This is a genomic window from Streptomyces sp. NPDC002619, from assembly GCF_042889305.1.
Classification (GTDB): Bacteria; Actinomycetota; Actinomycetes; order Streptomycetales; family Streptomycetaceae; genus Streptomyces.
Genome location: NZ_JBIAQV010000053.1, coordinates 1 through 43,121 on the forward strand (window position 1 = coordinate 1; position 43,121 = coordinate 43,121).

The following is a 43,121-nucleotide window of genomic DNA, read 5'->3' on the forward strand; positions in this document are numbered from 1 at the left end:
CACGCCCAGTGCACGGGCTGCCTGACCCCTTGAACCGCTCGTCCGGTCCGTCACTGCTCCCGACCCCGGTGAACCTTTCCGGTCACAGCACTAGAGGCGATGAACGCGGCGATCTTGCTCGGGTTGAACATCCACATCACTCGGTGAATGCCCTTGTGCGAAGCGGCGATCGTCATGAAGATCCGTGGTTGGCCGTCCCGGTAGAGCATCACGCCGCCGCGTCCGTTGGCCTCGACGGGGCGGACCTCCACCTCGCCCCAGAACCGCGGATAGGAGGTCGAGAGGTTCGCCACTCGTTCGCGGCCGAGAACGGGGACGCGAGCCGCGCCCCGCAAGCCGTTGCCGTCGGACAGGCTGACGGAATCCGGGGTGAGGAGTGCCTCGAGTGAGGCGACATTTCCCGTCTGCGCCGCCGAGACGAAGGCATGGAGGAGTTGCCGGTGCTCCGCCGCGTCCACGGTCTCCCGTTGCTCGGTCACGAGATGCTTACGGGCCCTGCTCACGATCTTCCGGACGTTGACGACGCTGAGCTGGAGCATTTCCGCGATCTCGGCATAGGCGTAGTCGAACGCCTCTCGTAGGACATATACGGCCCGCTCTGTGGGAGTCAGCTTCTCCAGCACGAGGAGCAGAGCGAGTTCGAGGGCTTCCGCCCGCTGGGCACCCAGCTCGGGATCGGTACTCGTGTCAACGGGCTCGGGGAGCCACGGGCCGATGTAGGTCTCGCGGCGTACGCGGGCGGACTGAGCCACATTGATAGCCAGGCGGGTGGTGGCACTCGACAGGAACGCCGAAGGACTGACCACGACCGAGCGGTCCGTTCTCTGCCAGCGCAGCCAGACTTCCTGAACCACGTCTTCCGCCTCAACCACGCTTCCCAGCACGCGGTATGCGATGCCGAAGAGACGTGGACGGAGCTCGACGAAAACAGAAACGGCCTCGTCCAGGGTGCTTGCCGTGGGGGACGTCTCGGGATGCATGATCCTTTTGTCTCCGTTCCTCCGCGCGTCGGTGCTGTCGGGTTGGCCGATCATGCGGTGGCCGCGTGAAGTTCCGGTCTGCGGGCAGGCTGTCGGGCGAGAGCGCTCCGGCCTCCATGGGCTCCATGGTGTGATATGTGGCTGCCACAAAGGCCGTGGTCACTGAATGTCACAGCTGCTCCAATCGCGTCTGCTTCATTGACCGCGCACCTCCCCGTTCTGTGACAGATCTGCCGTGCCGAATTGCGGCCGGTGCCCGGAGCTCGGTCTTCGCAGGTGTAACCGCCGAACGGGCGCGCGCGACGCGACGCTCCGGACCGTCTCGTGAGCGGCGTGTCTGTCAGTCGATGAGCCCGAGGGCTCTCATTCCCCGGGCACGCCGGCCGAGCTGTCGGGCGCGCTCGGCACATCGACAGGGTCGTCGGGTTGGTTCCAGGTACGGAGTTTGTCGGGGTTGAGGATGACCCAGACCTGGACGACCTGGGGGCCGGCGATGTCGAGGCTGATGACGGCGGCGACCTGCTGGTCGTAGCGCATCACGAAGCCGGTCCGTCCGTTGACGGAATGGGTCTGCAAGGCGGTGCGCGGCCGGCCGGCCAGCAGGATCAGCAGACTGCGCGCGACCCGGGCGCTGCCCCGCACCGGCTTGACCAGCGCCCGTACCTTGCCTCCACCGTCGAAGAACGCCGTGGCATCGGGTGCCAGCAAGGACGCCAGGAGCGCCTCGTCCTCCCGCACGCAGGCCTCCTGCACCGCGCGGGCCACCGCGTCGTGCTGCCTCGGTGCCGTGGGCCGCGCACGCCGGGCCCGCAGACTGTGCCGGGCACGGTCGGCCGGCTCGGCGCACTCCGGTTCCTGCTGCCGCACGATGTCCGCGACCGTGCCCGGCGCCATCCCGAAGACATCGTTGAGCACGAACGCCGCCCGCTCGGCCGGGGACAGGGAATCCAGCGCATCCAACAAAACCGCGCCGATCTCCTCCTGCAACAACGCAGCGGGACTGCGCGAATCCGGCCCGTCCTCCCCGCCCGGTCGGCCGGCGTCCCCCTCCCGGCCGGACAGAGCCAGCCGCTCCAGGCAGATGCTCCCGGTGACCCTCACCAGCCAGAAACGCGGCGCCGTGATCCCCGCCCGCGCCGGATCCGACAGCTCGTACCACCGCCGGTACGTATCATCAACGACGCGCTCGGCCTCCCCGCTGCTGCCCAGCATCCAGTACGCGACATCCAGCAGATGCCGCCGCTCATCCAGCAGCTCCGCGATGGGCACCGCGTCATCCCCACGGCCCATACCGCAACCTCCCTCTCGCACAACACCACACCACACCTTCACCGCGGCAGTCATCCAGCTGGCCGGGCTGCGCACGACGGTCGGCAGGTCTCCACGTCGACGGTGCGGGGACATGCCTCGCGACGCCGCACAGGCGTGTGAAGACGCCATGCTGCTCAGGGCTTCCGGATACGGCCTTGCGCCTTGCCGTTGGACGATGTGACGCAATCCTGGGCCAGAGGGCGGCCATGTCGCCTACGGCAGCGCGGTACGACGGGTGCGGCGTCGGTATGCCCGGTGTGCTGCCGCTTCTCGCGTTCTTCCGCCGGGCAGAGGTACCCGACGACACAGGATCTTGCGCATGGTTTCCTCAATCTCGACGACTCGCCAACTAGACCGGACTGGCACGGATGTTGTGACGTGTCATGCCGCAACGACGTCGCGACAGCGGTCTCCCCCGCTGAGCGGGTGGTACGTCCCGCCGGTGGTCTCCAGCAGGTGCTCGGCCCACGGCACGTGCGGTTGTCACACCTCCCACGGCTGTTCGGTCAATGCCAGTGACGTCTTGCGCGCCGCTTGCACAGGTTCTCGGGGAAAGGAAGGGAGCACGTATGACCTCGGGGGCCAAGGACCACCGGCGCGTCCGACGCGTCCTGTGCCCGCCCGCGCCCGCTCCGGTTTCGTACGACCCCCGGCTCGACCCGCAGAAGGACGCATGATGTCACGACGAGTCCCCGAAAAACACACCGACCCTGCCGCAGCCAGTGTGTCTCTCGCGGCCGAGGCCGCCCTGCTCGAGGCCCGCCTCCACATGCTTCAGCAGGAGATCGGCATGCTCGACGCACGGATCGCGACGGTCTCCGACGCCCTGCGCCTGCTGCACGGCGCGCCCGCCGCCTCCGCCCAGGCCGCGGACAGTGGGGATCACCGGGGAGCACCCGACCGACAGCATGCCTCGTAGGCACAAGACCGTCCGATCGCCGACAGCAAGCTCTTCACATCCCGTCTGACGCGAACAGTGGCAATGACTGGCGCGAATCCGTCCAGGCCCAACCTCAATGTCCCAGCCACTTGACAGTCGTTGTTGCCCGTCTGGTGTGCTTACATACCCGATGCGCCACTGCCTATGATGTCAAGGGGTACCCGTGACCGCGTCCAGACCGGGCGCCACCGTAGGTGTGCCGGGGCGCGGCACGAAGGGTCGAGGATGAGAGGAACACATGGTCTCGGCAACCCACGCGGCGCGCAACATTGAGATCACTGCTGAGAACCTTCAGGCGGACCTGGCTCGCCTGCAGATCCAGAAGCAGGCGCTGGAAAGGGAACTGGCCGCGGTCGTGGCGCATCTCGGTTCGGTGCAGCAGGCCCTGAGTGCCCTCAAGACCCTGATGCACAGCCCGGCCGCCGCGCCCACGCCGAGCACTGTCGAGGTCGCGGCCCCGGACCATGGTCGGGCAACGCCTCCTGTCGAACCGCACAGAGAAGCTGCGCGTTCCAGGCCTGCGAGTGTCACTGCACAGTCCGGCGCGGTTCGGAAGCCGGCGGGCGACAGGGCCGCACGGCGTGCCGCCGATACCGACACCGGCTCGGAGGGGCAGGCGAAATACGGCAAGCTCACCGAGCAGATCATGGAGTATTTCGCCGAGGTCGGCGATGTCGACGTGCGGGCCCGTGATGTCGCCGCGGCTCTGGGCCGTGACACCGACAGCGGAAGCATCAACGCGGTCCGCAGCACGCTCGATCGTCTTGTCGGTACGTCCCGTCTCCAGCGCACCGGCCGAGGCCTCTACCGCGCCAAGCGTTCCTAGCCGTACGCCCGCGACCGGCGCACGGACGTGCGCATCCGGTGGGGGAAGCCGGTACCGGATCCAGCGGTCGGCAGTGCCCGCGCGGGAAGCGCCCTACACCACCGGTGGCCGAAGCACTGACGTCGGCCGAGCGGCCGCCCCGACGGCCGGTGCCTGATCCGGCGAGCACCTCCCGCAGATGTCCTGCGACTCACGACCCGTCCGTTCGGCGAACGCACCAGCACCGAACCGTGCGACCATCCCATGGCCGCATCGGTTCAGCTCGAGGTTCCCAGGACCACGGCAACGCACAGCCCCATGGCAGCGGTGATCAGAACCATCGCGGTGAGTGTTCCTCGGAGCCATCGCCCGAAGCGGATGCGGTGTTGCTCCTCGACCACGTTGACGCTGTCGGCAATGTGCTCGGTCACCAGGCGGGCAATGCGTCTCTGCTCTGCCAGATACCAGCGCTCGATGGCGAATCTCTGCTGCTTGGTCAGCCCCGGCGCTCGTGCGGTGAAATCCTCTACGCGCCGGCGTGCTGCTTCCAGATGAGCCTGCCGGTACAGGAACCGTTCGATGTCGGTCAGGCCGCGTGCGGCCTCCTCACTTGCGTTCATGGTCTGCTCCAGGGGAGAACGAGCCCGGTCCCGGCAGGACCGGTCCGGGCAGGTCGAATGCCGGGTGGTACTTCCCCGCCCCAGGCCTGCCCGGCAGGGGGCACGGTGACGCCACGGACCCCGACCGGACAGACACAACATATTTCACGCTCCCGTACCACTGTGTGACATGTTTTCTCCGAGCGTCGGCACACACCCCAGGTGCAGCCCGTCAGTGGCTGAGCCTCTCCGCCATGCTCAAGCGTCGATCGCCCGGCTCGCGTCGGAACGCTCCGGGTCACCGCTCGTGACAAATGCGTCCCGGGGGTGCTGCACAGAGAGCAGCGAGACGAGGTCTCTCCCGAACAGGGCCGCCGTGAGCCAGACGGAAAGGACGCGGGCCTTCCGTTCCCAGGTGGGCACGGCCAGGACGTGATAGCCCCGGTGCATCAGCCAGGCCGGAAGTCCCTTGATGACGATGCGCTTGTACTGGAAGATGCCGCGTCCCAGTCCCAGCGTCGCCACCACTCCCAGGCTGTCGTGGCGGTAGTTTCGGATTCTGCCTCCCCGCAGGCTTGCCACGATGTTCTTCGCAAGGCGCTTGCCCTGCCGCACCGCGTGCTGAGCGTTCGGCACCGTGTGCGCCCCCGGCACAGGTGAGGCCAGATCGGGAACGGCCGCATCGTCTCCGGCCGCCCATACATCCGGAACGGGCTCGCGTTCGGTGCCCACGCGGAGATCGGCGCGGACCACGATCAGGCCCCGCTCGTCGACCGGCAGATCCGTGTGATTGTGCACGACCGGATTGGAGGCGTTGCCGGCGGTCCAGACGATCAGCTCGGAATCGAACTCCTCCCCGCTGGAGAGCACGACGTGTCCGTCGGCGGCGGACACGAGCTGAGTGTTCAGGTGCACGCGCGCGCCACGCCGTTCCAAGGAGCCCACCACCCAGGCACCGGGCTTGTCTCCCACCTCGGGCAGAATGCGGCCCCGGGCCTCGACCAGATGGAAGGACAGATCGTCGATACTCAGCTCCGGATAGGACTTGAGCATCGCGGTCGCCAGTGACAGCAGCTCACCGAAGCCCTCGACACCGGAGAACCCGCCGCCCACGAACGTGACGGTGAGCAGCTTTCGCCGCTCGGCGCCCGGGAGCAGCGACGCCGCCTGGTCGAACGCGGTCATGAGCCGGTCGCGAATGGCGACCGCCTCCTCCACGTGCTTCAGGCCGATCGCCTCCTCCGCAAGCCCGGGAATGGGGAACGTGCGAGTCACGGCGCCGGCCGTGACCACGAGGACGTCATAACGCAGCTGGTAGTCGTCGCCGTTCACAGGCCGGACCTTGACCGTCCGGTCCGCGTTGCGGATCTCGGTCACGCTCCCCGCGATCAGCCGGGTACGGCGCAGATGCCGCCGCAACGACACGGCGGCGTGACGTGCCTCGACCGATCCGGCCGTCACCTCGGGCAGGAAGGGCTGGTAGGTCATGTAGGGACGTGGGTCGATGACCGTGACCCGTGCCTCGCCCTTGCGAAGCGACTTCTCCAGGCGCCATGCGGTGTAGAAGCCCGCGTAGCCGCCACCGACGATCACAATCTCACGCATGATTCCCTCTGCTCGTCGTTCGACACCACATAGACAAGCCAGGGCAGGACCGTGTGACAGTGGCGGGCCAGGCGCAGCAGGCCGGCGCTGACCGCTGGCTGGTCGAAAAGCGCTTCGGCCAAGGCCGCAGGCGCGGGCAGCGCTGCCGTCCGTCCGGACGGGTGGAGCCGGTCGAGGTATCACTCCTTGGCCCGATACCTCGACGTGTTGCGGTGACGGTGCCGGGCAGTGAAAGCCCCAGGCAGCCGTCACTCGCCCGGACGCCGCCCCGCTCCGACACGCGAGCCCGCGGCTCAGAGGTGTTTGGACGGCGAGGGTGCGGATGACTGCGCGCTGTCGCGGACGGCCGCCGTGGTGGAACCCTATGTTTCCCCGGTAACGCAGCCGGCTTCGTCTCATGGCTGTGACGGTCGAGACGGCTGTCTATCCGTGGTCTGGACTTGGCTCGGCAGTGCTGTCTGAGGTCGGTTCGGCTTTCGTGTGGAGGACCTCGCGGGCCTGTTCCGCGGCGCGGGTGATGCCCTCGGCGACGAAGTCGAGGAAGCGGGCGATGTTCTCGAGGCGGGCGGCGGCCGGGGTGCCGGAGCCGAGGACGCCGACGCCCTGCCGTGCGGTCTCGGCGAGCTGGGTGCTGGACCGGGCGCCGGCGATCGTCGACTGGTAGAAGACGTCGTCGTCGACGGAGTAGCGCTCGCGGCGGCGTTCGTCGCGTTCCCGGCGGATGAGGCCCTGGCTCTCGAGGAACGTGACCGCTTTGGAGACGGACGCCGGGCTGACCTGGAGGCGCTGGGCGAGTTGGGACGCGGTGAGGCTGCCCGCGTCGGTGGTGTAGAGGCAGGTCAGCACTCGGGACATCATCTTGGGCAGGCCCTGTGCCATGAGGAGGGTGGTGAACGTCTCCTCGTACTCGCGCACGGCCTCGGCGTCGCGCCCGTGGGCCGGCGGGGGTGCCTCCGACCCCCGGGGCGTGGCCTGCCTGCGCCGGTGGGCGCGGCGTTCAGTGGCGCGGTGGGCCAGGTCGGCGCGGTAGGCGGTGGGGCCTCCGTTGCGCATCACCTCACGCGTGATCGTCGAGGTCGGACGGTCGAGGCGTCGGGCGATCTCGGCGTAGGGGAGGCTGTCGGCCAGCCCCAGCGCGATCTGCTGGCGTTCCTGCTGGGTGAGTCTGCCTCCCGGCATCGCGATCTCCTTGGTGATCCTTCGTGGCGGTCCCTGATCCCCCCACCATAGCGTTCACTTCTCATCCATTGCAATGATCAGGGTAGCTATCGTTGCGTTACCTTCAAGACCGTTGCAACATTTTTCTGCTTTCTACCTGCGTATATGTCGATTCAATGCAACGGATCCGTTGTCGAATATTGAAAGGCAACGTAGCGTTTCCGGTGTCAGAAACAACGAACACGGGAGAGCACGATGCAGAAGTTCGACACCCCCGCCCCGATCTCCGCCGTCCTGAACATTCCCGCCGGACGCGTCCAGTTCATCGCCGCAGACCGCGCCGACACCACCGTCGAGGTCCGGCCCGCCAACCCCTCCAAGAGCCGCGACACCAAGACCGCTGAGCAGACAGAAGTCGCCTACGCCGACGGCGTCCTGCGGATCACGGCCCCGGCCCCCGACAACCAGCTCTTCGGCCCCTCCGGATCCCTGGAGGTCACCGTCCAGTTGCCCGCCGGCTCCCGCATCGAGGGCAAGGCCGCCAGCGCCGAGCTCCGCGGCGTCGGACGCCTCGGCGACGTCGCCTTCGACGGCGCGTACCGCCAGATCAAGATCGACGAGGCCGCGGGCGTCCGCCTCACCGCGATCGACGGCGACGTCGAGGTCGGCCGGCTGGGCGGCCCCGCGGAGATCAGCACCGCCCGGGGCGACATCCGGATCAACGAGGCCGTGCGCGGCACGGTCGTGCTCCGCACCCAGTCCGGCGACATCTCGGTCGTCGCCTCGGCCGGCGTCTCGGCCGCCCTGGACGCCGGCACCGGCTACGGCCGCATCAGCAACGCCCTCAAGAACGACGGCAGCACCGAACTCGACATCCGCGCCACCACCTCCCAGGGCGACATCACCGCCCGCAGCCTCTGAAGGAACAGAACCAGGACCATCCGGCCGGGCCGCCCCACCGCGATCGAGATCTTGTCGGTCGTCGCCGAGGACGCGCCCGGCCGTCCGTCCCAAGGGCCTGCGATCCACGTGCAGGGCCTGGAGAAGTCGTACAAGACGCTCTCACGCGACCAGGTGGAACACATGACGAAGAACAGCACTTCCTCGATCACTTCGAAGTGGACCGGCATGGTGCCGGTCGACGACACGGCCCTGGCCGTCACCGACACCGGCGGTCCCGGTATCCCTGTGGTCTACCTCAACGGCCAGTTCGCCACTCAGGGATACTGGCGGCGGGCCATCGCCGAACTGGGGACGGGGTGGCGGCACATCACCTACGACGAGCGGGCCCGCGGCAAATCGAAGCGTTCCGCGGACTACTCCTTCGAGGCAGCCGTCCGGGACGTCGATGCCGTCGTCGCGGCCAGGGGTGTGGACCGGGCGCTGGTGGTGGGCTGGTCCTACGGGGCGTTCGTCGGGGCGCACTGGGCCGGCCGGAATCCGGAGCGTGCCTTGGGCGCGGTCCTGGTCGACGGCGCGTTCCCGTACGACTGGCTCGACGAGGCCATGGAGCAGCGGATCCGGAAGCTGTTCAGGCGGATGAGCTGGTTCCTGCCGCTGCTGCGCCCGACGGGCCTGGCCCCGCGGATGACCGCCGAACAGCAGGCGAACAGCAACATCGAGCTCGGCAGGCTCTCCCGCGAGCGCGAACTGGGCCCCGTGCTGGACAACATCACCGTCCCGGTGCGGTATGTGGTCGCTTCGGGGACGTCCTTCGGAAGCCGCGGCGATGAGCAGGAACGGATACGCACCAGCCTCGATGCGGTGACCGCCAACAACCCGAACATCCAGATCGGCGCGAAGGTCGCCAGCAACCACGGTGCGATCCTCAAGAAGGACTTCCCGGCCATCGCCGAGGCCGTACGCGAGGTCGCCGCCCTCGACCGCGGGGGGCGCTGAAGACACGACCAGCGCACTGACGACAACTACACGTCCTCGCCACCATCGTCATCATCGTCCAGTTGTGCTTCACCCCGTCCGTCCCGCGCGAAGGACTGCGGCCCCTGCGCGAGACGGACGCGGTCGAGATCGGCCGACGCCTGTTCCTCTCGCACCGCACCGTCGGTGCCCATGCCTAGCATGTACGTCCGGGGCAGCGGTGGTGGCCGGGAGGGGCGCTCGGCAGCAACGGTGCCGCGTCAGCGATCCGTTGGCCGCCGTATCTGCTCACCCACGCATCATGTGCGGGTCAATCCCGTTGGACAGCACGCGAGATGACTCCCCGTCGGGGCGGTCGCGCATGGTGAAGTCGGCCCGCGCGGCCGCACCGGACCGCAGCAGCTTCTGGTGGACCACCGGATGTCGCCCTCGGGACGAGACCACGACGCTGATGTAGCCCTCGGACAGACCGGTCACGGCGTACTCCCCGCTGGCGTTCGTCGTGGTCCGCACCAGCTGCCGTCCGCCGGTGTCCATGACGGTCACTGCGGCATGTCGGACGGGCTGTTGCTCGGTGTCGCGGACGGTCCCCGTCAGCATCGGCACCGGCTCGCCGAAGTGGTGGTGATGGACCGGAAGCGCGGTGGGCGTGGGCGTCTCCACGGCCGGGTCCTCCACCGGCGGCTCCGCGATGTCGTCCATCTCGTCCATCTCGTCCATCTCGTCCTGCGCGCCCGCTCGTACGGTCCGCCGGTGATGCCGCCACGCGTCCAGGCCCAGGAGGGCCACACCCGTCGCGATCCACGCGCAGAGCACCAGGACCGGCCTGAGCACCCCCGCACCGTTGAAGTACACGGCTCCCCGCAGGGCGTCCACCGCGTTGGCCAGCGGCATGACGGCGTTCATGTACTGGAAGAACGTCGGGAGCATCGGGGCGGCCGCCACGCCACTGGTGGGCACACTCAGCACGATGAACAGACCCATGCCCACCGCGGGGAAGTACTGCCTGGTGAACGGGGCCACGCCGGAGGCGAACGTGGCCACCGCCGCGGTGAGCAGGAAGGCGATCGGCAGGGCCGAGGGTTCGTCGGGGATGTAGTCCAGTCGTACGCCGATGAGGAAGCCCACGATGCTGAAGAGGGCGGCGACGCCCGCGATCGTCAGCAGTTTCCTGCGCCGGTTGAAGGTCACCGCCCGCAGCAGGGTCGTGGCGAGGATGTAGCCGGGGATGCTCCAGGCGACTCCGAAGTAGACCAGGGTCGTGCCCATCTGGTCCTTGCGCACGGTGGGCGCCACTTCAGTGACCTTGAGCGTCCGGTGGTCGTGCGCCACGAGCTCGCTGAAGTCCTTGGTCAGCGCCTGCTCGAGGGACATGCCGTTCGCCTTGGCCACATACAGCACACCCTGTCGGCGCTCGGCGACGTAGCCCGCCACGGCGTCCCGGTCCAGCACCGCCCGGCGCGCTGCCCGGGCGTCTGCCACCGCGGTGACGTCGAACCCGTCGGGATGGCGCCGCTGCAGCGCGGTGTCGACCCTTCGTTCCTGTGCGCGGTGAGCGACCACCACCTTCGCGTGGTGCGGCTGGGGCGCGTGCAGGGCCGGGGCGAAGCAGAACAGAAGGCCGAGGAAGAGTGCCGCCGGAAACCACAGGGCCTCGGCCAGGGTCCTGCCGGCGTGTATGCCCCGGGGACGCTCGATCCGGTCTGTCACAGGTCCACTCTCCGTTGCTCGCGCGCGGCCGCCACCGGCGCGGCCTCGTTAATGTACCGATCGGCACATCTACGCCTGGTGGACCTTACGCGTACCGACCGGTACAGTCAAAAACGTGCCTCGCCCCGTCAATGCCGAGAAGCGGGCCGAACTGCTGAAGCAGGTTGTGTACTACCTGCAGCACCACGGTCTTGCGCAGTTGTCGCTGAGTCCGCTCGCCGAGGCCATCGGCACCACCAAACGCATGCTCCTGTACTACTTCGGCAGCCGCGAGAACCTGTTGGCCCAGGCACTGGCCTCCAGCCGTCCCGACGCCCACGCGATGTTCGACGACGTCCACGACGCGGCCGGCCTGCGCGAGGCCGCCCAGGCCCTGTGGAAAGCGATCACCGTCGGGGAGCAGTCCGGAGCGATCCGCGTGCTGCTGCAGCTGCTCAGCCTGGCCGCCACCGACCCGGATCAGTACGGCAGCCTCGCCGCCGATACCGTCGAGGTGATGATCGGCCCGATCGCCGCCGCGTACGTCCGCCTCGGTCACCCGCCGGAGCAGGCGCGGGCCGGGGCCACGCTGCTCGTCTCCGGGCTGCGCGGGTTGTGCCAGGACCGCCTGGTGACGCATGACGCCTCTCGTACCGACGCGGCCGCCCGACGCCTGATCGAGGCCGCGGTGGCCGCGGCCGCCTGACACGCGGGTCCGGTGCGGGGCGGCCGTTGCCGCCCGTCCCCGCTTGCTGTCAGACGTCGCGGGACCATCCGGTCACTGGTGTGTATCCGCACTACGGCAAGGAGATCACCGTGGAAGCACGTCTCGACTTCTTCGGCAGTCCCGTCGGGGGCAAGGTGCTGCGGCACATCAACTCGGCCAACAAGGTGGTGCCGGACTCGGCGCTGCCGACCGTGATCCAGGAACTGGTCAAGCTCCGCGCCAGCCAGATCAACGGCTGCGGCTTCTGCACCGACCTGCACAGCAAGGACACCGCCCACGCCGGCGAGACCCAGCAGCGCCTCAACCTGGTCGCCGCCTGGGATGGCGGGTCACCGTCGTCGACCGGAACCCGGCGCACCCCAACGGTGACGCCCAGCACATCTGGACGGACTGGAAGCGTCCCGGGGTCAGTCAGTTCGCGCTGACCCACTGTCTGATGCCGGGCGGACTGCGCATCCTGGCCAACGAACTGCCGGGTACCGTGACCCGGCTCAAGGAACTGGGAGCCCGCGATCACACCATGATCGGCGGAGCCTGGGGCATCGGAGGCACGGGCGCCGAGCAGCCCGACGACAAGCGGTTCCGGACGCTGGCCACCCGGCGGCCGGTCCTCAAGGCGGCGCTCCTCGAGGCGGCCCTCGAAACCCCAGGCATCACCATGCGACGGGGGATGACGGTCAGCGGACTGCTCTCAGCGCCGATGAGCGGCATGCTCAAAGCCGGAAACGACTCACGCGAAAAGGGCCCCCACAGGCTCTCGCCTGCGAAGACCCTTCGCACCGTCGGGACGACAGGATTTGAACCTGCGACCCCTTGACCCCCAGTCAAGTGCGCTACCAAGCTGCGCCACGTCCCGGTGCGCTCACACACGGTGATTCGCGTGATCACGCGAACAGAACTTTACCCCACGTCCCGGGCCACCCCGAAGCCGGACCGGGCGGGGGACAATCGGTCGTATGGGAAGCGGAGGCGCGTCTTCGAGGCGGTCGGTGACGGAACGGGACCGGGACCGGGAGGGCCGGGCGCGCAACGCGCGGCCCCGGGACGGGCTCGGACGGCCACTGCCGTACGGCGCTCAGGGCGTGGCGCGGCAGCCCGAGGGCGTCGTCCGTACGCCGCGGGAGACGGTCGCCCAGGCGCAGAAGCTGCTGGACGACGGGAAGCCGTTCCATGCGCACGAGGTGTTCGAGGACGCCTGGAAGTCCGGTCCGGACAGTGAGAGCACGCTGTGGCGGGGGCTCGCCCAGCTGGCCGTGGGGCTCACGCACGCGGCCCGCGGCAATGTCACCGGCGGTGCGCGGCTGCTGCGGCGGGGTGCGGATGCCGTGGAGCAGTGGGCGGCACGGAGCGGGGAGTCGCGGCCGTACGGGATGGATCTCGTGGGACTCGTCGGGTGGGCGCGTGAGTTGGCGGACACCGTGGAGCGCGGCGGTGCGGTCGATGCCCGGGAAGTTGCGCCTCACCTGCGGGGACGCGGGGCGTCGTAGCGGCGGCCGGGCGGAGGCGCCGTAAGGACTGTCAGTGGCATGCGGCAGACTCGGGGCGTGCGAAGGATTCATGTCATCGGTATCGGCGCGGGCGACCCGGATCAGCTCACCCTGCAGGCGGTCAGGGCGCTGCGGAGCACGGACGTGTTCTTCATCCTCGACAAGGGCGAGGTGAAGAGCGATCTGACGCGGCTGCGCCGGGACATGCTCGACACGCACATACCCAAGGGCGGATACCGGCTGGTCGAGGCGCGCGACCCGGAGCGGGACCGCGGGGCGGGCGGTGCGGCGTACTCGCCGGCCGTCGAGGACTGGCGCAGTGCCCGCGCCGACGTCTACGAGCGGCTGATCACCGACGAACTCGGCGAAGACGAGAGCGGTGCCTTCCTGGTGTGGGGGGATCCTTCGTTGTACGACAGCACGCTCGGGATCCTCGAGGAGGTGCTCGGCCGGGGCACGGTGGACTTCGAGTACGACGTGGTGCCCGGGATCAGCAGTGTCTCGGCGCTCGTGGCGCGGCACCGCACGGGGCTGAACCGGGTGGCCAGGCCGGTGCAGATCACCACGGGGCGGCGGCTTGCCGAGGGCTTCCCGGAGGGGGTGGACGACGTGGTGGTGATGCTCGACGCCCAGCAGACCTTCCGGCGGTACGCCGACGAGGACATCGACATCTACTGGGGCGCGTACATAGGCACCCCGGACGAGATCCTGGCGTCCGGCCCGCTCGCGGAGACCGGCCCACGCATCGAACGCCTGCGGGCCGAGGCCCGGGAGCGCAAGGGCTGGATCATGGACACGTACCTGCTGCGCCGCAACCCCGGGGGCGAGTAGCGGCTCAGGGCCTCGGTCGTGGCCGGTCGAGACCCAGGTGGTCCAGTGCGCCATTCACGTCCGGGACCGCCGTCACGCCCTCCGGAAGCGGGGGGCGCCGTACGACGACCACGGGTAGTCCCAGTTGCCGTGCGGCCGCGAGTTTCGCGGCCGTGGCTTCTCCCCCGCTGTCCTTCGTGACCAGTACATCGATGCGGTGGGCGCGCAGCAGGGAAAGCTCGTCTGCGACGGTGAACGGCCCGCGCGCGAGGATCACTTCGACGTCCGGCGGCATCGGTGGCTCGGGCGGCTCAACGGTCCGTACGACCAAGTGACACTCCGTCAGGTGGGCGAAGGCCACCAGACCCAGGCGGCCGGTGGTGAGGAACACCCGGCGGCCGAAGCCGGGCAGCGCGTCCGCGGCCGCCGCCAGGGACGGGACCGGGTGCCAGTCGTCGCCGGGGCCGGGCTGCCAGCCGGGGCGGCGCAGGACGACCAGTGGCACCCCGGTCGCCGCGGCGGCCCGCGCCGCGTTGGCCGTGATGCCGACGGCGAAGGGGTGCGTGGCGTCGACGACGGCGTCCGCGTGCTGGGTCCGCAGCCATGCGGCCAGCCCCTCGGCGCCGCCGAACCCGCCGATGCGTACGTCCCCGTCGAGCGCGCCGGGCCGGGCCACCCGCCCGGCCAACGAGGTGGTGACCCGGACGCCGGGCCGCGCGGCCAGCTCGGCGGCGAGCCGCCGGGCCTCGGTGGTGCCGCCGAGGACGAGGACATGCCGGGTCATGGGGCGAGCGTACGGGGTGACCCCCGAAGGGCCCGCTATCGTCCCGGCATGGAATCCGTGCGTGCCGTGCTGATCGACATCGACGGGGTGCTCACCGTGTCCTGGCGGCCGTTGCCTGGTGCGGTGACGGCATTGCGGGAGATCCGTGCCTCCGGGCTCGGGGTCGCGCTGGTCACCAACACGACGTCCCGGACGCGGGCGTCGATCGCCGAGACGCTGTCCAGGGCCGGTTTCGATGTGACCGCCGAGGACGTGCTGACCGCGCCCGCGGTCACTGCCGCCCATCTCGCCGAGCACTATCCGGACGCCCGTTGCGCCCTGCTCAACAGCGGGGACATCGAGGAGGATCTGAGTGGTGTCACGCTTGTCGGGGAGGACGCCGAACCCGATGTCGTCGTGGTCGGCGGTGCCGGTCCCGAGTTCGGGTACACGGCGCTCAACCGGGCCTTCGGGCAACTGCAGCGCGGGGCGCGGCTGGTGGCCATGCACCGTAACCTGTACTGGCGTACGGACGCCGGGTTGCAGCTGGACACCGGCGCGTTCCTGCTCGGTCTGGAGCGCGCCGCGCGAGTCGAGGCGGAGGTCACCGGCAAACCGTCACCGGCGTTCTTCGCGGCGGCGCTGGCCCGGCTGGGCGTGGGCGCGGAGCGGGCGTTGATGGTCGGCGACGACATCGAGTCGGACGTCCTGGCGGCGCAGCGCGCCGGGCTCACGGGCGTGCTGGTGCGTACGGGCAAGTACCTGCCGGAGACGCATGAGAGGGCGAGCGGCACACCCGACCACGTGGTGGACTCGTTCGCGGACCTGCCGGCCCTGCTGGGACTCGCGCGGTAGCCGCTAGCGCAGGAGCAGTTGGACGCCGCCGATGACCGTCGCCGCGATCACCAGTTGCTCGAACAGTCGCTGGTTGATCCTGTTCACAGCCCATTTGCCGAGGAACGCGCCGGGCACGACGAACACGGCGAGCGCGGCGTCGAGCAGCAGCGAGCGTCTGTCGATGAGGCCGAGGCCCGCGCTGAAGGGCACCTTGGACACGTTCACGATGAGGAAGAAGAAGGCCGACGTCCCGAGAAAGCCCAGTTTCCGGAAGCCCGCCGACAGCAGGTACATCGACATCACCGGGCCGCCCGCGTTGGCGACCATGGTGGTGAAGCCGCCGAGGACGCCGTACGAGCGGGCCTTGGTGCGCCCGGCCCGGGTGCCGACCGTGTCGGGTTCGTCCTCCTTGTCCGCCGTGCGCCGCCGCCACAGCGTGACCCCGGCCATCAGCAGCAGGATCGCGCCGATCGAGGTCCGTACGACCGCGTCGTCGGCCCAGACCAGGAACAGCGTGCCGACGACCACGCCCACCGCGACCGCCGGGAACAGCCGCCATAGCGTGGGCCAGTGGGCGTGCCGCCGGTAGGTGGCGACGGCGAGCACGTCGCCGGCGATGAGCACCGGCAGCAGGATGCCGGTGGAGGCGCGGGCGGGCAGGACGGCCGCGAAGATGGCGAGGCTGACCGTGTTGGCCCCGCTGACCGCGGTCTTGGAGAAGCCGACGAGGAGCGCCGCGAAGGCGAGCGCGGCGAACTCCCAGCCGGTGATGTGCCAGAGCGTCATCGTGTTCATGTTCATGCGGAGACCGATGCTATGCCCACGCATCCGTCCCGCGTAAGGAGCGTCTCGCCTGGTGACCCCGAGCCCACCGTGCGGGTACGTGTGCCGGCCCGACGGCGCCCCGGGGAACCTGGTTCGAGATGCCTCAGTGCCGCTCGACCAGCACCGCGCTCCCCTGGCCCACACCCACGCACATGGTGGCCAGGCCCCGCCCGGCGCCGGTGCGGCGCATGCGGTGCAGGAGAGTGGTGAGGATACGGGCGCCGGAGCAGCCGAGCGGATGGCCGAGGGCGATCGCGCCGCCGCTGGGGTTGACCAGGTCGGGGTCGATGCCGAGCTGGTCGACGCAGGCGAGGGCCTGGGCGGCGAACGCCTCGTTGAACTCTGCCTCCTGGAGGTCGCCGATCTCCCAGCCCGCCCGCGCCAGCACCTTCCGGGTCGCGGGCACCGGTCCGATGCCCATCACGTCGGGGTGGACACCGGCGGAGGCACCGGCGACGTACCGGCCGAGCGACTCCAAGCCGAGCTCGTTCAGGACCTCCTCGCTGACCAGGAGGAGTCCGGCCGCGCCGTCGTTCATCGGGGAGGCGTTGCCCGCCGTGACGGTGCCACCGGCGCGAAAGACCGGCTTGAGCCTGGACAGCTTCTCCAGCGAGGTGTCCTCGCGGACGCACTCGTCGCTGTCGACGACGATGCCGTCCGGGCGCTCCACGGGCAGGAGTTCATCGTCGAAGTGGCCGTTCTTGCGTGCGGCGGCGGCCAGTTGGTGGCTGCGCAGGGCGAACTCGTCCTGGCGTTCGCGCGGGACGCCGTACCGCTCGGCGACCTCCTCGGCCGTCTCGCCCATCGAGAGCACGCCGTGCAGGTCCTTCATCGCCGGATTGACCAGGCGCCAGCCGAGGCGGGTGTCGGCGGTCTCCATGCGGTGCGGCAGGGCCTCGTCGGGGCGGGGCAGGACGAAGGGGGCGCGGCTCATCGACTCGGAGCCGCCCGCGATCACGATGTCGGCCTCGCCCGCGGCGATGGTGCGGGCGGCGGTGGTGACCGCTTCGAGTCCGGAGGCGCAGAGCCGGTTGACGGTGGCGCCGGGGACGGTCTCGGGGAGGCCGGCGAGCAGCGCGGCCATGCGGGCGACGTTGCGGTTGTCCTCGCCGGCCTGGTTGGCGGCGCCCCAGTACACGTCGTCGACACGGGCCGGGTCGAGTGCGGGCACCTCGGCCACCAGGTGGCGGATCACGGTCGCCGCGAGGTCGTCGGGCCGTACGGAGGACAGGGCGCCGCGCAGCTTGCCGATGGGGGTGCGGCGGGCGGCCGCGAAGTGGACGGGACGCACGAGAGGACTCCTGACCGACGGCGCTGTGGATCAGCTGGGGCCTGCTGGGCACCGCCCATGACCGACCGGGCACCGCCCACTTAATTAGCACTGCTAGTTTTGAACTATAGACCTCCGCCCCGCCCGCTGGGAAGCTCCCCCCCGAACGGCGAGCGCACGGGCTGCTCAGTCCACCGGAATCCCGAGTACCCGGCCGATCGTGCGGAGCACCCCGTTGTCGTTGTTGGACGGGGCCAGGTGGCGGGCCCGGCGGATGACCTCGGAGTGGGCGTTGGACATCGCGAAGGACCAGTCGGCGGCGTCCAGCAACTCCAGGTCGTTGAGGTAGTCGCCGAACACCATGGTCTGCGCGGGCGTGATGCCGAGTTCGCGCTGGAGGCCGCGCAGGGCGGCGCCCTTGTTGGCGGTGCGGTTCATGACGTCGACCCAGTGCTCGCCGGACACGACGACCTGGTGCGTGGCGGCGAAGTCCGCCAGGGCGGGCGCGGTGGTCCGCTCGGCCGGGCCGAAGTCGAACAGCGCCACCTTGATCACGTCGTCGTCGACGGTCGTGAGGTCCTCGACGATCCGGTGCTCGACGTAGTAGCGCCGCACCTCGGCCAGGAAGGCCTCGTCGGTCCGCTCGACGTACGCGGACCGCTTGCCGCAGACGACGGCGCCCACGTCGGTGCCGCCGGCCACGAGGCGTCGTACGGTCCGGGCGATCTCGGGCGCGACGGCCGGGTCCAGCGGGTCGGCGCTGAGTTCCACCCCGTCGCGCACCACATAGGTGCCGTTCTCCGCGATGAACACCATGCCCTCGGCGACGTCGGCGAACTGCCGGGCCAGCGTGGCGTACTGGCGGCCGCTGGCCGGGCTGAACAGGACACCGCGGCGGCGCAGTTCGGCCAGCATCGGCCACAGGCCCGCGGGGATCCGCTTGGCGTCGTCGAGAAGCGTGCCGTCCATGTCGGTGACGACGAGCCTGATGTCGGCGGCGCCCGCGGGGAGGCCGGACGCGGTGAGGAGGGGGGCGGGGGAGGCGGGCATGTCCTGCTTCCGGTCGGGGACGGTCGTACGGTGGACGGTCATACGGACGTATTCGCGCACCAGTGTTACGCATGGGCCGTACGGTCCCGGAACCGCCCGCTGTGCCGATACCCGGGACATCCCGATCAACGGGCGGCACAATGCCGGTGGACAACCCCATGTGAGAAGGGCGGCGACGTGAGCGAGGGCCATCCCCCGGCGGACGGACCGACGAGGCTGAACACCTCAGTGGCGCACAACGCGCGGGTCTGGAACTACTGGATCGGCGGCAAGGACAACTACGAGGTCGACCAGCAGGTCGGCGAGCACGTCGCCGGGATGTTCCCGGTGATCCGGGCCGTGGCGCGCGCGGACCGCGACTTCCTGGGGCGGGCCGTGGGGTTCCTGGGCGGTGAGCGCGGTGTGCGGCAGTTCCTCGACATCGGCACCGGGTTGCCGACCGTGAACAACACCCACGAGATAGCGCAGCGGATCGCGCCCGAGTCACGGATCGTGTACGTCGACAACGACCCGATCGTGCTCGTGCACGCCCGCTCCTTGCTCACCAGCAGCCCCGAGGGCGTCACGGACTACATCGACGCCGATGTGCACGATCCGGACGCGATCGTGCGCCGCGCCGCTGAGACCCTCGACCTGGACCGGCCGGTCGGGGTGATGATGCTCGGCATCCTGAACTTCGTGCTCGACGCCGACCGGGCCCGGGACATCGTGCACCGGGTGATGGCGGCGATGCCCTCCGGCAGCTTCCTCGTGCTGACGCACCCGACCTTCGACGCCGACCTCGGCGGCGCGGGCAACGTCGCCGCCATGGAGTTCTGGAACGCGAACGCCACCCCGCCCATCACCGCCCGCGCCCGCGCGGAGGTGGCCGGATTCTTCGACGGCCTGGAGCTGCTGGAGCCCGGCCTGGTGCCGTGCTCGCAGTGGCGTGCGGGGCCCGACTCCCCCGCGGCGGTGCCGCAGTTCGGCGCGGTGGCCGTGAAACCCTGACCCGCACGACCGCAGCCGAGCAGCCGAGTGCGTCGAGGAGGACGTATGGCCACCCTTGCCGACCCCGTGCCCGGCGGGCGTCCCGGTGATGTCGAGCGGGCCACGGAACTCGCGGCCGAGCTGGCCGGACGGGGCGTGCGCGGGATCGTCCTGGCCTACGTCGACACGGCGGGCGTCGGCCGGGTGAAGACGGTTCCGACGGCTCGGCTCGCCGACGCGGTGGCCTGGGGCGTCGGCATGTCCCCTGTCTTCGACACGTTCCTGTCGGACGACTCCGTCGTCACCACGGACGTGCTCGGCTCGCCGGACGGCGATCTGCGCCTCTACCCGGCCCTGGACCGGCTGGTGGTCCTGGCCGCGCAGCCCGGCTGGGCCTGGGCCCCCGTCGACCGGATCACCCAGGAGGGCGAGCGGCACCCCGGCTGCAGCCGCACCTTTCTGCGCCGGACCGTCGCGGACGCCGAGGAGCGGTTCGGCCTCACCTTCAAGGCGGGCGTCGAGATCGAATGGTCGGTCGGGCTCGGCGAGGCACCCGACGGGGAGTTCGTCCCTGCGGTGTCCGGCCCGGCGTACGGCGCGACCCGGCAGGTCGAGCTGAGCGACTACACGGCCGACCTGCTCGCGGCCCTCGCCGCGCAGGGGGTGGACGTCGATCAGGTCCATCCCGAATACGCGGCCGGGCAGTTCGAGGTCTCGGTGGGCGCGCTGGACCCGGTGGCGGCGGCCGACCGGAGCGTCCTTGTACGGCAGACGATCCGCGCGGTGACCCAGCGGCACGGACTACGGGTGTCGTTCGCCCCGGCCGTGTCCGCGACGGGCGTGGGCAACGGCGGCCATCTGCACCTGTCCTGCTGGCGCGACGGCCTCAACCTCCACGCCGGGGGCGGTGGCCGGTACGGCATGACGGCCACGGCCGAGTCGTTCGCGGCCGGCGTGCTCGCCCACCTGCCCGCCCTGACCGCCGTGACGGCACCGAGCCCGGCCAGCTATCTGCGGCTCAGACCCTCCCAGTGGGCGGGCGTGTTCATCGCCTGGGGCCGGGAGACCCGCGAGGCCGCGCTGCGGGTGGTCACCGGCACGCTCGGCCGCCGGGATAGGGACGCCAACCTGGAGGTCAAGCCGGTCGACCTGGCCGCCAACCCGTATCTAGCCCTCGGCTGCGTCGTCGCCGCGGGGCTCGCCGGGATCGCGTCCGGCGCGGTCCTGCCGGAGGAGATCACCGGGGATCCGGCGCGGTTCCACGCCGAGGAGGCGGCGGCCCGGGGCGTACGGCGGCTGCCGACCTCGCTGCCGGAGGCGGTCGAGGGGTTCCGCGCGGACGAGGTGCTGCGCGCCGCGCTGGGGCCGGTCCTGGCCGACGCGGTGACGGCCGTACGGCTAGGGGAGGCCGCGGCCGTCGACGGATTCGACGACGCGCGGGTGGCGGCGGCCTACCGCTGGACGTACTGACGATGGGCCCGGTCCGGGAGGCACTCGACGCCCTGCCGCTCGTGGACCACCACTGCCACGGCGCCGCCACCGACGACCTGACGGAGCGTGAGTTCGAGTCCCTCCTCACGGAGGGCGAGGCCTGGCCCGGCGTCTCCCCCTTCGACAGCCCGGTCGGCGTGGCCGTACGACGCCACTGCGCACCGCTCCTGGACCTCCCCCGGCACGCACCCGCCGCCGACTACGTGGCCCGGCGCACAGCCCTCGGCCCGCGCGAAGTCAACCGGCGCTTCCTGTCGGCCGCGCGGGTAGGGGTGTTCTGCGTCGACACGGGGTACACCACGCGGCCGCTCACCTCCCCGGACGAGTTGGCGCGGGCGGCGGGCGCGACGGCGTACGAGGTCGTACGGCTGGAGGGCGTGGCCGAGGCGGTGGCCGCGCAGGGCGTCGAGCCGGACGACTACGCGCGCGTGTTCGACGCGGCGGCGCACGATGCGGTGCGGCGGCCGGGCGTGGTGGCCGTGAAGTCGGTGGCCGCCTACCGCACGGGCTTCGACCTGGACCCCGCCCGGCCGACAGACGCGGAGGTCACGGAAGCGGCGCGGCGCTGGCTCGCGCGGGGTGGCCGGCTGACGGACCCGGTCCTCGTACGGCACCTGCTGTGGACCGCCGTCGGCCTCGGGCTGCCGCTGCAGCTCCACACCGGCTTCGGCGACGACGACATCCGGCTGCACCGGGCCGACCCCGCCCTGCTCACGGACTGGCTGCACCTCACCCGCGGCACCGTTCCCGTCCTGCTGCTGCACTGCTGGCCGTACCAGCGCCAAGCCGCCTATCTGGCCACGGTGTTCGAGCAGGTGTACCTCGATGTCGGACTGGCCCTGCACCACACCGGACCGGCCCGCTCCCGGGCCGTCCTGGAGGAGGCGCTGGAGATCACCCCGTTCCGCAAACTGCTCTACAGCTCGGACGCGTACGGGCTGGCCGAATTCCATCACCTCGGCGCGCTGTGCTTCCGGCAGGGGCTGGCCGCGCTGCTCCAGGACCGGGTGGACGCCGACGAGCTGAGCCTGTCCGACGCCCTGCGGATCGCCGCCTGGACGGGCCGCGACAACGCCCACCGCCTCTACGGACTGCCCGCATCCGACTCCGCCCGCGACTGAGCGTGCACGACACCCGGAAAGTATGATCAAGCAATGTCTGACTTGACCGAAACCACGCCCGGCTGGCTGACTCCCGACGAGCTGGAGATGGCGCGCGCTCGCGTGCCGATCCTGTACGTCGAGGCCGTGCCCGTGCGCGTCGACGACAGCGGCGAAGTCACCAGCATCGGCCTGCTGCTGCGCATCGGACCGGACGGTACGGTCAGCCGGAACCTCGTCTCCGGGCGCGTTCTGCACCACGAGCGGGTGCGCGACGCGCTGCTGCGCCATCTGGAGAAGGATCTCGGTCCGATGGCGCTGCCCCGCATCCCGGCCTCCCTGCAGCCGTTCACGGTCGCCGAGTACTTCCCCACTGCGGGCGTCACGCCGTACCACGACCCGCGCCAGCACGCGGTGTCCCTGGCCTACATCGTGCCGGTGACCGGCGACTGCCGTCCCCGGCAGGACGCGCTGGACCTGGTGTGGTTCACCCCGCGGGAGGCCTGGTCGGCGGCGGTGCAGGGCGAGATGCCGGGCGGTCACGGGGCGCTGCTGAAGCAGGCGCTGGCACACATGGGGCACGTGGCCTGAGGTAGCGAGTGGGATCGGGAACCCGGCCGCGGTAGTCCGCGGCCGGGTTCTCCGTTGTGCCCACCGGCAGGTGTCCGCGGCCGGCCGGCGGAGCGTTTTTCGGACATCAACCTCCGTGCCATGCAAGGCCGTTGACGGCCCGCCATTTCACCTGCGATGGTCTAGACCTGAGATGACAGGAAGCGTACCCGGCGCCGCTCCGTCGAGCTTCGACCACCGTTCGTCGTGCCGTACCAGCGCTCACTCCTGCCGTCCCGACAACGATGTCACCTGCACCGACGAAGCCTCCCCACCTTCAGACCCTGCCCAAGGAGTGACGTCCTCGATGTCCACCACCCGTCCCAGACCCGCCCGTTCCGCCCGCCCCAGCCGTCTCGCCCGCGCCCGGGTCCTGGTCGGCGCTCTCCTCACGGCCGTCCTGGCCACGCTGTTCGTGACGACGCCCGCGTCGGCGGCCGACGGTCAGATCACCGGACTCGCCGGCAAGTGCGTCGACGTGGCCGGTGCCAACAGCGCCAACGGCACGGCCGTACAGCTCTACGACTGCAACGGCACCAATGCCCAGCGCTGGTCCAACTCCGGTGACGGCACCCTGCGCGCACTCGGCAAGTGTCTCGACGTCGTCGATCGGAGCACCGCCGATGGTGCCGCCGTCCAGCTCTGGGACTGCACCGGTGGCGCCAACCAGCAGTGGGTGGTCACCGCCGCGCACGACATCGTCAACCCGACCGCGAACAAGTGCCTGGACGTGCGCGACAACAACAGCGCCAACGGCACGCGCCTGCAGATCTGGACCTGCACCGGTGGCGCCAACCAGAAGTGGACCGCGCCGGCGTCGGGCGGCGGGGGCGGCACCCCGTCCGGATTCGTCGTCACCGAGGCCCAGTTCAACCAGATGTTCCCGAACCGGAACTCCTTCTACACCTACAGCGGGCTCACCGCGGCGCTGAGCGCGTACCCGGGCTTCGCGAACACGGGCAGCGACACGGTGAAGAAGCAGGAGGCGGCGGCCTTCCTCGCCAACGTCAACCACGAGACCGGCGGGCTGGTCTACGTGGTGGAGCAGAACACCGCCAACTACCCGACGTACTGCGACTGGAACCAGCCTTACGGCTGCCCGGCCGGTCAGGCGGCATACTACGGGCGCGGTCCGATCCAGCTCAGCTGGAACTTCAACTACAAGGCCGCCGGTGACGCCCTCGGCATCGATCTGCTCAACAACCCCTGGCTGGTGCAGAACGACAGCTCCGTCGCTTGGAAGACGGGCTTGTGGTACTGGAACACGCAGTCCGGCCCCGGCACGATGACCCCGCACAACGCCATGGTCAACGGCGCGGGCTTCGGGCAGACGATCCGCTCCATCAACGGCTCCCTGGAGTGCGACGGCAGGAACCCCGCGCAGGTGCAGAGCCGCGTCGACGCCTACCAGCGCTTCACGGCCATCCTCGGCGTCAGCCCCGGCGGCAACCTCTACTGCTGATCCCGACCGCACCCGAAAGGCAGTGAGCGCCCGACCATGCTCGGGCAACCCCCCACGCTCACTGCCGCGTTGTGCGGCACGCTCGCCCTGGCGGCCCTGTCCCTCTCCGTCGGTCTCCTGACCGCCGCCCCGGCCCAGGCCGCGACCGGCACCATCACCGGTCCGGCTGGGAAGTGCCTAAACGTGGCCGGGGCGAACTCGGCCGACGGCACCGCCGTCCAGCTCTACGACTGCAACGGCCCTGGGCGCGGGCGAGGCACGGCACGACCGGATCCTGGACTTCTCCACGGCCGTGACCGGAACGCTGTTCTTCGTGCCCTCGGCGGATTTCCTGGACGAGCTTCCCGGTCCGGCCAAGTCCTGAGCACCGTCAGTGGTGGATCGGCAGGGGTGTCGTCTCGACGAGGCGCCGCCCCGCGCCGCCCCAGCGCAGGGCGATGGTCTCGGCCATGATGGCGACGGCCGTCTCCTCGAGGGTGCGCGCGAACGCCGTCCGCCGCCTGTCAACGGCTGCTTAAGCCTTCGCTCAAGTCGGCCGGGCGATCGCGGCGAGCGAGTTAAGCGATCGGTTAACCAGCCGTTGACACCCCTCGCCGCCGGGCGCCCAATGAAGCCGGACACGGCGCCCGAGGCGCCCGGCCGCGCGCCGGGCGAGACAGGGGGATTGCGGCAATGCAGGTTCCCGCTCCGTTCGAGTACCAGCGGGTGAGCACGGTGGACGAGGCGGTCACGCTCCTCGACCGTCTCGGCGACACCGCACGTCTGGTGGCCGGCGGGCACAGCCTCATCCCGATGATGAAGCTCAGGCTGGCCAACTTCGAGTACCTGATCGACATCAATGAGCTCCACGACGAGCTGGGCTACATCCGCGTCGAGCCCAGCCTGATCCGCATCGGCGCGATGACACGGCACCGCGAACTGCTGGAGTCCGACGAGCTGGCCGCTGCCTTCCCGATCTTCCGGGACGCGGAGCGTGTCATCGCCGACCCCGTCGTCCGCAACCGGGGCACTCTGGGCGGCTCCCTGTGCCAGGCGGACCCGTCCGAGGACCTGTCGGCGGTGTGCACGACGCTCGACGCGTCCTGCGTGATCCACGGGATGGACGGCGAGCGGGTGGTGTCGATGGAGGACTTCCACCAGGGCCCGTACGAGACGGCCGTCGGCGACGCGGAGATCCTCACCGAGGTCCGCTTCCCGGTCCGGCCGCGCGGGTCGAGCGCGTACGAGAAGGTCGAGCGGCGGGCCGGCGACTGGGCGGTCGTGTCGGCGGGCGCGGCGGTCTGGCTGGACGAGGCCGGTCTGATCGCGGACGCCCGGGTGGGGCTCGCGGCCGTAGGCCCGAATACGGCAGGCATTCCGGGGATCGCGGACGCGCTGCGCGGACAGCGGCCCGCCGAGGAGCTGTGGGCGCGGGCCGGTGACATCGCGGCCGAGGCCTGCTCCCCGGTCACCGACCGGCGCGGCAGCGCCGAGTACAAACGCCATCTGGCGCGCGAGCTGACCGTGCGCGTGCTGCGCCGGGCCGTGGCCCGGATCAACGGACAGGAGGTGTGATCGTGCAGGTCACCATGACCGTCAACGGCGAAGAGGTCACCCGGGAGATCGAGGGGCGGCTGCTGCTGGTGCACTTCCTGCGCGACCACCTTCAGCTGACGGGCACCCACTGGGGATGCGACACCAGCAACTGCGGTACGTGCGTGGTGTGGCTGGACGGCGAACCGGTCAAGTCCTGTACGGTGCTGGCCGCGATGGCGGGCGGCCATGAGGTGCGCACCGTCGAGGGCCTGGAGCAGAACGGCCAACTCGACCCGATCCAGCGCGGGTTCATGGAGTGCCACGGGCTGCAGTGCGGATTCTGCACCCCGGGCATGATGATGACCGCGCGCGCCCTGCTCGACGCCAACCCGGACCCCTCGGACGAAGAGATCCGCGAGGCGATCTCGGGACAGATCTGCCGCTGCACCGGCTACGCCACCATCGTCCGCTCGGTCCGCTGGGCGGCGGCGGAGGAGGCCGGAACCCGTACGACGGAGCCGGCCGCCGAGTCCGCCGACGTGCCCGCCACGGCGTCCACCTCGGGGAGCGCGTCATGACCACCGTCGCCTCGAACGGCCACCGCACCGCCTTCGTCGACAACGACCAGAAGCCGACCGGCCACGGCCGGATGCTCCGCAAGGAGGACCCGCGCTTCGTCCGCGGCAAGGGCCGCTACGTCGACGACCTCCAACTGCCCGGCATGCTGCACCTGGCGATCCTGCGCTCCCCGCTCGCCCACGCCCGCATCCTGTCCGTCGACACCACCCTGGCCGAGGCCCATCCCAAGGTCCGCCTCGTCGTGACCGGTGCCATGCTCGCCGAGAAGGGCCTGGCCTGGATGCCGACCCTCTCCAACGACGTACAGGCCGTACTGGCCACCGACAAGGTCCGCTTCCAGGGCCAGGAGGTCGCGTTCGTCGTCGCCGAGGACCGCTACTCGGCGCGCGACGCACTGGAGTTGATCGACATCGAGTACGAGCCGCTGGACCCGGTGATCGACGTACGCACCGCCCTCTCCCTCGACGCGCCCGTCATCCGCGACGACCTGGAGGGCAAGTCGGACAACCACTGCTTCGACTGGGAGACCGGGGACGCGGCCGAGACCGACGCCGTCTTCGCCCGCGCGGACGTCGTGGTCAGCGAGGACATCGTCTACCCGCGGGTGCACCCGGCGCCCATGGAGACATGCGGCGCGGTCGCCGACTACGACGCGGTCGACGGCAAGCTCACCCTGTGGTCCACCACCCAGGCCCCGCACGCCCACCGCACCCTGTACGCGATCGTCGCCGGGCTGCCCGAGCACAAGATCCGGGTCGTCTCCCCCGACATCGGCGGCGGCTTCGGCAACAAGGTGCCGATCTACCCGGGTTATGTGTGCGCGATCGTCGGCTCGCTGCTCACCGGCAAGCCGGTGAAGTGGATGGAGGACCGCGCGGAGAACCTGATCAGCACCGGCTTCGCCCGCGACTACGTCATGCGCGGCGAGATCGCGGCGACCCGCGACGGGAAGATCCTCGCCATCCGCACCAACGTGCTGGCCGACCACGGGGCGTTCAACGGCACGGCGGCGCCGGTGAAGTACCCGGCGGGCTTCTTCGGTGTCTTCACCGGGAGTTACGACCTGGAGGCCGCCTACTGCAAGATGACGGCCGTCTACACCAACAAGGCGCCCGGCGGGGTTGCGTACGCCTGCTCGTTCCGCATCACCGAGGCGGTGTACCTGGTCGAGCGGATCGTCAACTGCCTGGCGTACGAGCTGGGCATGGATCCGGTCGAGCTGCGGATGAAGAACTTCATCCGGCCCGAGCAGTTCCCGTACCGCACCAAGACCGGCTGGGTGTACGACTCCGGCAACTACGCCCCGACCATGGAGCTGGCCAAGCAGCTCGCGGGCTACGACGCGCTGCGCGCCGAGCAGGCCGAGAAGCGGGCCCGGGGCGAACTCATGGGCATCGGCGTGTCGTTCTTCACTGAGGCGGTCGGCGCGGGCCCCCGCAAGGACATGGACATCCTCGGCCTGGGCATGGCCGACGGCTGCGAACTGCGGGTGCATCCCACCGGCAAGGCGGTCGTCCGGCTGTCGGTGCAGACCCAGGGGCAGGGCCACGAGACGACGTTCGCGCAGATCGTCGCCGAGGAACTGGGCATCCCGCCGCAGGACATCGAGGTGGTGCACGGCGACACCGACCAGACGCCGTTCGGGCTCGGCACCTACGGCAGCCGGTCGACACCCGTCTCGGGTGCGGCGGCGGCGCTGGTCGCCCGCAAGGTGCGCGACAAGGCGAGGCTGATCGCCTCCGGGATGCTGGAGGTGTCCGTCGCCGACCTGGAGTGGGAGAAGGGTTCCTTCCGGGTCGCGGGCGACCCGAAGGCGTCGGTGACGATCCAGGACATCGCGATGCGCGCGCACGGCGCCGGCGATCTGCCCGAGGGCGTCGAGGGCGGTCTGGAGGCGCAGATCTGCTACAACCCGGAGAACCTGACCTATCCGCACGGCGCGTACATCTGCGTGGTCGACATCGACCCGGGCACCGCGAAGGTGACGGTACGGCGGTTCGTCGCGGTCGACGACTGCGGCACCCGCATCAACCCGATGATCATCGAGGGTCAGGTGCACGGCGGGCTCACCGACGGCGTCGGCATGGCGCTGATGGAGATGATCGCCTTCGACGAGGACGGCAACTGTCTGAGCGGTTCGCTGATGGACTACCTCATCCCGACCGCCCTCGAAGTCCCCGACTGGGAGACCGGGTTCACGGTCACGCCCTCGCCGCACCACCCGATCGGCGCCAAGGGCGTGGGCGAGTCGGCGACGGTCGGCTCACCGCCCGCGATCGTCAACGCGGTGGTCGACGCGCTCGCCCCGTTCGGCATCCGGCACGCGGACATGCCGCTGACGCCCTCGCGGGTGTGGGAGGCGATGCAAGGTCGGCCGGTGCCGCCGATCTGAGGCAGTTGTCGATGAGTTCGAGGAGGTCGGAAGAGGTGGCAGGGTGCCCAAGACGGTGAGCGCGCGTGCGCTCGAACTGGCCGAGCGGCGCGTGCCGTTCGTGCACGCGCGCGTGGTGCGCGCCCAGGCGCCCGCGTCCGCGCACCCGGGCGACGAGGCGATCGTGTACGGCGACGGCACGATCGACGGGTTCGTCGGCGGCGTGTGCGCCGAGGGTTCGGTGCGTACGGCGGCCCTGGGCGCCCTGCACGGCGGCGGCCCGCTGCTGCTGCGGGTGCTGCCGCAGGGTGCGGCCGCGTTCCCGGACACACCGGGCGCGCGGGTCGTCGTCAACCCCTGCCTGTCCGGAGGGGCGTTGGAGATCTTCCTGGAGCCCGTGCTGCCGCCGCCCCTGATCGAGGTCGTCGGGCACACCCCGATCGCCGAGGCGTTCGTCGCCCTGGCCGACGTCCTCGGCTACGCCACGGCGCGCTCCCTGCCCGACGGACCGCCCGCCGAGCACACGGGCGCGGTGATCGTGGCCGGGCAGGGCCGGGGCGACGCGGAGTCGCTGCGCGCCGCGCTCGACGCGGGCGTGCCACACATCGCGTTGGTGGCCAGCCGCCGCCGGGGTTCTGCCCTCCTCGACGAACTCGGCCTCACCGAGCAGGAGCGGGCCCGGATCCACACCCCGGCGGGACTGGACATCGGCGCGCGCACGGCGCCGGAGATCGCGCTGTCGATCCTGGCGGAGGTCGTCGAGGCCGTACGGTCGGCGAACCAGCCCTCACCGCTGGCCGACCGGCCGGCCGAGGCCGTCGACCCGGTGTGCGGGATGACGGTGACCGTGGGCGCGGACACTCCTCATCTGACCGCCGGGGACGAGGAGTTCTGGTTCTGCGGGACCGGCTGCCGGGACCGCTGTGCGGCGGGGCTGGTGGGGTAGAGGGTGAGCGAACTGTTCACGGACGCCGAGGACGTACGGCAGCGACTCGCCGAGGTGGGCCACCTGGTCGACGAGGGCACCGCGACCGCCCTCTACCTGGCCACGGTCCTCGACCGGCCGCTGCTCCTGGAGGGCGAGCCGGGTGTCGGCAAGACCAGCGCGGCCAAGGCGCTCTCCGAGGCTCTGGACACCCCGCTGATCCGGTTGCAGTGCTACGAGGGCCTGACGGCCGGGGAGGCGCTGTACGAGTGGAACTACCAGCGCCAACTGCTCGCCGTACGGCTCACCGAGGCGCACGGCGAACACCTCGCCGACGCCGACCTGTTCACCGAGGACTTCCTCCTCGACCGGCCCCTGCTGCGGGCCGTACGGCATCAGGGGCCGCAGCCGCCGGTCCTGCTGATCGACGAGATCGACCGGGCCGACGACGAGTTCGAGGCGCTGCTCTTCGAGTTCCTCGGCGAGTGGGCTATCACCATTCCGGAGCTGGGGACCTTCGCCGCCGTACGGCCGCCGGTCGTGGTCCTCACCTCCAACCGCAGCCGCGAACTGCACGACGCGCTGCGCCGCCGCTGCCTCTACCACTGGATCGACTTCCCCACCCCCGAGCGCGCGGCGGAGATCCTGCGCCGTTCGGTGCCGGCCGCGAACGAACCGCTGATCGCGTCCGCCACGGAGTTCATCGGCCGGGTCCGCGCGCTGGACCTGGACAAGGCGCCGGGCATGGCGGAGGCGATCGACTGGGTCTCCGCACTCGCCGCGCTGCGCGTGTCCCGGCTGGCCCGCCGCGATGTCGTCACCACCCTGAGCGCGGTCGCCAAGAGCCCCGACGACCGCACGGCCATCACCGGGGCCCTCGGAGAACTCGGCTACCCCGAAGAAGCGAGGAGACCGTAAGTCATGAAGATCGACAACGAGTTCGATGTCGATGTCCCCGTCGAGCGGGCGTGGGAGGCGCTCACCGATCTGGAGGGCCTGGCCCCGTGCATGCCCGGCGCCCAGCTGACCGGCGTCGACGGTGACATCTATCGCGGCAAGGTCCGGGTCAAGGTCGGGCCGGTGATCAGTCAGTTCCAGGGCACGGCCCGGTTCACGGAGAAGGACGAGGCCGCTCACAGCGCTGTGATCAGCGCGGCGGGCAAGGACACCCGGGGGCAGGGCAACGCGTCGGCGACGATCCACGCGCTGCTTCGGCCGGAGGGGGCGGGCACGGTCGTGACCGTCAGTACCGATCTCAACATCAGCGGGAAGCTGGCCCAGTTCGGCAGCGGGATGATCAAGGAGATCTCGGAGAAGCTGTTCGCGCAGTTCGTCGCGAACGTGGAGAAGCAGCTGCTGGCTCCGGCGGAGCCGGAGACGACAGTGCCGGACCCGGTGCCGGCGACCGTGCCGGCCGTGGCGGTCGAGCCGGAGGCGGCGGTACGGTCGGCCGAGGCCGAGACGGCATCGGAGTCCGCATCGGCGCAGGCGGCCCGGCAGCCGGAGCCCGCCGAGCAGGGCGAGCCGCTGGACCTGATGCGGCTGGCCGGGACGTCGGTCTACAAGCGGCTGATCCCGGTGGCCGTCGGGGCCGTCGTCGTCGGCGTGGTGATCTATTTGCTGGTGCGCTGATCCGGAGCCCGTGCGATGAGCCCGACCGCCCCCTTCCTGCCCGCCGTCGACCGGGCCGCGTTCGCCGTGGCCCTCGCCGACCGGCTCAGGCGTCGGGGCGTGCCCGTGGGCCTGACCGCCGCGCAGGACTTCGTGTCCGCGCTGGCCGTCTCCCCGCCGGCCACGCGGACGGCGCTGTACTGGACGGCACGCGTCACCCTCGTACGTGACCAGCCGCAGCTGGCCCGCTTCGACGAGGTCTTCGATGCCGTCTTCGGTGAGGCCCTGCTGTCGGTGGACCCGAACGCGCGCCGCGACGGCCACGGCACGCCGTCCCCGGCCCGGGACGACGCCCATGCGCCGCTGCCCGCCGGGGCGTCCGGCGATCCGGTCGACGGTCCGGGCCTGCCCTGGGTGACGCTGCCGCCGGTGGTCGCGGCCGCCGAGCACGGCGAGGAGTACGTACTGACCGTGCCGCAGCGGCTGCCGACCGATCTGGCCGGTGCCGTGGACACACCGTTCGAGCAGCTCGGTGAGCAAGAGGCCGAGCTGCTCGGCCGGTGGCTGGAGACGGCGCTGACGCAGTGGCCGACGCGCCGATCCCGGCGGTACGCGGTACGGCCGGGCGGTCACCGGGTGGCGATCCGCGAGACGGTGGCGCGGGCCCGGCGTACCGGCTGGGAACCGGTGCGGCTGGTGCGTACCGGGCCCGTGGACCGGCCGCGGCGGGTCGTCGTGCTGTGCGACGTGAGCCGGTCCATGCAGGCGCAGGCCGTGGCGTATCTGCATCTGATGCGGGCGCTCGCGCTGACCACGCACGCCGAGGTCTTCGCATTCGCGACGTCACTCACCCGGCTCACCACGGTGCTGGCGCACCGCTCGGCCGAGACCGCCTTCGAGGAGGCGACGCAGCGGGTCGTCGACCGGTTCGGCGGCACCCGTATCGCGCACTGTCTGGAGGCGCTGCTCGCCTCGCACCACGGCGGCACGCTGCGCGGCGCGATCGTCCTGATCGCCTCGGACGGCTGGGACGGCGACCCCCCGGAACGCCTCGCTGCGGCCATGTCCCGCCTGCGCCGCCGCGCCCACACGGTGATCTGGCTCAATCCGCGCGCGAGCGCTCCGGGCTTCGCCCCACGCACGACGACGATGACGGCGGCACTCCCCCACGTCGACCTGCTCCTGCCGGCCGACACCTTCGCGACGCTGCTCCGGGTACCGGGCGAGATCGCCCGCCTGGCGGGCGACAAAAGCCGTACGGCGCGGCGCCGCCCCGCTCTCCGCCGACCAGCCCCCGCCTCCGGTTAGCTCCAGAGCGTCACGTGGATGGCCGGGCGGAAGCGGCCCGCCGTGACGCCCGCTCCGCGGAGCATGGCCTGGGTGGCGCGGGGGGTGGTGACGAAGCGGCGTAGTTCGGCGGCGGCGGGCGGTGCCTCGCGGTCGCCGAGGGCGAGGAGGTTCCAGGAGCCGCGGGCGGGCAGTTGGGGCCCGTTCACCTGGTGGAGGTCGCCGCCTGCGAGGTCCTTCGCGATGGCGAACGCCACCGCGAGTGCCACGCCCTTGCCGTGCTTGGCCTCGTCGACGGCGGCGGCGTGGCTCTGGAAGATGCGCTGGTTGTGCTCGGGCACACCGATCCGGCGCAGTACGGACGGCACCATGCCCACCCGCCCCACCGCCGAGGGCCCGAGCAGCCAGGTCTGTTCGCGCAGCTCCGCGACCCCGGCGCCGCCGGACGCGGAAGCGAGCGGATGGTCGGCGCCCACGACCGCGATGACCTGGTAGTTCAGGAAGTGGGTGCACATCATCGTGTCGTCGACGGTGGCGGGCCGAGGGCCGATGGCCACGTCGACGGCCCGCTCGCGGAGCAGGAGTCCGAAGCGCTGCGGATCGTGCACGCTCAGCTCGACGTCCAGATCGTCGGCGCGCCCGGCGAACAGCTCGATGAGCCCGGGCGCTGCGTACTCGGCGAACAGGCTCGACGCGGCGACGCGCAGCAGCCGGCGCCCGGACCCGGCCTGCTGTACTTCGAGGACGGTCTGGTCCTGCAGCCCCAGCATCTCGGCCGCGCGGCTGGCGAGCCGCAGCCCGCCGGGGGTGAAGGCGAGCCCGTGGGCCGTACGGGTGAAGAGCTTGTCGCCGAGTTCCTTGCGCAGATGCGCGATGTGCATCGAGACGGCGGCCTCGGTCACGGCCAGATCGGCAGCCGCGGCCTTGACCGAGCCGAGGCGGACGGTCGCCGAGAACGCCCGCAGCTGTGCCGGGGTCAACGCCCACCTCCCGCGCTCACCACGGATGCCCATTCACCTGTGACCTGCGTCTCAAGCTAGCGCACAGATCCATTCGGAGCCATGGTTACGACGAGACGCACAGGCCTGGCCCGCCCTCCGGAGGGTGCTCAGGAGGGCGGGGTCACGGCGTGCTCGCGTTCACCGCAGTTCGGCCCGCTCGGTGCTGTCGTCGACGCGACTGTCGGTGACGGGGCTGTCGGTGACGGGGCTGTCGTCCAGGAACCCGCCCGACTGGTGCTGCCACAGCTTCGCGTAGGCGCCGTCCAGGGTCAGCAGCTCCTGATGCGTGCCCTGCTCGACGATCCGGCCGCGGTCGAGGACCACGAGCCGGTCCATCCCGGCGACCGTGCTCAGCCGGTGTGCCACCACGAGCGCCGTCCGCCCCTCCATGAGCCGCCACAGCGCCTCCTGGACGAGGACCTCGCTCTCCGAGTCCAGGGCGCTGGTCGCCTCGTCGAGCAGCAGGATCGGCGCGTCGCGCAGGATCGCCCGGGCGAGAGCGACCCGCTGGCGCTGTCCGCCGGACAGCTTGACCCCGCGCTCGCCCACCATCGTGTCGAAGCCGTCCGGCAGCGCGTCGGCGAACTCGGTGACGTGCGCCGCCTCGGCCGCCCGGCGGATCTCGGCGTCGGTGGCCTCCGGCCGGGCGAACGCGATGTTGTCCCGCAACGTGCGGTGGAACATCGCCGGGTCCTGCGGCACGTACGCCATCAGACTGCGCAGGTCGGCCTGGCGCAGCCTGCTGATGTCCTGACCGCTGATCAGGATCCGGCCCGAGTCGATGTCCGTCATCCGCAGCAGCAGCCGGGTGAGCGTCGTCTTGCCCCCGCCGGAGCGGCCGACCAGACCGATCTTCGCCCCGCCGGGCACGGCCAGGTCAAGGCCCTCGAAGAGCGGCTCCGCGCCCCTGTGGGCGAAGGTCACCTTCTCGAAGCGGACGTCTGCGGCCCCGGGCAGCAGCGGCTCCGGCGACGCCGGGTCGAGCACGGTCGGCGGCTTCAGCAGCAGCTCGGTGAACTGCGCGGCCTCCGTCATCGAGCTCTCCAGGCGGCGGTAGATCTGGTTGAACTCGAACATGATCCGGGTCGCGTTGGAGTAGTAAGTGAAGGCGACCACGACCGCCTCCACCCCGTGTCTGCCCCCGCCGAGCGTGACGGCGAGCAGCAGGCCGAAGCCGTTGGTCAGCACGGACATCGGCGCCACCAGGGTGTCGATGCGCAGATTGCCGTAGTCCCACGACCTCAGCGTGAGCCGCCGCGACTCGGCGACGCGGGAGCGGTGTTCGGCGGCCTCCCGTTCCTCGGCGGCGAACGCCCGGACCGTGTCCATGTTCATCAGGCTGTCGGCGACATGGCCCGACACCCGGGCGATCGCCGCCTCGCGCTGGTCGACGAGTGACTGCCGGCGCCGGATGAGGGGTGCCACGCACAGCGCGGTCAGGGCGATCATCGCCAGGAGCCCGACGACGAGCAGCGGTTCGTAGCGCCACAGCACCACCGACCCGAACACCAGCGGCACGAGGCTGCCCACGATGTTGAACGTCAGCGTGTCGACGAACTCCTCGAAACGGGAGGCGAAGCTCAGCACCCGCTTCGTCAGCGATCCGGCGAAGTTGTCGTGGAAGAACGCGGCGTCCTTGGCGAACAGCTCGTCCATGCCGATCACGTACAGCTGTTCGATTCCGAGGGCATCGAGCCGGTTCATGCAGTGCAGCCCGATGCGCCACAGCGTCTCCGCGAGCAGCAGGGCTCCGGCGAAGGCGAGGACGTACGGCAGCGTCGAGCCGAAGGCGATCCGGCGGTCGTCGGCGATGCGGCCGACGAGCTTGGCCACGACCAGCGGCGCGACGTAGGCGATGCCGATGTTGCCCAGTGCGGGCAGCGCCATCGCGGGTACCGTCAGCCATCGGAGCCGGGCTAACTCCCGTCCGTAGTAGCGAAGTGCGAGCAGCACCGGGCCCTTGCCGGGCGCGGTTCCGCGCGATTCGGAGAGTTCCATGGCAGTCCTGTGTCGTCGTACGGCGATGACCATGAGTAGCCGTGCGCATACGGCAGGTCACGGAAGGTCAGGAGTGGAAGTCTCCCGCGCCGACGCCGACGGAGTCCAAGTGTTTTCCGGCCCACGCAAAAAGGGCCCCACAGGCTTTCACCTGCGAAGACCCTTTGCACCGTGCCGTGAACAGTGTGTGGGACCCTCTCCACCGCCGCCAGGGAGGAGGAACGCCGAGCCCACACGTGCAGTTCGAAGCCGTGTTCTCCGATGGCTTCTGCCATGGGGCCGCCCTGGTCACCGAGACCGATGAAACCGACCCTGCTTATCGTCGCTGTCGTTGCGATGTTCTTTCGTCGTTCTTTCGCTACTTTTTCACTGCTTTTTCGCCGGTCCGGGTGCGAACTAGAGACGGGGCTTCCTGCCGTCCAGCGGGCTATCAGCGGACGATGTCGCTCGCCAGTTCCCACAGGCGTTCGGCGTTCTGCCCGTCCAGCGCATAGGGGGCCACGCCGGGGACGCCGAATTCGGTGGGCCGGGCGTGGACGACCGGAGCCTCGTTGACGTCCTCGAAGTAGCGGCCGCCGACACCGTCGACCAGCGGGGAAGCGGCGAGGAACACGGTGGTCGCGGCTCCCTGCTCGATCGTCTTCCGGTAGGGCTCGGGAGTCCGCAGACCTCCGGTGTGCCGCTGGAGATTGGTGGCGATCGCTCCGGGGTGCAGGGCGTTGGCCGTGATGCCGTCGCCGGACCAGCGGCGCTGCGCCTCGACGGCCAGGAGGATGTCGGCGGTCTTGGACTGTCCGTAGGCGCTGAGCGCGTCGTACGGGCGGAAGCGGAAATCGATGTCGCCGAAGACGACTGGGGAGAAGAGATGGCCGCTGGAGGAGACTGAGACCAGGCGCGCGCCGTCGCCATGGGCGAGGGCGCGGTGCAGACCCAGGGCCAGGGCGAAGTGCCCCAGGTAGTTGGTGGCGAACTGCCGCTCGTGGCCGCTGATGCCCCGCTCGAGTTCCGGCGGCATCATGATGCCGGCGTTGTTGATCAGGACGTGCAGCGGACCCTGCCAGGCCGCAGTGAACGCCCGCACCGACTCCAGGTCGGCCACGTCCAGGCGGGCGACATGGATCGCATCGTTCCCGGTGGCCTTGCGCAGGTCAGCCGCGACCTGCTGGCCGGCTTCCGGACGGCGGACGGCGAGCGTGACCTCGGCGCCGCCGGCCGCCAGAGCGCGGGCCGTCTCGACGCCGATGCCCGAGTTGGCCCCCGTGACGATCACCCGCCTGCCTGACAGGTCCACGCCTTCGATCACCTCTGAGGCGGTGCTGTCGCGGCCGAACGTGGTCGTGAAGAGCTGGGACATCTGACACATTCCTCCGGTCGTTCGATCGTGCGCAACCATCGTGTGCCGAAGGCCGCGGGCCGTACCAGGACGGGTTGAGACTGGGACTGACAGGGCCACCCACCAGCCCGGAACGCACTCGTAGGCTGGCACCATGACGGCCACCGGAGACGCCAACGCGCTGGGCCGATACCTGCGCGCCCGCAGAGAACTGGTCCAGGCCGACGAAGCCAGGGACCGGGGCAACCGGCGCGTCCCAGGACTGCGCCGCGAGGAGGTCGCCTTCCTCGCGGGGATCAGCTCCGACTACTACAACCGCTTGGAGCAGGGCCGCGACAGGAACCCCTCGGAGCAGGTCCTGCGCAGCATCGCCCGCGCCCTGCAACTGGACGAGGAGGCGACGAGCTACCTGCTGAAAATCGCCACGCGCAAGAGCCCGCGGCGCAAGCGGCCCCACAAGCCTGAGAAGGCCAGCGACGGCATCCGCACGCTCATCGACTCCTGGCCACTCACCCCGGCGTACGTCCACGGCACATACATGGACGTCCTGGCCGCCAACAGCCTCGCCGTCGCGCTCTCACCATTCAACGCGCCCGGGCACAACGGCATTCTGGCCGCGTTCCTCGAGCCGGAGATGCGGGAACTCCATCGGGACTGGGAGGACATGACCGCCCGGGTCGTCCCGTACCTGCGTTCGGTCGTCGGCGCGGACATCGAAGATCCCCGCCTCGTCGAGATCGTCGGGGAGCTCTCCCTGCGCAGCGAGCGCTTCCGCACGCTCTGGGCCCGGCAGGACGTCAAGCACAAGACCACGGGCACCAGCTTCTTCCAGCACCCCCAAGTCGGCCCTCTGGAACTGCGCTACGAAAAGCTGCTGGTCCCGGGCACTGATAGGCAAACGCTGATCACCTACCACGCACAGCCGGGCAGCGCCTCCGAAGAACGCCTGCGCCTGCTCGCCAGCATGAACGCCCCTGACCATGTCAGCGGTACACGGTCCGCAACCGACCAAACCCGAACGCCTGGACACACCATGCCCTGACATGCCCCCGGTAATCCGCGACCGGTCAGGGAAGGCGGCACGCCTCTGCAACAGAACATTTATGCCGATATAAGCCCTCGTGTCTACAGGAAGAGCCACATGACGCAAGACCGCGCTACCAGTTCGTTCAACGCAACCTCGACGGCAGCGGAGGTCGTCGACGGGATCGACCTCCACGGCAAGCAGATGATCGTCACCGGTGGATCCTCCGGCCTCGGGATCGAGACCGCACGCGCTCTGGCCACGGCCGGCGCCGCCGTCGTGATCGCCGTCCGCAACCCGGAGACCGGTCGCAGCGTCGCCGACGACATCAACGCCAGCCTGGACTCCCCGCGGGTAACGGTCACGCAACTCGACCTCACAGACCTTTCCTCGGTGCGACGCTTCGCAACCGAGTGGGGCAAGACTCCCGCGCATGCCCTGATCAACAACGCCGGCATCATGGCGGCGCCACTGACACGCACCGCATCCGGCTGGGAGGCGCAGTTCGCCACCAACCACCTCGGCCATTTCGCCCTCACCAACCTCCTCCACGACGCCCTGGCGGCCGCGGACGGCGCCCGGATCGTCTCGGTCAGCTCCAGCGGCCACCTGTACTCGCCAGTCGTGTTCGACGACATCAACTTCATCGAGCGCGAATACGACCCGTGGCTTGCATACGGGCAGTCCAAGACCGCCAACGTGCTATTCGCCGTCGATGCGACCCGGCGCTGGGCCGACGACGGGATCACCGCGAACGCGCTGCACCCTGGCGGGATCTGGACCAATCTGGTCCGGTACCTGCCCGAGGGTGTGACCGAGCGCTTCCGCACGGACCCGACAGCTGTGTTCAAGACCCCGGAGCAAGGTGCCGCGACGTCTGTCTTCGTGGCCACATCGCCCCTACTCAAAAGTATTGGTGGGCGTTATTTCGAGGACTGTAACCAGGCCCTGCCCTATGACGGCGGCCCGGAGCATGTCGGCGTCGCCGACTACGCCCTCGACCCCGAGGCGGCACAGCGCCTATGGGATGTCTCGGCGCACGCCATCAGCGGCTAAGGCCCAAGGCCGAGGGCCACGGGGTTACCGCTGATCGGCTGCGCTACTCCAGCGGTAGTTCGTGATCCTGCTGGTTGAACTGGGGGCGGGCAGGCCGACAGGGCATGGTGGCAGTGCCTGATGACGAGCGGGGTTACGCGCTGGCGCCTCCGCCCTGGAGAAGATCCGCGATTCGCGCGTCAACCTGCTGGCGGTCGTAGCCCCTCAGCGTGACCTGGAACGTTGGCGGGGTCCGGTTCCCGGTATTCGCCGAGGGCGATGCCGATCCCTGCTGGCGTCAGGCGGCGCTGAGCGCCTTGAGGTCACCGGTGTCGAGGATGTCGGCCTGGTGCGGGAAGACCTTGTCGATCAGTACGCGGTGGACCTCGGGGTCCGGGTCGGAGGTGGCGTCGGCGAGGACGAACAGGCGGTAGTCCTGGTCAGCCGCGTCGCGCAGGGTGGAGAGTACGACGCCTGAGGTCGATATGCCGGCGACGACGAGTGTGTCGACGCCCTTGGCATGCAGGTCGCCGTAGAGGTCGGTGCTGCTGAAGGCGCCGAACCGGGTCTTGCGCACGACGATGTCGTCATCGCGCACGTCGAGCGAGCCGTGCAGTTCGGTCTCCGGAGTGCCGTCGAGCAGGAACCTGTTCTCGGCGACCGCCGCGAAGGCCTTGTTGTGCGCGGGAACCTGGGCAAAGTCCTCCGGGGTGAAGGCGACGCGCACGTACACGACCTGGACCTCGTTGTCCCGTGCCCAGCCCAGCGCCTGCCGCGCGTGGTCGAGTACCGGCTCGGCGTCGGGAATGGCGTCCAGGACGGCGCCCTGATAGTCCATCAGCAGCAGTGCGGTCCGGGACGGGACGATGGTCGGGGCGGCGCTGGACACGGACATGGGGCTGTTCTCCTTATGAGGTGAAGGGATTTCGTCCGACGCCGGCTTCAGGCGCCGGTCGAACACGGTCATCAGCAGCACGACGGCGCCGATGGCGATGAGGATGAGCGAGACGTGGTGCAGACCCGAGTCGCTCACGTGGGAGCGGAATGCGATGCCGGTGATCGTCGCCGAGGCGATCGAGCCGACGTAGCCGAAGGTGCGCAGCAGGCCGGAGGCGGTGCCGAGCTTCTCGGGGGGCGCTTCACGGTACAGGGCGGTCTGGTTGGACAGGTTGCTGATGCCCGACATGATGCCGAACACCGCAGTGACGCCGATGACGGCGATCACCGGTGTGGAGCTGGTCAGGAACAGCGCCGCTGTCGAGCCGAGCACGAGCAGCACCGCCGCCACGATCAGCGGCCTGCGGACATTGACGTGGTTCGCGACGAGCCGGGCCGCGACCGCCGAGAGCAGGCCCATCGGGAGCAGTGCGAGCCCGGCGGCGTAGGCGGACAGTCCGTGTGCGGCCTCAAGCCACTGGGTCAGCCCGTAGAGCATGGTGTAGACGCCCAGCAGGCTCAGCCCGCTCCGCAGGTAGGTGCGGGTCAGCGCGCCGTTCGAGGCGAGCAGCCGCACGTCGAGGAACGGGTTCGTCGCGCGCAGCTCCCATCGGACGAGTGCGGCGGCGAACACGACGGTGAGGCCGAGCGCCGCCCACCGCGGGTCGGGCAGTGAGAGCAGGAAAACGAGCAGCGACGTCATCGCGGCTCCGAAGCCCACGATGCCGGGCGCGTCGATGCGTGCGAGGACCTCGCGCGGCGCGCGGCCCCTGATGACATCAGGGTCCTTGGCGATCCAGGCCAGCGCCATCGCGAAGGTGAGGATCGTGAAGGGCACGTTGACCAGGAATGCGGCGCGCCAGCCGAACCAGCCGACGAGCAGGCCGCCGATCGCCGGGCCGACCGCCACGGTGACGGCGCCAGCGATGGCCAGGCTGCCGAGCACCTTACCGGGAGGCACGTTGAGCCCGATCGCCGTGGCGCGCCGGCGGATCAGCAGCATCGCGGCCGGGTAGCCGGCGGAGGTGCCCAGTCCGATCAGGACGCGCGCGACGACCAGCATCCGCAAGTCGGTCGCGACGCCGCCCAGCATGCCGCCCAGGAAGACGACGCCGATTCCGACGAGGAACACCCGGCGTGGGCCGAACTCCTCGGACAGGCGTCCCGCGGTCGGCTGGGCGATTGCGCTGGTCAGGTACAGGCAGGAGATCAGGATCGCGGTCTGGCTGACGCTCACACCCACGGAGGCGGCGATGGCGACCAAGGCGGTAGCGATCACCGAGCTGTTGACGGGATTGAGTGTCGCGCCCATGAGCAGCGGCGCGACGAACCGCGGACCGAAAGGCCGCCGACGCCACGGCTCCGCACCCGGCGTGTGCGCGCCGGTGCGGGCCCGGACGCCGCCATCCGGAATGCGCGCGTCGGCTCGAGTACCAGCGCGGCTGGTCCAACCCATGACGAAACCCCCTTTGGTACTCGAGTGGATCGGTGCGGCGAGCCCGCTCGCCGGGCCCGGGCTCCTGTGCCGCATGCAGATAGGCAGGCTACCTGACAAGTAATATAGCAGGTTGCCTGCCTATCTGCTACCGTCGGCCCATGGGCGCCGAAGAAGACCTGGTGAACGAGACCGCGGCCGAGCTGACGAAGGCAATGATGCGGCTGCGGGCACGGCTGCGCAGCGAGAGCGCGCCGGACGAGATGCCGTGGACGTGGTCACAGCTGACCACCCTGGGCCGCATCGTCGAGCTGGGGCCGACGACGACAAGCGCGCTCGCGCAGGCCGAGCACGTGCGCCGGCAGTCGATGGCGGAGACAATCTCCGCATTGCGCGCCCAGGGCCTGATCATGTCCGAGCAGGACCCGAGCGACGGGCGCAAAACGCTGATCAGCGCCTCCGACCAGGGGCGCGAGTTGATGGCGACGATCCCGGCGGCGCGGGAAGCGTGGCTCGCCGGCGCACTGCGGCGCCTCCTACAGCCGGGTGAGCAGCAGGTGCTGCTGCAAGCGGCCGCGATCATGAACAGGATCGCCGACGCCGAGTACTGACCGCCGGGGGCCTTGCAGCCCCGGCTAGTCGGCGGAGTGCCGACTTCAAAATAGAAGTACGTTGATACGAACGGGCGTGTGAGGCACTGGCCCGACTGCCGTGACGTGGTCAGGCTGGTCTCTTGACCGGAGTGTGGGCGGGGTCGGTTTTTGGAGCCTGTCCGGTCGATCTTCACTGTCTTCCACGCTGCGCCACCACGCTCGGTGTCGTAGTCGGCAGGCACGTCCTGGAATCTGTTGGTGATCCCGCCACTTGCCGCATCGACCATTGCCCAGCGGCAGGAACGGCCGCAGCCGCTCCCACTCCGCATCTGTCCCATCACCCCGCTCCTTTCATCGCATCACATGACCGACCGGACAAGGATCTAGGCGACCAGGGTCAGCTCCACCTGGTAGGCGAGGCGGTGCAGTTGGGCTATGGCGCGGCGCTTGACCCGGTCGGGGTCGAGCTTGTCGCAGTAGTCCCCGCCCAGGTCCTGGTAGGCACGTGGTGGGTGAGGATGTGCCGGACCGCAACCAGGAGCGAGTGTTCGAGGGCGACCAGGGCCTTTTTGCCCAGACGCAGGACCAGGCGTTGGTGGCAGGCCGCCGAGGAGGATGTGGTTGCGGCAAGCGCAGTCGCACCCCGTAGGCACGTCATGGCCTTCATCGGCTCTGCGGCCTGTAGGGTGCCAAAACTGACGCGTAGCCTCTAATAAGGCTCTTTGCAGTTCCAGGTGATCATGGCATGCTCAAACTGCATGGCGTTGCGCGTGCTCTACCTGATCTACATTCGGACTGCTACAGCTGGTGTCGCTGTCGGAGGAGTCCAAGGACATTGAGCTCCTCACGCTGCGCCACGAGGTCGCGGTGCTACGTCGCCAGCTCAGGGTCCGGCCGCATCTGACATGTCCGGACCGCGCTTCGCTCGCCGCCTTGGCCCGATACCTGCCGAGCAGGTTGCGTCGCCACCGTCTGGTCACCCCCGACCCCCGCCTGTCCTGGCACCGCCGACTCCTGCGCCAATGCCGTTGCTTGAGTCAGTGAAGTACTGCCGGGTGCAAGGTGATGACCTTCGCCGTGGTCTTGCGGGTGGGCTGACGGACCTGGCCTTTT

General features: G+C 70.1%; 39 protein-coding genes, 1 tRNA gene and 2 pseudogenes. 26 read left to right on the top strand and 16 right to left on the bottom strand.

Annotation, left to right across the window (positions count from 1 at the left end; all coding sequences use genetic code 11):
* Positions 1 to 50: 50 nt before the first annotated feature.
* Complete coding sequence (locus tag ACFYXB_RS39490; RefSeq protein WP_389589835.1) at positions 51 to 980, bottom strand: RNA polymerase sigma-70 factor; 930 nt, start codon at positions 978 to 980, stop codon at positions 51 to 53.
* Between the two features lie 363 nt (positions 981 to 1,343).
* Positions 1,344 to 2,270: an RNA polymerase subunit sigma gene (locus ACFYXB_RS39495; RefSeq protein WP_389589836.1), complete on the bottom strand. Its 927-nt coding sequence runs from the start codon at positions 2,268 to 2,270 to the stop codon at positions 1,344 to 1,346.
* 745 nt (positions 2,271 to 3,015) lie between these two features.
* On the opposite strand from ACFYXB_RS39495, the gene ACFYXB_RS39500 reads away from it, so the two are divergent.
* A complete protein-coding gene (locus ACFYXB_RS39500; protein WP_389589837.1) occupies positions 3,016 to 3,210 on the top strand; it encodes a hypothetical protein in 195 nt (64 codons plus the stop codon).
* Between the two features lie 259 nt (positions 3,211 to 3,469).
* A complete protein-coding gene (locus ACFYXB_RS39505; protein WP_351360512.1) occupies positions 3,470 to 4,057 on the top strand; it encodes a hypothetical protein in 588 nt (195 codons plus the stop codon).
* A 257-nt stretch (positions 4,058 to 4,314) separates the two neighbouring features.
* On the opposite strand, the gene ACFYXB_RS39510 is transcribed toward ACFYXB_RS39505, so the two are convergent.
* From ACFYXB_RS39510 to ACFYXB_RS39520, 3 genes are all read right to left on the bottom strand, one after another.
* Entirely contained in the window at positions 4,315 to 4,656 is a 342-nt protein-coding gene (locus tag ACFYXB_RS39510) for a hypothetical protein (protein ID WP_389589838.1), read from the bottom strand.
* A gap of 237 nt (positions 4,657 to 4,893) precedes the next feature.
* Positions 4,894 to 6,240 (bottom strand): NAD(P)/FAD-dependent oxidoreductase, encoded by a 1,347-nt coding sequence (locus ACFYXB_RS39515; protein ID WP_389589839.1) that lies wholly within the window; start codon positions 6,238 to 6,240, stop codon positions 4,894 to 4,896.
* Between the two features lie 423 nt (positions 6,241 to 6,663).
* Positions 6,664 to 7,419, bottom strand: coding sequence for a helix-turn-helix domain-containing protein (locus ACFYXB_RS39520; protein ID WP_389589840.1), 756 nt, complete (start codon positions 7,417 to 7,419; stop codon positions 6,664 to 6,666).
* Between the two features lie 234 nt (positions 7,420 to 7,653).
* On the opposite strand from ACFYXB_RS39520, the gene ACFYXB_RS39525 reads away from it, so the two are divergent.
* Complete coding sequence (locus tag ACFYXB_RS39525) at positions 7,654 to 8,319, top strand: DUF4097 family beta strand repeat-containing protein (protein WP_389589842.1); 666 nt, start codon at positions 7,654 to 7,656, stop codon at positions 8,317 to 8,319.
* 51 nt (positions 8,320 to 8,370) lie between these two features.
* Positions 8,371 to 9,297 carry an alpha/beta fold hydrolase gene (locus tag ACFYXB_RS39530; protein ID WP_389589844.1) on the top strand — a complete coding sequence of 309 codons (927 nt, stop codon included), beginning with the start codon at positions 8,371 to 8,373 and terminating at the stop codon, positions 9,295 to 9,297.
* Between the two features lie 267 nt (positions 9,298 to 9,564).
* Here ACFYXB_RS39530 and ACFYXB_RS39535 read toward each other — a convergent pair whose 3' ends face one another.
* A complete protein-coding gene (locus ACFYXB_RS39535) occupies positions 9,565 to 10,986 on the bottom strand; it encodes a carboxypeptidase regulatory-like domain-containing protein (protein WP_389589845.1) in 1,422 nt (473 codons plus the stop codon).
* Positions 10,987 to 11,101: 115 nt separating this feature from the next.
* On the opposite strand from ACFYXB_RS39535, the gene ACFYXB_RS39540 reads away from it, so the two are divergent.
* The 3 genes and pseudogenes from ACFYXB_RS39540 (at position 11,102) to ACFYXB_RS39550 (ending at position 12,509) form a co-directional block, all read left to right on the top strand.
* The gene (locus tag ACFYXB_RS39540; protein WP_389589846.1) at positions 11,102 to 11,671 is read left to right on the top strand and encodes a TetR/AcrR family transcriptional regulator; all 570 of its coding nucleotides are present in this window, start codon (positions 11,102 to 11,104) and stop codon (positions 11,669 to 11,671) included.
* Positions 11,672 to 11,781: 110 nt separating this feature from the next.
* Positions 11,782 to 12,012: pseudogene (locus ACFYXB_RS39545) on the top strand (carboxymuconolactone decarboxylase family protein); the annotation flags it as partial.
* 116 nt (positions 12,013 to 12,128) lie between these two features.
* A complete protein-coding gene (locus ACFYXB_RS39550; RefSeq protein ID WP_389589847.1) occupies positions 12,129 to 12,509 on the top strand; it encodes a hypothetical protein in 381 nt (126 codons plus the stop codon).
* Here ACFYXB_RS39550 and ACFYXB_RS39555 read toward each other — a convergent pair.
* A tRNA-Pro gene (locus tag ACFYXB_RS39555) sits at positions 12,475 to 12,548 on the bottom strand. The genes ACFYXB_RS39550 and ACFYXB_RS39555 overlap by 35 nt on opposite strands.
* A 100-nt stretch (positions 12,549 to 12,648) precedes the next feature.
* Between ACFYXB_RS39555 and ACFYXB_RS39560 the strand changes: the two genes are divergently transcribed.
* Both ACFYXB_RS39560 and cobF read left to right on the top strand, forming a co-directional pair.
* The gene (locus ACFYXB_RS39560; RefSeq protein WP_389589848.1) at positions 12,649 to 13,179 is read left to right on the top strand and encodes a DUF309 domain-containing protein; all 531 of its coding nucleotides are present in this window, start codon (positions 12,649 to 12,651) and stop codon (positions 13,177 to 13,179) included.
* 57 nt (positions 13,180 to 13,236) lie between these two features.
* Complete coding sequence (cobF, locus tag ACFYXB_RS39565; RefSeq protein ID WP_389589850.1) at positions 13,237 to 14,010, top strand: precorrin-6A synthase (deacetylating); 774 nt, start codon at positions 13,237 to 13,239, stop codon at positions 14,008 to 14,010.
* Between the two features lie 4 nt (positions 14,011 to 14,014).
* Here cobF and ACFYXB_RS39570 read toward each other — a convergent pair whose 3' ends face one another.
* The gene (locus tag ACFYXB_RS39570) at positions 14,015 to 14,773 is read right to left on the bottom strand and encodes a cobalt-precorrin-6A reductase (RefSeq protein WP_389589851.1); all 759 of its coding nucleotides are present in this window, start codon (positions 14,771 to 14,773) and stop codon (positions 14,015 to 14,017) included.
* Between the two features lie 48 nt (positions 14,774 to 14,821).
* Between ACFYXB_RS39570 and ACFYXB_RS39575 the strand changes: the two genes are divergently transcribed.
* Positions 14,822 to 15,607: a TIGR01458 family HAD-type hydrolase gene (locus ACFYXB_RS39575; RefSeq protein WP_389589852.1), complete on the top strand. Its 786-nt coding sequence runs from the start codon at positions 14,822 to 14,824 to the stop codon at positions 15,605 to 15,607.
* A 3-nt stretch (positions 15,608 to 15,610) separates the two neighbouring features.
* Here ACFYXB_RS39575 and ACFYXB_RS39580 read toward each other — a convergent pair whose 3' ends face one another.
* From ACFYXB_RS39580 to ACFYXB_RS39590, 3 genes are all read right to left on the bottom strand, one after another.
* On the bottom strand, positions 15,611 to 16,384 hold the full coding sequence (locus tag ACFYXB_RS39580; RefSeq protein ID WP_351358204.1) for a sulfite exporter TauE/SafE family protein: 774 nt from the start codon (positions 16,382 to 16,384) through the stop codon (positions 15,611 to 15,613).
* A gap of 133 nt (positions 16,385 to 16,517) precedes the next feature.
* Positions 16,518 to 17,705 carry a thiolase family protein gene (locus tag ACFYXB_RS39585; protein ID WP_351358133.1) on the bottom strand — a complete coding sequence of 396 codons (1,188 nt, stop codon included), beginning with the start codon at positions 17,703 to 17,705 and terminating at the stop codon, positions 16,518 to 16,520.
* A gap of 165 nt (positions 17,706 to 17,870) precedes the next feature.
* On the bottom strand, positions 17,871 to 18,734 hold the full coding sequence (locus ACFYXB_RS39590; protein ID WP_389589879.1) for a Cof-type HAD-IIB family hydrolase: 864 nt from the start codon (positions 18,732 to 18,734) through the stop codon (positions 17,871 to 17,873).
* Between the two features lie 177 nt (positions 18,735 to 18,911).
* On the opposite strand from ACFYXB_RS39590, the gene ACFYXB_RS39595 reads away from it, so the two are divergent.
* The 13 genes and pseudogenes from ACFYXB_RS39595 (at position 18,912) to ACFYXB_RS39655 (ending at position 32,674) form a co-directional block, all read left to right on the top strand.
* Positions 18,912 to 19,724 carry an SAM-dependent methyltransferase gene (locus ACFYXB_RS39595; RefSeq protein WP_389589854.1) on the top strand — a complete coding sequence of 271 codons (813 nt, stop codon included), beginning with the start codon at positions 18,912 to 18,914 and terminating at the stop codon, positions 19,722 to 19,724.
* Between the two features lie 45 nt (positions 19,725 to 19,769).
* Positions 19,770 to 21,173 (top strand): glutamine synthetase, encoded by a 1,404-nt coding sequence (locus ACFYXB_RS39600; RefSeq protein ID WP_389589856.1) that lies wholly within the window; start codon positions 19,770 to 19,772, stop codon positions 21,171 to 21,173.
* 2 nt (positions 21,174 to 21,175) lie between these two features.
* Positions 21,176 to 22,315: an amidohydrolase family protein gene (locus tag ACFYXB_RS39605; RefSeq protein WP_389589857.1), complete on the top strand. Its 1,140-nt coding sequence runs from the start codon at positions 21,176 to 21,178 to the stop codon at positions 22,313 to 22,315.
* Positions 22,316 to 22,348: 33 nt separating this feature from the next.
* Entirely contained in the window at positions 22,349 to 22,885 is a 537-nt protein-coding gene (locus ACFYXB_RS39610) for an NUDIX hydrolase family protein (RefSeq protein WP_389589859.1), read from the top strand.
* 325 nt (positions 22,886 to 23,210) lie between these two features.
* On the top strand, positions 23,211 to 24,365 hold the full coding sequence (locus ACFYXB_RS39615; RefSeq protein ID WP_389589860.1) for a lectin: 1,155 nt from the start codon (positions 23,211 to 23,213) through the stop codon (positions 24,363 to 24,365).
* A gap of 241 nt (positions 24,366 to 24,606) precedes the next feature.
* A pseudogene (locus ACFYXB_RS39620) lies at positions 24,607 to 24,729 on the top strand (peroxidase); the annotation flags it as partial.
* A gap of 308 nt (positions 24,730 to 25,037) precedes the next feature.
* Complete coding sequence (locus tag ACFYXB_RS39625) at positions 25,038 to 25,919, top strand: FAD binding domain-containing protein (protein ID WP_389589861.1); 882 nt, start codon at positions 25,038 to 25,040, stop codon at positions 25,917 to 25,919.
* On the top strand, positions 25,916 to 26,458 hold the full coding sequence (locus tag ACFYXB_RS39630) for a (2Fe-2S)-binding protein (protein ID WP_388501762.1): 543 nt from the start codon (positions 25,916 to 25,918) through the stop codon (positions 26,456 to 26,458). Before ACFYXB_RS39625 ends, ACFYXB_RS39630 begins: the two co-directional genes overlap by 4 nt.
* A complete protein-coding gene (locus ACFYXB_RS39635) occupies positions 26,455 to 28,851 on the top strand; it encodes an aerobic carbon-monoxide dehydrogenase large subunit (RefSeq protein ID WP_389589862.1) in 2,397 nt (798 codons plus the stop codon). Before ACFYXB_RS39630 ends, ACFYXB_RS39635 begins: the two co-directional genes overlap by 4 nt.
* Before the next feature lie 43 nt (positions 28,852 to 28,894).
* Positions 28,895 to 29,776, top strand: coding sequence for an XdhC family protein (locus ACFYXB_RS39640; protein WP_389589863.1), 882 nt, complete (start codon positions 28,895 to 28,897; stop codon positions 29,774 to 29,776).
* 3 nt (positions 29,777 to 29,779) lie between these two features.
* Complete coding sequence (locus ACFYXB_RS39645; RefSeq protein WP_389589864.1) at positions 29,780 to 30,673, top strand: AAA family ATPase; 894 nt, start codon at positions 29,780 to 29,782, stop codon at positions 30,671 to 30,673.
* 3 nt (positions 30,674 to 30,676) lie between these two features.
* The gene (locus ACFYXB_RS39650) at positions 30,677 to 31,387 is read left to right on the top strand and encodes an SRPBCC family protein (RefSeq protein ID WP_389589865.1); all 711 of its coding nucleotides are present in this window, start codon (positions 30,677 to 30,679) and stop codon (positions 31,385 to 31,387) included.
* A gap of 15 nt (positions 31,388 to 31,402) precedes the next feature.
* Positions 31,403 to 32,674 (top strand): VWA domain-containing protein, encoded by a 1,272-nt coding sequence (locus ACFYXB_RS39655; RefSeq protein ID WP_389589866.1) that lies wholly within the window; start codon positions 31,403 to 31,405, stop codon positions 32,672 to 32,674.
* Here the strand turns inward: ACFYXB_RS39655 and ACFYXB_RS39660 are convergent.
* From ACFYXB_RS39660 to ACFYXB_RS39675, 4 genes are all read right to left on the bottom strand, one after another.
* A complete protein-coding gene (locus tag ACFYXB_RS39660; RefSeq protein WP_389589867.1) occupies positions 32,671 to 33,633 on the bottom strand; it encodes a LysR family transcriptional regulator in 963 nt (320 codons plus the stop codon). The genes ACFYXB_RS39655 and ACFYXB_RS39660 overlap by 4 nt on opposite strands.
* Positions 33,634 to 33,792: 159 nt before the next feature.
* The gene (locus ACFYXB_RS39665) at positions 33,793 to 35,652 is read right to left on the bottom strand and encodes an ABC transporter ATP-binding protein (protein ID WP_389589869.1); all 1,860 of its coding nucleotides are present in this window, start codon (positions 35,650 to 35,652) and stop codon (positions 33,793 to 33,795) included.
* Positions 35,571 to 36,113: an NAD(P)-binding domain-containing protein gene (locus ACFYXB_RS39670; protein WP_389589870.1), complete on the bottom strand. Its 543-nt coding sequence runs from the start codon at positions 36,111 to 36,113 to the stop codon at positions 35,571 to 35,573. Before ACFYXB_RS39670 ends, ACFYXB_RS39665 begins: the two co-directional genes overlap by 82 nt.
* Complete coding sequence (locus tag ACFYXB_RS39675; protein ID WP_389589872.1) at positions 36,083 to 37,006, bottom strand: SDR family NAD(P)-dependent oxidoreductase; 924 nt, start codon at positions 37,004 to 37,006, stop codon at positions 36,083 to 36,085. Before ACFYXB_RS39675 ends, ACFYXB_RS39670 begins: the two co-directional genes overlap by 31 nt.
* Before the next feature lie 133 nt (positions 37,007 to 37,139).
* Between ACFYXB_RS39675 and ACFYXB_RS39680 the strand changes: the two genes are divergently transcribed.
* Positions 37,140 to 38,027 carry a helix-turn-helix domain-containing protein gene (locus ACFYXB_RS39680; RefSeq protein ID WP_389589874.1) on the top strand — a complete coding sequence of 296 codons (888 nt, stop codon included), beginning with the start codon at positions 37,140 to 37,142 and terminating at the stop codon, positions 38,025 to 38,027.
* Positions 38,028 to 38,126: 99 nt separating this feature from the next.
* Entirely contained in the window at positions 38,127 to 39,065 is a 939-nt protein-coding gene (locus ACFYXB_RS39685; protein WP_389589875.1) for an SDR family NAD(P)-dependent oxidoreductase, read from the top strand.
* Between the two features lie 277 nt (positions 39,066 to 39,342).
* Here ACFYXB_RS39685 and ACFYXB_RS39690 read toward each other — a convergent pair whose 3' ends face one another.
* The gene (locus ACFYXB_RS39690) at positions 39,343 to 41,436 is read right to left on the bottom strand and encodes an MFS transporter (RefSeq protein WP_389589877.1); all 2,094 of its coding nucleotides are present in this window, start codon (positions 41,434 to 41,436) and stop codon (positions 39,343 to 39,345) included.
* A gap of 140 nt (positions 41,437 to 41,576) precedes the next feature.
* Here ACFYXB_RS39690 and ACFYXB_RS39695 point away from each other — a divergent pair, with 140 nt between their 5' ends.
* A complete protein-coding gene (locus ACFYXB_RS39695) occupies positions 41,577 to 42,026 on the top strand; it encodes a MarR family winged helix-turn-helix transcriptional regulator (RefSeq protein ID WP_389589878.1) in 450 nt (149 codons plus the stop codon).
* The last annotated feature ends 1,095 nt before the right edge of the window (positions 42,027 to 43,121 follow it).

Excerpts from the sequence above, each read along its gene's own strand:
- ACFYXB_RS39490 (WP_389589835.1), bottom strand. The coding sequence starts at position 980 with ATGCATCCCGAGACGTCCCCCACGGCAAGCACCCTGGACGAGGCCGTT.
- ACFYXB_RS39495 (WP_389589836.1), bottom strand. The coding sequence starts at position 2,270 with ATGGGCCGTGGGGATGACGCGGTGCCCATCGCGGAGCTGCTGGATGAG.
- ACFYXB_RS39505 (WP_351360512.1), top strand. The coding sequence starts at position 3,470 with ATGGTCTCGGCAACCCACGCGGCGCGCAACATTGAGATCACTGCTGAG.
- ACFYXB_RS39510 (WP_389589838.1), bottom strand. The coding sequence starts at position 4,656 with ATGAACGCAAGTGAGGAGGCCGCACGCGGCCTGACCGACATCGAACGG.
- ACFYXB_RS39515 (WP_389589839.1), bottom strand. The coding sequence starts at position 6,240 with ATGCGTGAGATTGTGATCGTCGGTGGCGGCTACGCGGGCTTCTACACC.
- ACFYXB_RS39520 (WP_389589840.1), bottom strand. The coding sequence starts at position 7,419 with ATGCCGGGAGGCAGACTCACCCAGCAGGAACGCCAGCAGATCGCGCTG.
- ACFYXB_RS39525 (WP_389589842.1), top strand. The coding sequence starts at position 7,654 with ATGCAGAAGTTCGACACCCCCGCCCCGATCTCCGCCGTCCTGAACATT.
- ACFYXB_RS39550 (WP_389589847.1), top strand. The coding sequence starts at position 12,129 with ATGCCGGGCGGACTGCGCATCCTGGCCAACGAACTGCCGGGTACCGTG.
- ACFYXB_RS39560 (WP_389589848.1), top strand. The coding sequence starts at position 12,649 with ATGGGAAGCGGAGGCGCGTCTTCGAGGCGGTCGGTGACGGAACGGGAC.
- ACFYXB_RS39570 (WP_389589851.1), bottom strand. The coding sequence starts at position 14,773 with ATGACCCGGCATGTCCTCGTCCTCGGCGGCACCACCGAGGCCCGGCGG.
- ACFYXB_RS39575 (WP_389589852.1), top strand. The coding sequence starts at position 14,822 with ATGGAATCCGTGCGTGCCGTGCTGATCGACATCGACGGGGTGCTCACC.
- ACFYXB_RS39580 (WP_351358204.1), bottom strand. The coding sequence starts at position 16,384 with ATGAACACGATGACGCTCTGGCACATCACCGGCTGGGAGTTCGCCGCG.
- ACFYXB_RS39590 (WP_389589879.1), bottom strand. The coding sequence starts at position 18,734 with ATGCCCGCCTCCCCCGCCCCCCTCCTCACCGCGTCCGGCCTCCCCGCG.
- ACFYXB_RS39600 (WP_389589856.1), top strand. The coding sequence starts at position 19,770 with ATGGCCACCCTTGCCGACCCCGTGCCCGGCGGGCGTCCCGGTGATGTC.
- ACFYXB_RS39605 (WP_389589857.1), top strand. The coding sequence starts at position 21,176 with ATGGGCCCGGTCCGGGAGGCACTCGACGCCCTGCCGCTCGTGGACCAC.
- ACFYXB_RS39610 (WP_389589859.1), top strand. The coding sequence starts at position 22,349 with ATGTCTGACTTGACCGAAACCACGCCCGGCTGGCTGACTCCCGACGAG.
- ACFYXB_RS39615 (WP_389589860.1), top strand. The coding sequence starts at position 23,211 with ATGTCCACCACCCGTCCCAGACCCGCCCGTTCCGCCCGCCCCAGCCGT.
- ACFYXB_RS39625 (WP_389589861.1), top strand. The coding sequence starts at position 25,038 with ATGCAGGTTCCCGCTCCGTTCGAGTACCAGCGGGTGAGCACGGTGGAC.
- ACFYXB_RS39635 (WP_389589862.1), top strand. The coding sequence starts at position 26,455 with ATGACCACCGTCGCCTCGAACGGCCACCGCACCGCCTTCGTCGACAAC.
- ACFYXB_RS39650 (WP_389589865.1), top strand. The coding sequence starts at position 30,677 with ATGAAGATCGACAACGAGTTCGATGTCGATGTCCCCGTCGAGCGGGCG.
- ACFYXB_RS39655 (WP_389589866.1), top strand. The coding sequence starts at position 31,403 with ATGAGCCCGACCGCCCCCTTCCTGCCCGCCGTCGACCGGGCCGCGTTC.
- ACFYXB_RS39665 (WP_389589869.1), bottom strand. The coding sequence starts at position 35,652 with ATGGAACTCTCCGAATCGCGCGGAACCGCGCCCGGCAAGGGCCCGGTG.
- ACFYXB_RS39675 (WP_389589872.1), bottom strand. The coding sequence starts at position 37,006 with ATGTCCCAGCTCTTCACGACCACGTTCGGCCGCGACAGCACCGCCTCA.
- ACFYXB_RS39680 (WP_389589874.1), top strand. The coding sequence starts at position 37,140 with ATGACGGCCACCGGAGACGCCAACGCGCTGGGCCGATACCTGCGCGCC.
- ACFYXB_RS39685 (WP_389589875.1), top strand. The coding sequence starts at position 38,127 with ATGACGCAAGACCGCGCTACCAGTTCGTTCAACGCAACCTCGACGGCA.
- ACFYXB_RS39690 (WP_389589877.1), bottom strand. The coding sequence starts at position 41,436 with ATGGGTTGGACCAGCCGCGCTGGTACTCGAGCCGACGCGCGCATTCCG.
- ACFYXB_RS39695 (WP_389589878.1), top strand. The coding sequence starts at position 41,577 with ATGGGCGCCGAAGAAGACCTGGTGAACGAGACCGCGGCCGAGCTGACG.